Here is a 57,671-nt window from a genome sequence, read left to right on the forward strand (position 1 = left end):
CCGGGTGTGTCCCGGGGCGGCCCGGGGGCCACAGGCTTCGCCTGCGGGCTTGCGGGGCGCTACCGGGGCCGGGCTTTTCTCGGGGCTCGGGCATGACCCGGGGCTTCCCGGGGCGGCGTGGGGAAGGCCGGGGCCCGTCTCAGGCCTCGCCTCCAGGCTTGCGGGTCGCTCCCGGGCCAGGCTTGTCCGGGGCTTCCGGGGGTGCCACGGGAGAGCCCAGGGCCCGCACCGGAAGGTGTTACGGGGTGGCCGTGGGCGCCGGGCGACCGGGGTCAGGCTCGGCTTCTGGCCGCGCGGGCCACCGCGACCACCGCCTTCTCCAGGGCGTACTCCGGGTCGTCCCCGCCGCCCTTGACGCCGGCGTCGGCCTCCGCGATCGCGGTGAGCGCCGCCGCGACGCCGTCGGCGGACCATCCCCGCATCTGCTGCCGGACCCGGTCGATCTTCCACGGCGGCATGCCGAGGTCCCGCGCGAGGTCGCCGGGGCGGGCGCCGCGCGGGGCGGAGGCCAGCTTGCCGATGGCGCGGACGCCCTGCGCCAGGGCGCTGGTGATCAGGACGGGCGCGACGCCCGTGGACATGGCCCACCGCAGCGCCTCCAGGGCCTCCGCGGCCCGGCCCTCCACCGCACGGTCGGCGACGGTGAAGCTGGAGGCCTCGGCGCGGCCCGTGTAGTACCGCCCCACGACGGCGGCGTCGATCGTGCCGTCGACGTCGGCGACGAGCTGCGCGCAGGCGCTGGCCAGCTCCCGCAGATCGCTGCCGATCGCGTCCACGAGGGCCTGGCAGGCCTCGGGGGACGCGGAGCGGCCGGCCGTGCGGAACTCGGCCCGCACGAAGGCCAGCCGGTCGGCCGGCTTGGTCATCTTGGGGCAGGCGACCTCCCGCGCCCCGGCCTTGCGCGCCGCGTCCAGCAGGCCCTTGCCCTTGGCGCCGCCCGCGTGCAGGAGCACCAGCGTGATCTCCTCGGCGGGCGCCGAGAGATAGCCCTTGACGTCCTTGATCGTGTCCGCCGAGAGATCCTGGGCATTGCGCACGATCACGACCTTGCGCTCGGCGAAGAGCGACGGGCTGGTCAGCTCGGCGAGCGTGCCCGGCTGGAGGGCGTCGGGGGTGAGATCCCGGACGTCGGTGTCCGCGTCGGCGGCGCGGGCGGCCGCGACCACCTCCCGGACCGCGCGGTCCAGGAGGAGATCCTCCTGTCCCACGGCGAGCGTGACGGGGGCGAGAACGTCGTCGGTTGCAGTCTTCCTGGCCATCGCGAACAGCATCCCACGCGCTACTGACACCTCCCCCCGCGCGCCGGTCCGCCATATCGCACAATGTGCGGTGTGAGCAGCCCTTATCTCTCCTCAGACACCGATTCCGTACGACACCTCCTGGTGCTTCCCGACCGTGATGCCGCGGAGGAGGCGGCCGAGGAGGCCGCGCAGCGCTTCGCGCTGGACGACGACCCTCAGATAGTCCGCGAGGCCCTGGCCGGCGAGGACGACGCCGAGGACGCCCAGTGGCTGGTGGTCCTGGAGGCCCCCGAGGGCGACCTCGACGTCGCCGCCCTGCGCGAGCTGGCCGAGGAGTACGACGGCTGGCTCGAACGGGAGTGACCCGCCGCCCGCCCCGCGCCTACGGCGTGCCCTGCTCCTCCGCCGTGCGCCGCGCCTGCGGCACCCGGTCGAGCACGATGCCGAAGTGGTCGCGGAAGGCGGGCAGGATCTCCTCCTCTCCGAGCGGCAGTTCCTGACGGCCCGTCGCGCCGGTGGTCACGAGGGTGCGGTCGCTGAGGGTGACGCGGCCGGAGGGGGTGAGCCGGGAGCAGATCACCGCCTTGGTGAAGAGGGACTTCGGCGAGGTGCGGTGCCACCAGCAGCCGCCCTCGAAGTCCGCCAGCTCCCGGGGCCGCCGTTCGAGGCGGTACTGCACCTCGCCCTCCCGGAGCAGGTCGAGGTCGCCGTCGGCCGTCCCGGCGAGCCGGAAGGGGCCGGCGGGGTCGGCCTGCTCGCCCCGCTCGCCGAACCGCAGCGGGTAGTGGCTGTTGCGGCCGAACCCGACGTCCACCAGCCACGGCTCGTCGCTGTCCGCCGTGCGGACCTCCAGCGCGAGGTGGTCGAAGGGCGGGCCGAACAGCCCCTGGGGCCCCATCACCCGCGCGGCCAGCAGCGTGACCTCGTAGCCCAGGGCGTCCAGCAGCGCGGCGAACGCGCCGTTGAGCTCGTAGCAGAAGCCGCCCCGCCCGCCCGTCACCTTGGCGACGAGGGCGGCGGGCTCCAGCACGATCTCCTCGCCGAGGTGGACCGAGACGTTCTCGAACGGCACCGCGTGCAGGTGGCGGATGTGGAGCTCGCGCAGCGCGGCCAGGTCGGGCACGGCCGGACGGGTGACGCCGATACGGGCCAGGTAGGCGTCGGCCTCCGCGCTACTGATGATCTTGTTCATGGGTCAGTTATCCCTCAAGTCATGGGTGATGTCATCAGACTGCGGTCCCGGGCCCTGAGCCGCGGGGGCCTAGGGCGCTGGCTTGGTGACCGCCGTGACCGCCGTCCCACTGCCGGTCACCGCGACCGGGCCGTCGGTGTCGGTCCGCAGGACGGCCGCGCCCTGCTGCCGCAGCACACCGAGCGTGCGGGGCGAGGGGTGACCGTAGGGGTTGCCGGCGCCGGCCGAGATGACAGCGAGGCGGGGCCTGAGCGTGCGTATCAGGTGCGGGTCCTGGTGGGCGGAGCCGTGGTGGGCGACCTTGAGCACGTCCACGGCCCGCAGCTCGGGGCGGGCCTCCCTAAGGGCCTCCTGGGCGGGTGGTTCCAGGTCTCCGAGCAGCAGCGCCGTGAGGCCGGCGCTGCGGACCAGCAGGGTGACGCTGGCATCGTTGGGGCCCTCCTCGGCCACCGCCGACGTCCCGGCCGGAGGCGGCCAGAGCACCTCCCATTCCAGCTCGCCCAGGCGGCGCCGCTCCCCCGCCGCGGCCTCCGTCACGGGGACGTGCGCACGGCCGGCCTCGCGGCGGACGAACGCGGCCTGGCCCGCGGGCTCGGCGAACGGCGTCGTCTGGATGCCCCCGACCGCCCGGCCGCGCAGCACTCCGGGCAGCCCGTCGACGTGGTCGGCGTGGAAGTGGCTCAGCAGGACGAGCGGGATCCGCTCGACGCCGAGCGCGCTCAGGCACCGGTCCACCGCACGGGGCTCCGGCCCCGCGTCCACGACGACCGCGCTCCCCTCGCCCGCCGCGAGGACCAGCGCGTCCCCCTGCCCCACGTCGCAGACCGCGAGCCGCCAGCCGGGCGGCGGCCAGCCCGTCACCGCGCGGTTCAGGGGCGCCGGGCGGACGACCGCGACGAGCAGCAGCAGCGCGCAGGCCGCGCAGCCCCAGGGGCTGCCGAGCAGCCGGCGGCCCGCGAGCACGGCGGCGGCCACGGCCGCGGCGAGCAGCAGACCGCCCGTCCAGCCGCCCGGCCAGGCCAGCTCCGCTCCCGGCAGGTCCGCGCCCGTACGGGCCACCCCGGCGGCCCAGGAGGCGGGCCAGGACGCGAGCCGGGCGAGCCACTCGGCGGCGGGCGGGGCCACGGGCGACACCGCGAGCGCGGCGAAGCCGAGCACCGTGGCGGGTGCGACGGCCGCCTCCGCCAGGAGGTTGCAGGGCACCGCCACCAGGCTCACCCGCTCGGCCAGCACGGCGATCACCGGCGCGCAGGCCGCCTCCGCGGCGGCGGCCGCCGCCAGGGCCTCGGCCACGCGCGGCGGCACCCCGCGCCGCTGCAGGGCCGCGCTCCAGCGCGGCGCCAGGGTCAGCAGGGCGCCGGTCGCCAGCACCGAGAGGAGGAAGCCGGGGCTGCGGGCGAGCCAGGGGTCGTAGAGGACGAGCAGCAGGACCGCCGCCGCGAGGGCGGGCAGCAGGCCGCGGCGGCGGCCCGTGCCGAGCGCGAGCATCAGCACCAGTCCGCAGGCGGCCGCGCGCAGCACGCTCGGGTCGGGCCGGCACACCACGACGAAGCCCAGCACGAGCCCCGCGCCGAGCACCGCCGTCGCCCGCAGCGGCACCCCCAGCCGCGCCGCGAGGCCGCGGCGCTCGGCCCGGGCGGCCAAGTGCGGCGGCCCGACGAGCACGGCGAGCAGGATCGCGAGGTTGCTGCCCGAGACGGCCAGCAGATGCGTCATCCCCGTCGCCCGGAACGCTTCGTCGAGGTCGGCCGGCACCCGCGAGGTGTCCCCGACCACGAGTCCGGGCAGCAGCGCCCGGGGATCCGGGGGCAGCCCGTCCGTGGCCGCCCGCAGGCCCGCGCGGAACCGGCCGGCGACGCGCTGCACCGCGCTCGGGCCGCCGGTGACCCGGGGCGGCTCCCGGCCGCCGACCCGCAGCACCGCGGCGGGCAACGGGCCGGGGCCTCCCGCCCCGGACGGCACCGCGAGACGGCCCTCCGCCCGCACCCGGGTGGACGGCAGCAACCCGAGCCACGAAGGCGGCACGATCAGCAGCACGGGCGTACGGACAGCGGTCGTCACGCCGCCCGCCGTCACCCTGACCGCCTCCGCCTCCACCACGGCGGCGGGGGCCGCCCGGGCTGCGCCCCGCACGTGCGGACGCGCGGCTCTCGGGTCGGCCGTGACCGTCGCCTCGACCACGGCTTCGGCATGCCGGCGGGCCAGGGCGGGCAGCGGCCCGCGGCGGGAGTCCGCGCCCCGCAGGGCGGCCACCGCCGCGCCGGCCACGGCGCACAGCAGGACGGCGGCGAGGGCGACGGCGATTCCGCGGCCCGCGGCGGGGTGGCGCTTCCCGAAGAAGGCCAGCAGCGCCCCGGCCGCCACGGCTCCGGTGCCCGCTCCCAGGGCCACCGCCCAGCCGGTTGCCGTGAGGGCGACGGCCGCCGCGGCCCACGCCGCGAGCGCGGGCGCGAGCAGCCGCAGGTCGGGCGGGCCCTCTTCCCGGACCGGGCCCGGGGGAGCCGTGGCGGGCTCCCCTCTGCCGACATCGGGCGTCGCTGCTGGAATCTGCGCCTGGGGGCGGGCGGCCGCGGAACGGCGAGCTTCGGCCTGGCCTGCCTGACCTGCCTGGCCTGCCGGCCGTACGGTCACCGGACCGTTGCCCGGGTGCCCGGGCGCCGGCGGCCTCACGGCTGTACCAAGGGACGGAGGTCGGCGAAGCGGCGGCTGCCGATGCCGTTGACCTTGCGGAGCTCTTCGACGGAGCGGAAACCGCCGTGCTGCGTGCGGTAGTCCACGATGTGCCGGGCCAGGACGGGGCCGACGCCCGGGAGCGCGTCCAGTTGTTCGGCCGTCGCGGAGTTCAGGCTCACCGGGCCGCCCGGCGCGGGGCCTCCACCGGCTGCGGCGGCCGCGCCCGGTGCCGGCGGCGGTGCCGGTGCCGGTGCCGGTGCCGGTGAACCGCCCGGACCGCCCGGGCGGCCCGCCGGGGCGCCCACCACGATCTGCTCCCCGTCCACGAGCACGCGCGCCCTGTTGAGCCCCGTCGTGTCCGCGCCGGGGCGGGCGCCCCCGGCCGCGGCCAGCGCGTCGGCCACCCGCGAACCCGGCGGCAGGCGCAGCACCCCGGGCCTGCGGACCTTGCCCGCCACGTCCACGACCACGGCGCCGCCGCCCGTACGGGACGGGGCCGGGGACGGCGCGACCGGCAGCGGGGGCGTCACCACCGCCGACGCCTCCGCCGACGCGTCCCGCGCGGGAACCCGGACGGTCTGGGGGCGCCCCGCCAGGAAGTGGTACGCCGCGAAGGCGCACGCCGCCATCAGGACGACCGCCAGTGCGGCGAGCGTCTTCGGCTCGATGCCGCACCGCAGTTGCAGCCACAGAGGCAGGCGCTCCCGCATGGCGAGCCGCCAAGTGCCGCCCTGGGGGCGGCTGTTGGGCCCCGGGGGCGAAAGGCGCCCCGACACGCGATCCATCACGCGATCCGACATGCGATCCGACATGCGCAAGACGGTAGGGCGATTACCGTGATCCCGCTCGGAGGGGCCGACTCCCGTGGATAACCGCGCAGTTGTGGATAACTTCGTCACCCGCCGGGGGGAAGCACCGGCGCGGCGACAGTCGGCCGGGTCTCGCATCCCGCGCCCATCAATCCCGCCGGACCCTCGCCATCGTGGCCGATCACCGCCGCGGCGGAAGGAGTACCCCCTACTTCGGCGCCACCACCACGCCCAGCAGCCCCGGGCCCGTGTGGGCGCCGATTACTGCGCCTACCTCGCTGACGTGCAGTTCCTCCAGTGCCGGGAGGCGGTCACGGAGGCGGTCGGCCAGGTCCGTCGCGCGGTCCGGCGCGGCCAAGTGGTGGACGGCGATGTCGACCCGCGCCGCGCCCGCGCGCTCCACCGCGATCTCCTCCAGCCGCGCGATGGCCTTGGACGCCGTCCGCACCTTCTCCCGCAGCTCGATCCGGCCGCCCTCCAGCTGCAGCAGGGGCTTCACGGCCAGCGCCGAGCCCAGCAGCGCCTGGGCCGCGCCGATCCGGCCGCCCCGCCGGAGGTAGTCCAGGGTGTCGACGTAGAAGAACGCCGCCGTGCCCTGCGCGCGCTTCTCCGCGGCGGCCACCGCCTCGTCGAGGGTGCCGCCCGCGTCCACCGCCTCGGCGGCCGCCAGCGCACAGAAACCAAGAGCCATGGCCACCATGCCCGTGTCCACGACCCGTACCGGCACCTCCGCCTCGCGCGCCGCGAGGACCGCCGCGTCGTACGTGCCGGAGAACTCCGACGACAGGTGCAGCGAAACGATCCCCCGCGCCCCGGCCTCGGCGGCCGAGCGATAAGCCGCCGCGAAGACCTCGGGGCCGGGCCGCGACGTCGTCACCGGCCTGCGCTTCTGCAGCGCCTGGGCCACGCAGCGGGCCGAGACCTCGGTGCCCTCTTCGAGCGCCTCGTCCCCCAGCACGACGGTGAGCGGTACGGCGGTGATGCTGTGCCGCTCCATCGCCCGCTGCGGCAGATAGGCCGTTGAATCGGTAATGACAGCGACATGGCGGGACATGTTCCGGAGGTTACCCGCAGGGGCGCTCCGACGGCAGTACGGGCCCCGTACAGGTGATCATCCTGCGGGACGGCCGGACAGCCGGGGCCCGCATGAGGTAGACCTCGTGCGGCCCGTTCCCTGACGCTTGCCGGTCAGCCCGCGCGCTCCGGCCGGCTCGTCTTCTGCCACGAATAGCCCGGCGCGCGCCACGCGTCCCGGTCCCGCCCGGTGATCGCCTGCGGCTCCGGCCGCTCCGGCCGCTCCCCGGCCGCAGCACCCGCACCGGCGGCACCCGCACCGGAAGCACCCGCACCGGAAGCACCCGCGGCCTCGCCGCTCATCCCCTCGCCGTCCATCCCCTCGTCGCTCCAGTGCCGCAGCGCCCCCGCCTCCATGCGGATCTGGCCGCTCAGCGTCTCCAGGTCGTCCTCGGCGAAGCGGCGGGCGCGGTCCTGGGCGGCGAAGCGCAGCGAATCCGCCGAGTCCTTGACGCGGGCCGTGCGCTCGCGGAGCTCCGGCAGGCGGGCCGCGATCCGGGCCTTGTCCGGCTCGGTCTCCAGCCGCTTGAGCTCGTCGTCCAGCTCGTGGCCGTGGGCGCTCAGGCGCTGGAAGAGGGCGAGCGCCTCGGAGAGCGAGGGGTCCTCGGGGGCGGCGGCCTGCAGGGCGTCCTGCGTGGCGCGCATCGACGTGCGCAGCGACAGGCGCAGCTGGGCGACCTCCCCGGCCGCGCCGGGCTGGGCGAACTGCCGGGCCCTCAGGCGGGTGTCCTCGACGGTGCGCCGCGCCTGGTGGACCGTGCGGTCCACGCCGCGCTTGACCGCGCGGACCGTCCTGACCGTGGCGACCACCGCCAGCGCGACGAGGACCGCGAAGATCAGTGCGACGATCACGGCCACGGCTTCCATGACGCTCCTCGGGACGGTGTGGGGAACGGCGGTCGCGCTCCCCCTCCACCGTAAACGGCACGGGCAGGCCGCGGGTTCCGAACGAACCCCCAACCTGCCCGTAGGGAAGAACCCTCAGTGGCCGGACCCTACGCCGGGACGATGTTCACCAGCTTCGGCGCCCGCACGATGACCTTGCGGATGCCGGCGCCGCCGAGCGCCGCGACGACCGCCGGGTCGGCCAGCGCCGTCTTCTCCAGCTCCTCGTCGGAGATGGACGGCGGGACCTCCAGCCGCGCCTTGACCTTGCCCTTGATCTGGACGACGCAGGTCACGGCCTCGTCGACCAGGTAGGCGGGGTCGGCGACGGGGAAGTCCGCGTGGACCACGGAGCCGGAGCGGCCCAGCTTGTGCCACAGCTCCTCGGCGATGTGCGGGGCCAGCGGCGCGATCAGCAGCACCATGGCCTCGGCCACGGAGCGCGGGACCTCGCGCAGCTTGGTCACGTGGTTGTTCAGCTCGGTGATCTTGGCGATGGCGGTGTTGAAGCGCAGGTTCGCCAGGTCCTGGCCGACGCCGTCGACCGCCTTGTGCAGGGCGCGCAGCGTCGCCTCGTCGGCCTCGGCGTCCACGACGGTGACCTCGCCGGTGGCCTCGTCGACGACGTTGCGCCACAGGCGCTGCAGCAGGCGGTACTGGCCGACGACGGCGCGGGTGTCCCACGGGCGGGAGACGTCCAGGGGGCCCATCGCCATCTCGTACAGGCGCAGCGTGTCCGCGCCGTACGTGGCGCACATCTCGTCAGGAGTGACGGCGTTCTTCAGGGACTTGCCCATCTTGCCGTACTCGCGCTTGACCGGCTCCCCGTTGTGGAAGAACTTGCCGTCGCGCTCCTCGACCTCGGCGGCCGGGACGTAGACGCCGCGCGCGTCGGTGTACGCGTACGCCTGGATCATGCCCTGGTTGTAGAGCTTGTGGAACGGCTCGGCCGAGGAGACGTGGCCCAGGTCGAAGAGGATCTTGGACCAGAAGCGGGCGTACAGCAGGTGGAGCACGGCGTGCTCGGCACCGCCGACGTACAGGTCGACGCCGCCGTGCGGCTTGCCCTCGCGCGGGCCCATCCAGTACTGCTCGGCCTCGGGGGAGACCAGCTGCTCGCCGTTGTGCGGGTCGAGGTAGCGCAGCTCGTACCAGCAGGAGCCCGCCCAGTTGGGCATGGTGTTGGTCTCGCGGCGGTAGCGCTTGGGGCCGTCGCCCAGGTCGAGCGTGACGTTGACCCACTCCTCGTTGCGGGAGAGCGGGGTCTCGGGCTCGGTGTCGGCGTCGTCGGGCTCGAAGGTGCGCGGCGAGTAGTCCTCGACCTCGGGCAGCTCCAGCGGCAGCATCGACTCGGGCAGCGCGTGGGCGACGCCCTGCTCGTCGTAGACGATCGGGAAGGGCTCGCCCCAGTAGCGCTGGCGGCTGAAGAGCCAGTCGCGCAGGCGGTAGTTGACGGTGGCCTCGCCGATGCCCTGCTCGGTCAGCCACTCGGCCATGCGGGTCTTCGCCTCGCTGACGACCAGGCCGTCCAGGGAGATGCCCTCCCCGGCCGAGTTGATGATCTCGGCGTCGTAGGAGTCGAAGGACTCGGCCCAGGCGGCCGGGTCGGTGCCGCGGTCGTCGGAGGGCTGCACGACGCAGCGCATCGGCAGGTCGAAGGCGCGCGCGAAGGCGAAGTCGCGGCTGTCGTGCGCGGGGACGGCCATGATCGCGCCGGTGCCGTAGCCCATCAGGACGTAGTCGGCGGTGAAGACGGGCAGCTTCTCGCCGCTGACCGGGTTGATCGCGTGGACGCCGGTGAAGACGCCGGTCTTCTCCTTGGCGTCGGCCTGCCGCTCGACGTCGGACTTGGCGGCGGCCTCCTTGCGGTAGGCGGCGACGGCCTCGGCCGGGGTGGCGTGCCCGCCGGTCCAGTCCCCGTGCGTGCCCTCGGGCCAGGCGGCCGGGATGACCGAGTGGTGGGTGCCGTTCTCGGTGACCAGCGGGTGCTCGGGCGCGACGACCAGGTAGGTGGCGCCGAAGAGGGTGTCCTGGCGGGTGGTGAAGACGGTGACCTTGGCGTCCTCGTGCCCGTCGACGGCGAAGTCGACGCGGGCGCCGACGCTGCGGCCGATCCAGTTGCGCTGCTGGAGCTTGATGGCCTCGGGCCAGTCCAGGGCGTCCAGGTCCTCCAGCAGGCGGTCCGCGTACGCGGTGATCCGCATGTTCCACTGGCGCAGCTTGGACTTGAAGACGGGGAAGTTGCCGCGCTCGGAGCGGCCGTCGGCAGTGACCTCCTCGTTGGCCAGCACGGTGCCCAGGCCGGGGCACCAGTTGACGGGCGCGTCGGAGGCGTAGGCCAGGCGGTACTCACCCAGGACGTCCGAGCGCTCGGCGGCGGTCAGCTCGCTCCACGCGCGCGTGCCCGGCACCTCGCGCTGCCCGCTCTCGAACTGCTCGATCAGCTCGGCGATCGGGCGGGCCTTCTTCGCCTCCTCGTCGTACCAGGAGTTGAAGATCTGCAGGAAGATCCACTGGGTCCACTTGTAGTAGGCCGGGTCGATCGTGGCGAAGGAGCGGCGCTTGTCGTGGCCCAGGCCCAGGCGGCGCAGCTGCGCCTTCATGTTGACGATGTTGGCCTCGGTGGAGACCCGCGGGTGGGTGCCGGTCTGCACGGCGTACTGCTCGGCGGGCAGGCCGAAGGCGTCGAAGCCCAGGGTGTGCAGGACGTTGTGGCCGGTCATGCGGTGATAGCGCGCGTAGACGTCGGTGGCGATGTAGCCGAGGGGGTGGCCGACGTGCAGGCCCGCACCCGAGGGGTACGGGAACATGTCCATGATGAACTTCTCGGGGCGCGCCACGACCGCGGGGTCGCCCGCCAGGTCACCGGAGGGGTTGGGCGCGTCGTACGTGCCCTCGGCGTCCCAGACGTCCTGCCAGCGTGCCTCGATGTCGGCGGCCAGCGCGGCCGTGTAGCGGTGCGGGGCAGCCACCTCGGCGGCGGTGTTGGTCTCGCTCATCGTCCTCAAAGCTCCATCGATCGTCGTCGTCTCTACCTGCGGCACCTGCGGAAATGAAAAATCCCCTCGCACAGGAGGGGACGCCGCGCCGATGCCGACCGTGGTGACCGGTCGGTACTGATCAGCGCGGCCCGCTAAGCAGAAGGCGTACGGCACGCATGTGGCCAGGTTACCGCAGGGGCCGAAGGCCCCGCATCGAGGTGCGGGGCCTTCCCCCCGGCCCGAACGCCGTGCCGGGTGCGCTCCGTCCGGTGCGTGCGGGCCGTCCGTGGTTGCTCGCGCAGTTCCCCGCGCCCCTACGGGGCGCGGTGTCCCGGCACGTACGACGTCACATACGTCTCCCCCGGCGTGCCCACCCCCGTGACGTCGTCGTAGCCCGGGACGGCCGTGAGGGAGCTGTCGCCGCCGAGGCTGCGCAGGCTGGTGACCAGGCCGTCCTTGGCGTCCACGCCGTTCTTGTAGTCGACGCGGACGACGCCGATGCCCTGCCCCTTGCCGAGCGGGTGGTCGGTGACGTCGTGGTAGGCGGCGGTGCCGTAGCGGTCGTAGATGGCGGGGTTGGCGAAGCCGATGGGCACGCCGTGGCGGGCCTGCTGGGCGAGCGCCTGGACGCCGGCGATCACGGGGGCGGCGAGCGAGGTGCCGCCGATGCGGTACTCGTCGTACTTCACCGAGCCGTCGGGGAAGGTCTGGGTCTGGCCGACGAGGAAGCCCGTGCCGGAGTCGGCGACGGCCGCGATGTCGGGTCCGACGCGCATGGGCGTGCTGCCGTTCGCCTTGGCGAGGGCGTCGGGGACGACGCCGCGCTGGTAGAACGGCTGCTGGTGGATCTTGCTGGTGCCGCCTCCGGCGCCGCCCGTGAAGACCGGGTTCTCCCAGCTCAGGCCGTCCTTGGAGAGCTCCGCCTTGTGGGTTCCCCAGCCGGTCTCCCACAAGTACTTGTCGCCCTTGCCGACGGCGAGCGAGGTGCCGCCGACGGAGGTGACCCACGGGGAGTTGGCGGGCGTGTCGACCTGCTTCGTGCCGTGCTTGGCGACGTTGTCGCCGTCGTCGCCGGAGGAGAAGTAGAAGCCGATGCCCTCGACCGCGCCGGTCTGGAAGACCTGGTCGTAGGCGGCGGCCACGTCCGGGGTCTCGTTGGCCTCGACGTCGCCCCAGGAGTTGGAGACGATGTCCGCGAGCCGCCCGTCGACGATCTTGTGCAGGGCGTCGATCAGGTCGTCGTCCTGGCAGGACGCGCCGGCGACGTAGACGATGCCGGCGTCCGGGGCGACGGCGTGGGCGGCCTCGATGTCGAGGGTCTGCTCGCCGTACCAGCCCGCCGCGTCGCACTCCTTCTCGCCGGTGTGCGTCCAGCCGGCGGGCAGCACCTGGGAGTACTGGCCCTTGCGCCAGCTCTTGTCGCCGTTGCGCTTCGCGTACTGCTGGATGTCCTGGGCGATGGTCGGGGAGGCGTACGCGTCGGTGATGGCGATCGTGACGCCCTTGCCGGTGAAGTTCTTCGCCCCGTACGCGGCGCGCAGCTGCTTGCCCGTGTAGCCCTTGATCGCGTACGGCGCGTGGGAGCCGTACGCGGACGGCAGGCTCTCGTTCACGTTCGAGCCGTAGTAGGTGGAGAACGGGCCGGCGTTGCGGAAGGCGGCCGACGGGCCGGGGAGGGTGTCGCGGTGCCTGGCCAGGCGCGGGGCGTCGTCAAGGCCCACGACGGTCAGGACGGCGCCGCCGAGGGAGGCGGGCACGGAGGCCGTGGCGGAGGGCGCGTGGTAGGTGCGGCCGTCCTTGACGTAGCGGTGCAGCTCGGTGCCGAAGGCCTTGCGGGCCGCGGCGGCGTCACCGGTGACGCTGACGTAGTGGTCGTTGGTGCCGGTCACCTTCAGGCCGGAGGACGTCAGCCAGCCGGTGACCCCGGCTATCTGCTCCTTCGTCGCCCCGAAACGTTCCTTCGCCTGGCGCGCCGTCAGGTACTTGCCGTACGAGGCGGACGACGGGTCGGAGACGGCCCGGGCGAGGGCGGCGAGGCCCTTGGCGTCCCGGCCGGCGAGGTAGACGCGGGCGGTGACCTTCTCCGACGCGTCGGCCGTGCCGCGGTCGGCCGAGGGCGTCGCCCACAGCGGCTTGGTGCCCGCCAGCGCCTGCCGGTCGTGCGGCCCGGGCTGGGCCGCCAGGGCGGTGGGCGTGCCGAGCGCGAGCGCCCCGGCGGCCAGCGGCAGCGCTGCCGCCAGGGCCAGTCCTGCGCGCACGCGGGTGCGGCTTGATCTCATGGAACCCCCTGCGAAACGAGTGGTCGCAATACCGCGGGCGCACTGACATGACCACTGACACGAGCACTGACACGAGCACCGACCTGAGCACTGGCATGAGCACTGGCATGAGCACGCCCACACGGCGTCACTCTTTCGGCGAACTGCTCAACCGTGGGGCATGAGTTCGTCAAGAAGAGATCAAGGAGGCGCCGCAGGGACCGGCACGCGCAAAAGACCCGACGTTAGCAGTGGTGAGGCCCCTCGTACCGGGGTTGCGTGAAGCGGACCGCACGCCGCCGGTGGGCTCCCTACCGTGCCGTGCCATGGGCCTCCTACACCTGCTCCCTCCGCTCCCCTCCCCCGACCGCACCGGTGACGCCGTCGCTCCGGGCCGGGCCCGGTGAGCCCCGCGCTCCCCGAGCAGCCGGCGGTGCTCGCGCTCGGCCGCCCGCGCCTGCTGGCCGGGCTGGACCGGGCGGCCCGGCTCGACCGCAGCGCCCACCTGTCGGTGCACGGCTCGCTGCCCCAGCACACCGAGGCGCAGCTGACGGCCCTGGCGGAGGCGGTCGCGCTGCGCGGCCGGGGCGGCGCGGGCTTCCCCTTCGCGCGCAAGCTGCGGGCGGTGGCCGGGGTGGCGCAGCGGCGCGGCGCGCGCCCCGCCGTGGTGGTCAACGGCTGCGAGGGCGACCCGGCCAGCCGGAAGGACGCGGTCCTGCTCGCGCGGGCCCCGCACCTGGTGCTGGACGGGGCCCTGATGACCGCGGCGGCCCTCGGCGCGGGCTCGGTGGTCGTCGGGGTGACCCGGGCGGCGGCCGAGGCCTCGGTGCGGGAGGCGCTGGCCGAGCGCGGGCTGGCCGGCCGGCGCCGCTCGGCCGTGCACGCCCGGGTGGTGCGGCTGCCCGAGCGGCTGGTGTCGGGCGAGTCCTCGGCGCTGCTGCGGGCCGCCGACGGCGGGCTCCCGCTGCCGCCGGGGCGGCACGACCGGGCCTCGCGCGAGGGCCTGGGCGGGGCGCCGACGCTGCTGTCCAACGCCGAGACGTTCGCTCAACTCGCCCTCGCCGCCCGCCTGGGGGCCGAGGGCTACGCGGCCACGGGCGCCCCGGGCGAGCCGGGCACCCTGCTGCTGACCGTCTCGGGCGCGGTGCCCGAGCCGCAGGTCGTGGAGGTGCCGGGCGGGGTGCCGCTCGCGTACGTGCTGAAGGTGTGCGGCGCCACTGCCGCCCTGCAGGGGGTGCTGACGGGCGGCTGCCACGGTGCGTGGCTGGACGCGCCGGCGGCGGCCCGGGCCCGGGTCTCGCACGAGAGCCTCGCGGACTGCGGCGGGGTCCTCGGGGTGGGCGCCGTGCTGGCGCTGCCCGCGGACACCTGCCCGCTGGGCGAGACCGTACGGGCCGCGCACTGGCTGGCCGCCGAGTCCGCCGGGCAGTGCGGGCCGTGCCGGTCGGGGCTGCCGGCGCTGGCCGCGGCGCTCGCGGACGTGACGGCGGGGGCCGGCCGGAGCGCCCTGGAGCGCGTGCGGGAGGCGGCTGCGGCGGTGCGCGGGCGCGGGTCATGCGGGCATCCGGACGGGGCGGCGCGGTTCGTCCTGAGCGCGCTGTCGGTGTTCACCGACGACCTTGCGGCGCACGTCCTGAACGGCGGCTGCGGGCGGCCCACGGCCGGGCTGCTCCCGCTGCCCGCGACGGCCGGGGCGGACGCCGGTGCGGGCGGCGGCGGCCTGCCCGGCCCGCGGCGTGTGGAGCGGCTGGCGGTGGACTGGACGCTGTGCGAGGGGCACGGGCTGTGCGCGGACCTGCTGCCGCAGCTCGTACGGACGGGGCCGGACGGCTACCCCTCGCTCGCGGACGCCGGTGTGCCCGACCACCTGCGGGGACGGGCGCAGCGGGCCGTGCGGCGCTGCCCGGCGCTGGCCCTGAGACTCGACAAGGTGCACCTCGGCAAGGAGCACCTCGACAGGGAGCGCCCAGAGCGCACGGAGCGCTGAGCATACGAAGAAGCGGGCCGTCCGTTTCCGGACGACCCGCTCATCTCCTGTGGAGCTAAGGAGAATTGAACTCCTGACCTCCTGCATGCCATGCAGGCGCTCTACCAACTGAGCTATAGCCCCTTGCTGAGTGCCACCCGGGTTTCCGCTTCGGGCTTCTGCCCTTTCCGGTTCCCCCCGGCGACATCGACAACATTACACGGACACCCCCGCCACCTGCCAAATCGGCTGTCCGGCAGCCCCGGGAAACCGGGCGAATGGGATAACATCGCCCCCTATTGGCCCGATTTGTCGCACACCTGTCCTTCTGGCTCGTCTGTTTTGTCACCCGCGGAACCGGAGCGCTCCACGTGACAGCCTGGCCCGGCCGCCCCGGCCGCCGCAGCACCCTGGCCGCCGCCGCGGGCTGTCTGGTCTCCTTCTGCCTCTTCCTCCTCGCGCAGCGGGCCTCCCACGTCGCCTCCACCGACGTCCTCGTCTACCGCGCCGAAGGCTGGACCGTCCGCACCGGCGGCGACCTCTACGCGATGCGCGCCACCCACCGCGGCCTGCCCGCCACCTACCCGCCCTTCGCGGCGCTCCTGTTCACCGCCCTCACCCTGCCCGGCACGACCGTCCTGCGCGTCCTCACCGAGCTCGCCAACCTCGGCCTGCTGCTCGCCCTCGCCCACCTCTCCGTCCGGCTCGTCGACGGCCGCCCGCGGGCCGCCGTGGCCCTCACCGCCGCCGCCCTGTGCGTCTGGTGCGAGCCCGTCTGGCAGACCCTGCGCAACGGCCAGGTCAACCTCCTCGTCGCCGTCCTGGTGCTGTGGGACCTGACGCGGCCGGCCGGGCACCGCTGGGCGGGCCTCGGCACCGGCCTGGCCACGGGCATCAAGCTCACCCCCGCCCTGTTCGTCGTCCACCTCGCCGCCACGGGCCTGGCCCGCCGGGCGGACGGCGGGCCGTGGCTGCGCCGGGCGGCCGTCGCCACCGCCGCCTTCGGCGGCACGGCGGCCCTCGCCGCACTGGCCCTGCCGCACGACTCGTACCGCTTCTGGACCGCCGCCGTCTTCGCCGCCGACCGGGTGGGCCACGCCGAGGACACCGCCAACCAGTCGCTGCGCGGCGTCCTCGCGCGGCTGCTGCACACCGGCGACCCCGGCCCGTGGTGGGCGGTCGCGGCGGCCGCCGTCACCGTCCTCGGCGTGGCCGTGGCCGTACGCACCCAGCGGGCCGGGCCGCGGGGCGCAGCCTGGGGCGCGCTCTCCTGCGCGGCCACCGCGCTGCTCGTCAGCCCCGTCTCGTGGTCGCACCACTGGGTGTGGTGCGTGCCGGCCGGGCTGCTGCTCGTCCGCGAGGCGGCCGAGCGCCGCGCTCCCGCCTGGTGGGCCGGGACCGCGGCGGCCGCCGTGCTCTTCTGCTCGTACGTGCTGTGGCGCGTCCCGCACAGCCCCGAGGAGCGGCCCGAACTCCGCCAGAGCGGCGGCCAGATGCTCGCCGACGCGGGCTACCCGGCGGCCGGGGCGGCCTTCCTTACCCTGGCCGCCCGGCGGGCCGCGGGCACCGGCGGAAGCGTCAGCCCGAGTGCCCGGAGTGACCGCCGTGGCCGTGGCCGCCGTGCTCGCCGTGGTGGAACTTCAGTACCTCACCCGGCATCACCACGAACGGACGCATCATCCCCATGTCCTCGTGCTCCAGCAGGTGGCAGTGGTACATGAACCGGCCGCGCGCACCGCGGAAGCGGCCGATCACGTTCACCATCTGCCCCGCGGGCACCTGGATCACGTCCTTCCAGCCCGCGTCACCGTCGGACACCGGCGCCGGCCCCGCGTACTCCAGCGGCGAGCGCGTGCCGCCCAGGGCCGGGTCGAAGGGGCTCCCCGCGCCCGCCGGGTAGCGGTCCCGGCTCAGCACCTGAAAGTCGATCAGGTGGATGTGCATGGGGTGCGTGGGGCCGCCCAGGTTGAGGAAGCTCCACTGCTCCCAGGCGTCGTAGGTGACCATGAAGCCCAGCGCGTCGTCGAAGGTCTGCGCGCCCCTGACGTAGGTCCGCACCTTGCCGTCCGCGCCCTTGACCTGGATCACGCCCTCGCCCGGAGCGGGCACCTCCCCCGGCTCGGCCTTGCGCATCTCCCACATGCCCGGGTGGGCGTTCCCGGCCGTGCCCGGCGGGACGAGCGCGATCAGCCGGTGCTCGTGCGCGGGCGCCGTGTCGTGCGTGATCCGCTCGAAGGAGCTGGAGATCACCGGCGGCAGCACGAACGGGTCGGCCACCTCCTCGTCCGCCACCCGGAACTCCATGACCTGCGGATACGCGACCCCGGGCGCCTCGTTGACCAGGCGGGCGCGGCGGCCCCGCAGCAGGCCGAAGTCGATGAGCAGGTCCATCCGCTCGGCGGGCGCCACGGACAGCGGCCCGTCCAGGGGCAGCGGGCGCGGCAGCAGCCCGCCGTCCGTGCCGATCTGCCAGGCCGCGCCCCGCACCGGCGCGCCGGTCTCCGCGTCCACCAGGCGCAGGGCGAAGGTGCGGGCGTTGGAGGCGTTGAGCAGCCGGAAGCGGTACCACCGCGCCGTGACGTCCAGGTGCGGCCAGATGACGCCGTTGACAAGGGTGTACGGGCCGTTGAAGGACCGGGTGACGTTCTTTCCCTGCGCGTCCTTGCCGACGATCACCGTCTTGTGGAGGAGCCGGCCGGTCAGCTTGCCGTCCGGGTCGGTGTCGAGGTTGCGGTCCTGGATGATCAGCGGGATCTCGTGCCGGCCCGAGGGCAGGTGCAGGGCGGCCTCCTCGGCGTCCCGGACGAGGTACATCCCCGCCAGGCCCGCGAAGACGTTCCAGCGGGTGATGTCCATGGCGTGGTCGTGGTACCACCAGGCGACCGCGCGGTGGTCGTTGGGGTATTCGGAGAGCTGGCTGTCGCCGGGCGCGACGGCGTTCTCCGACCAGCCGTCGTTGCCGCCGCCGGTGGGCGCGCCGTGCAGGTGGGTGACGGTCCACGGGGGCAGCGCGGCGACGTCCGCCAGGGGCGCGGCGCCGCCGCGGCCGGGCAGGGTGTCGGGCACGGGTGCGCCGGGCGCCTGCGCGGCCTCCACGGCGGTCACCGGGTGGGGGCCGGTGAGGCGGTTGCTCCAGGTGATGCGCAGCCGGCGGCCGCGCGGCACCTCGATGGTCGGCCCCGGGACGTGGCCCTCGTAGGCCCATACGCGGGTGGGCGGCAGTTGCGAGTGCAGCCGGACCCAGGTGGTGGTCTGCTCGATCTCGATGCCGTGGAGCGCTTCGGTCCGGCCGGGCCGGAGCACCGGCGGGACGCGCAGGGCGTCGAGGAAGGGTGTGAGTTCGGCAACGGGCGCTTCGGAGCCCTCTCCGGCGCCGGACGGGCTGACGACTGTTTCGGTCACGCGGTGTCCTCCGCATGCTTCCCCCGTGCCGCCGGCCGTTCCCGGCGGCAGCTTCACCCCTCAGGACGCGCCCGTGCCGCGGCAGGTTGCCGCAGCGTACGGCGGAAGATACGGAGGGGGCCGGTCCGCCCCGTCAGGCCGTCGCGAAGGAGTAGAAGCGCTTCAGGGCGCAGTGCTCGTCGAGCAGCCGGCCGTAGATCGGCTCGCCCTCCAGCTCGCGGTAGGTCTCGATGGGGTCGCCTTTTATGATCAGCGCCCGTGCGCACTCCACGCACCAGTACTGGTAGGCCGAGTTGAGCGGTTCCATGTCGCGGACGATGGGCGTGCCGCTGCCGCACCAGTCGCACTTCCGGCTGTGAGCACCCATGGGTCAGCCGTTCCCTCCCCTTCGGCCCGTCCTCCGCTCCCGACAGCCGGATTCTGCCACGGGAATGTGCCGGTAAAGCAAATGATCCCGCCTCCGGCACCGGAGACGGGATCATTCGAACTGTGGAGCTAAGGAGAATTGAACTCCTGACCTCCTGCATGCCATGCAGGCGCTCTACCAACTGAGCTATAGCCCCGCTGTCCTCAGGTCTTCCGGCGTTTCCCCCGGCGTTCCCCGCGAACAAGAAGAACTTTAGCCTGCCACCTGCCCGGATGTGAAATCCGGGCCCCGGACGCCCCCGGCAGGAGCTCAGTCGTCGTCGCCGAGGACCGGCTCGGGGAGCGTCCCGGCGTTGTGCTCCAGCAGGCGCCAGCCGCGCGCGCCCTCGCCCAGCACGGACCAGCAGCAGTTGGTGAGGCCGCCCAGCGCCTCCCACGAGCGGGACTCCAGCTGGAGCAGCCGGCCGATGGTGGTGCGGATGGTGCCGCCGTGGCTGACGACGACGAGCGTGCCGTCCTCGGGCAGCTTCGCGGCCTGCTCCAGGACGACCGGGGCGGCCCGGTCGGCGACCTCGGTCTCCAGCTCGCCGCCGCCGCGCCGCACCGGCTCGCCGCGCTTCCACGCCGCGTACTCCTCGCCGTACCGCGCGATGATCTCGTCGTGCGTGAGGCCCTGCCACACGCCCGCGTACGTCTCGCGCAGCTCGGCGTGGTGGCTGACCGGCAGGCCGGTGACCGCGGCGAGCTCCGCGGCGGTGGCCGCGGCCCGCTTGAGGTCCGAGGCGATGATCGCGTCCGGCCGGAGCCCGGCGAGCAGCCGGGCGGCCCGGCGCGCCTGGGCGACGCCGGTGCCGGTCAGCTCGATGTCCGTGGAGCCCTGGAAGCGGCGCTCCAGGTTCCAGGGGGTCTGGCCGTGCCGCCACAGGACGATGCGGCGGCCGCGGCCGCCGCTCTTGGCGCTGGTCAGCTCAGCTCACCGCCCCGCGTCGCCCGTGACCTCGCCGCCCTCCGCGGCCTGGGCGCGCGCGTGCTCCTCGCCCTTGCCGCGGGTGGCGGCGGCGTCGGCGGGCAGCTCGATCTCCGGGCAGTCCTTCCACAGCCGCTCCAGGGCGTAGTAGACGCGCTCCTCGCTGTGCTGCACGTGGACGACGATGTCGACGTAGTCCAGCAGCACCCAGCGGGCGTCGCGGTCGCCCTCGCGGCGCACGGGCTTGGCGCCGAGGTCCTTGAGGAGCCGCTCCTCGATCTCGTCGACGATCGACTTGACCTGGCGGTCGTTGGGGGCCGAGGCCAGCAGGAAGGCGTCGGTGATCGACAGCACGTCGCTGACGTCGTACGCGATGATGTCGTGCGCGAGCTTGTCGGCGGCCGCCTGGGAGGCGGCCTTGATGAGCTCGATGGAGCGATCCGTGGCGGTCACAAGCCATGCTTTCGGTCGAAGGGGGTCAGGTACCCATCAAGGGTCTCACGACCCACCGGTGACCCTCCTGGGCATTTACGGCGGCCGCCCCCGCCCCTGCCGGCGGGCGCGGGGGCGAGCCGGCCGGGTCAGCCCTTGTAGTCCTTGCCCAGGACCACGGTGACGTCGGCCGTGCCGGCCTCCTTGGCCTGCTTCACGGCGCCCGCGGGCAGCCCCAGGGTCTTGGCGACCTCCCTGGCCTGCGCGGCCCGCTTCTCGTCCGCGTAGAGCACCGCGGAGGCGCCCTCCGCGGCGCTCGCCGTGCCGCCGTCGATCACGCTGTAGCCGCTGTTGACCAGGGTGATCTGCGCGGAGGTCGCCGCGCCCTTGCCGCCTGTGGCGTTCTTCACGCTCACGCGGGGCGCCGCGTTCGGGTCGGTGTTGCGCACCGTGCCGCCCAGGACCTCCTTGACGAGCCCGCCGGTGGCCTTCTCGCCGAGGGTGCCGTCCTGCTGCACGGGCAGCACGGCGGTGGCGTACGAGCCCTTCTTGGCCAGCGCCGCGAGGTGCGCCAGGGAGGCGCCGAGCTGCTCGGTGGACAGCGACGGGTCGGGGATCTGGGCCAGCGTCTCCACGGTGCGGGTCGCCGCGGCGCTGTCGGCCGGGAGCTTCTTCAGCACCGCCTGCATCACCCCGCCGAAGCGGGCGAGCTGCTTGCCCTCGTCCTCACCGGGCCCCCGGTAGGTGGCGTAGGCCACCGCCATGCGGCCGCTCAGGCTCTGCGCGGTGCCGCGGCGGACGACCGGGCCGTCGCCCTGCTTCTCGCCGGGGACGTCCGTGTCCGTGTCGGCCTCGATGCCGCCGACGAGCTCGACCAGGTTCTCCAGGTAGGGGGTGTCCAGCCGCCAGCTGCCCTTGATGTCGGAGCCCAGCAGCGTGTTCAGGGCGTCACGGGTCGCGCCGGTGCCGTCGTCCTGGACGGACTTGCCGAGCGTGGTGGAGCCCGCGCCGCCCTCCTTGGCGACGGCCAGGGTGTTCGGCAGGAGGAGCGTGGTGCCCTTCCCGGCGGTCTCGTTGTCCACCAGCAGGGCCGTGGAGGAGCCGCCGCCGCGGGTCTGCCGCAGGTGCAGGACGATCACGTCGCGCTTCTGGCCGCCGCCGGACGCGGCCGCGCCCTTCTTGTCGTCGGCGCCGCTCAGGAACAGGTAGGCCGCGACGCCGCCCAGGGCGAGGACGAGGGCCACGGAGAGCGCCACGATCCTGTTGCGGCCCTTGCGCTTGCGCTCGTCGCGCCGCTCGGTGCGGCTCTCGCTGAACTTCAGCCAGTCGATGACGTCCTCGGAGTCCTCGTCGGGCTCCTCGATGAACGAGAACTGCTCCGTGCGGTAGTCCGCCGCCGCGGGGCCCGGCCGGCCGGCCGACGGCTCCTGGGGCCCGGCCCCGCGGGGCGCGCCTTGCGCAGCCTGCGCTTCCGGCTCGCGGGCGCCGTGCGCCTCCTCGGCGTACGGCGGACCCGCCTGCCGCGGGATCCACTGCGGCTGGACCTGCTCCTGGACCTGCTGCTCAGGAGGCTGAACGGGCTGCGGTACGTACTGCTGCTGAGGGGAACCCTGCTGGGGCATGCCGTACGGGTCGTAGCCGGCCGCCGCGTCGTACCCGCCGTAGCCGCCGTACCCGCCGCCCTGGGCCCCGTGCGCGGGCTCCTGCGGCGAGGAGGACCCCTGCTGCAGCGGCTGACCGTACGGGTCGTAGACCCGCTCCGGCGCGTCCGGGCTGTACACCGGCTGCCCGTAGGCGTCGTAGCCGTACACCTGCGGCTGCTGTGCGTACGGGTCCTGTCGGTCGTTCACCGGTTCCCCTCGGTACCCCTCGGTCCGTGCCTCAGTGCCGGTAGAGCTTGCGCTTGTTGATGTAGCGCACGACACCGTCGGGGACCAGATACCAGACCGGGTCGCCCTGCGCCACGCGCGCCCGGCAGTCGGACGAGGAGATCGCGAGGGCGGGCACCTCGACGAGGGAGACCCCGCCCTCCGGCAGCCCGGGGTTGGCCAGTATGTGGCCGGGCCGGGTCACGCCGATGAAGTGGGCCAGGGAGAACAGCTCCTCCGTGTCCCGCCAGGTGAGGATCTGCGCCAGCGCGTCGGCGCCCGTGATGAAGAACAGGTCCGAGTCGTCGTTGAGCGCGGCCAGCTCACGGAGCGTGTCCGTGGTGTAGGTCGGGCCGCCGCGGTCGATGTCGATCCGGCTGACCGAGAACTGCGGGTTCGACGCCGTGGCGATCACCGTCATCAGATAGCGGTCCTCCGCCGGCGACACCTCGCGGTGGCTCTTCTGCCACGGCTGCCCCGTCGGTACGAAGACCACCTCGTCCAGGTGGAAACGCGCGGCCACCTCGCTCGCGGCGACCAGGTGGCCGTGGTGGATCGGGTCGAAGGTCCCGCCCATCACGCCGAGCCGCCGCTTCACGGGCCCTGTCTGCTCTCCCATGCGTGCAGACCCTACTGGGCGCGGCCGGACGCCGGATCCCCAGGGACCGGGTCGCTCAGCGGTCGCGGTTGAAGCGGGTGGTGACCCACAGCAGGAGCAGCAGGATGACCAGGGCGGCGCCGCCGGTCATGAACGGGCTGATGCTCGGGTGCGTGTCGACGTGCTCGCCCTCGGAGGCGAGGGTGGCGAGGGCGGTGTGCGCTGAGGCGAAACCAGAGGAGGCAGTCATCGTCGGCAGGACCTATCCGGGACGGTAGCGGGCAGAGACTTCTGCCACATCGTATGCGGGGGCCCCGGCCGGGCTCACGCCGACTCCACGCCTCGTGGCGCGGCGTCAGTCCTTCTTGTAGCCGCGCAGCAGGAACCAGGCCAGGAAGACGATCCCGACCACGCCGACGATGAGCACCGTGCGGAGGACCGGGCCGGGGCCCGTGTCGCCCTTGGAGACGGCGAGGAGCTCGGTGACGCCGGGCCGGGCCGCGAATGCATGCAGAGGGGACATGCCTCCAACGGTAGCCCTGCCGGTGGCAGCGCCTAGGGTGGGGTCCGGAAGGTGCGTACGCCGCCGAGGGGGTCTCGATGAGTGACAGCAGCAACGGCAGCAACGGCGCCGCTCCCGGGGAGCGGCTGCCCGGCCGGCAGCGCAAGCGCTTCCCGGACATCTCGTCCCGCGCCTACGAGCACCCGGCGGACCGCTCCGCCCTCGTGGCGCTGCGCAAGCTGAGCGGCTTCGACACGGTCTTCAAGACGCTGAGCGGGCTGCTGCCCGAGCGCGGCCTGCGCCTGATGTTCCTGTCGGACTCGGTGCGCGTGAGCGAGCAGCAGTTCCAGCACCTGCACACGATGCTCCTGGACGCCTGCTACATCCTGGACCTGCCGAAGGTCCCGCCGATGTACGTCACGCAGGATCCGCAGCCGAACGCCATGTGCATCGGCCTGGACGAGCCGGTCATCGTCGTCACCACGGGCCTGGTCGAGCTGCTCGACGAGGAGGAGATGCGGGCCGTCGTCGGCCACGAGGTGGGGCACGCCCTCTCCGGGCACGCCGTCTACCGCACCATCCTGCTGTTCCTGACGAACTTCGCCGTCAAGGTCGCCTGGATCCCGCTGGGCAATGTCGCGATCATGGCGCTCGTGACGGCGCTGCGGGAGTGGTTCCGCAAGTCGGAGCTGTCCGCCGACCGGGCGGGGCTGCTGGCCGGCCAGGACGTACAGGCCTCGATGCGCGGCCTGATGAAGATCGCGGGCGGCAACCACCTGCACGAGATGAACGTGGACGCGTTCCTCGCGCAGGCCGAGGAGTACGAGGCGGGCGGGGACCTGCGCGACTCCGTCCTCAAGATCATGAACATGCTGCCGCGCAGCCACCCGTTCACGACCGTGCGGGCGGCGGAGCTGAAGAAGTGGGCCGGGAGCCGGGACTTCCAGCGGATCATGGACGGGCACTACCCGCGGCGCGGCGAGGACAAGGACGCGTCGGTGACCGACTCCTTCCGGGAGTCGGCGAACCACTACGCGGAGTCGGTGAAGGCCAGCAAGGATCCCCTGATGGGCCTGGTCCGGGACATCGCCGGCGGCGCGGGCGATCTCGGCGGCCGCCTGCGGGACGCGTTCACGGGCCGCCCCGGGAACGCGGGGAACGGTTCCCCGAAGGACGGCCCTTCGGAGGGCCCCAAGGAGCCGTAGGCCGCACCAGAGGCCGCACGGCACCGCCGGAATCCCCGGTGGGGGTTGCACGCCGTCGCGGCGGAAGGAAGTTGCTGGGCCCAGCAGGTTTTTTGCCGCCGCAACGGTGCTCAGCCGTCGACGACCCTTCCGGCGGTGCCGAACCATGGGTGAGCCCAACGGCTCAATGCGCCAGGGCACCGCAAACCGCGCCCACCGCCGGATCCGTGCTGTACGGGTCCGTGCCCGGCACGGACCCGTCCGGTTTCTGGCCGGCCAGGAGCGGCCGCAGGTACGCCTCGTCGTCGGCCGAGCAGGACTGCGGCCCGGCCTGCAGATAGCTCTGCACCACGATCAGGTGGTGCTCCTGCAGCCCGTCCCGGTCGAACCGGAACCGCACCTCGCGCCGCACGGTGAACAGCGACGCGTCCTGGGGCCCGGCCGCCGGGCGGAGGGCGTAGACGAAGGTGTGGTCGGCGGAGACCTCCAGCGTCGCCGGACCGGTCTCGGAGACGCGGAAGACGCCCCGCGTCCGTACGGGCGTGTCCACGAGGGCGACCTGCGCCGGGTCGAAGCGCACCAGCCAGGCCGTGGCCGCGTGCCGCCCGTCGTTCGCGGGCCGGTCGAAGCTCCGGTCGAACTGGTCGAGTTGGGCGGGGTCCAGCAGGAGCCTAACGGTGCGCTGGGAGCCTCCGGTGAGCACGGCCGGGTCGAGGGCCGACTTGACCGTGTACTCCTTGGCGGCGGCGAGGGCCGCCATCACCTGGCTCTCGGAGAAGTGCTGGGTGCTGCGCGCGGGGGGCAGGTTCACGCCCTCGGTGCCGAGCCGGAACCGCGCGGCGGGACTGCGGTCGAAGAGCTCCTGGGCGCTGCCGCCGGGCACCGGGTCCTTGGGGGCGAGCGGCACGAGCATGGCGCGCATCGGCTCGGCGGCGGGCACGACCGGGTCCTTGTACGGGTGGCGCAGTCCCATGTAGACGGCCGTGCCGAAGGCCAGGGCTATGAGGATCACCAGGACGAGGACCTGCCGGGAGGTGCTGACGCGGGACCACACGTGCCGGGTGCGCACGGCGAGCGCGTGGTCGCCCATGCGCTCGCTGGCGGAGAGCTCCTGGAGGCGGGCAGCCCGGACGAACGATTCGTCGAAGACGACGGATCGGTACTCGTCGTCCCCACCTGCCGGGACACCCTCGGGCGTGCCCTCAGGTGGGTCTCCAGGCCCGTCCATACATCAAGAGTAGGTCTGCCGGGGCTTCGGTAAACGCCCTGGTACACGACAAGTTCCGAAGAAATTCCGGAGGGCGTGCGGATGCCGGGTACACCCGCATCCGTGCAGGTCACGGCGGTCGCGGCGGGTGAGCCCCTGGCCTCCGGCGCCGCCTGTCAGCGGCGGGGCACCGCCGAGGCGACCGGAGGCTCGGAATCCGCCGATACGGAGGGCAGCGGGCCCGGCCGGGAGCCCGCCGGGGCGTCCACGCCGGTGCTGGCGGGCGGCGGATCGGAGCTGGGCCGATTGCCCGAGGAGGCGCTGCGGTAGACGGCGGCGAAGGCGAGGGCCACCACGCCTATGCCCATCACCACCGCGAGCACCCAGGCCACCGGACGGTGCCAGCGGGGATGGCCCCGGTAAGGGCGCCTGGGGCCGCCGTGACGGCCGTACGGGCCGTAGGCGTCGTCCGGGTCCAGGTCGTGGGTGAGAGTGGGCCAGGCGCCCGCGCGGCCCGGGTGGTACCCGGGGAGGCCGTCGTGGCCGTCCTCGTAGGGGTCGGGGTACGGATCGGCATCGTCGTCGGCGGGGCCGCCGCCGGACCGGGAGCGCGGCGACGCGGACTGTGACGTCTCGCTTTCGGCGCGTGCCCGGTCGGCGGCGAGCATCCGCTCGACCGCCGAGGGCTCGTGGATCCTCGCGGACCGCACGAACTCCTCGTCGAAGACCACGGAGGCGAAGGGGTCGTCCCGATCGTCTCCGCTGCGGTAGCTGTCGGGCTCCTCGCCGTCCGGGAACGGCTGGCCCCCCACGTCGTCCGGCACCCGTCCAGCGTAGCCCCGGAAGCGGCCAATCCGCTCAGCCCGCAGGGGAATTCGGCTCGCCGCCCGCCGTGGCTCAGCTCGCCGGGAGGCCGTTGCCGCGCACGTGCCCGTCGCCCGTGACGATGTACTTCGTCGAGGTGAGCTCGGGCAGGCCCATCGGGCCGCGCGCGTGCAGCTTCTGCGTGGAGATGCCGATCTCCGCGCCGAAGCCGAACTGGCTGCCGTCCGTGAACCGCGTCGAGGCGTTGACCGCGACGGTCGTTGCATCCACCAGCTGCGTGAAGCGCCGGGCGGCGGCCTGCGAGGTGGTCACGATGGCCTCGGTGTGGCCGGAGGACCACAGCCGGATGTGCCGCACGGCGGCGTCCAGGTCGTCCACGACGGCCGCGGCGATGTCGTACGAGAGGTACTCGGTCTCCCAGTCCTCGACGGTCGCCGGCACCACCGTGGCCGGGCTGCCCTCGGCCAGCGCGAGGACCCGCTCGCAGCCGTGCACCGTCACCCCGGCCTTCGCCAGGGCGGCGAGCGCCTTCGGCAGGAACTCCCCGGCGATGTCCTGGTGCACCAGGAGCGTCTCGGCGGCGTTGCACACGCTCACGCGCTGCGCCTTGGAGTTGACGAGGATGTCCACCGCCATGTCGAGGTCGGCCCGGGCGTCCACGTACACGTGGCAGTTGCCGGTGCCGGTCTCGATGACCGGGACGGTGGACTCCTCCACGACCGTACGGATCAGGGAGGCGCCGCCGCGCGGGATCAGCACGTCGACCATGCCGCGGGCGCGCATCAGCTCGCGCACCGAGTCGCGGCTCTCGCCCGGCACGAGCTGCACGGCGTCGGCGGGCAGGCCGGCCCCGCCCACGGCGTCGCGGATGACGCGCACGAGGGCGGTGTTGGAGGCGTACGCGGAGGAGGAGCCCCGCAGCAGGACGGCGTTGCCGGACTTCAGGCACAGCGCGGCCGCATCGACGGTCACGTTCGGCCGGGCCTCGTAGATGATCCCGACGACACCGAGCGGCACGCGGACCTGCCGCAGGTCGATGCCGTTGGGGAGCGTGGAGCCGCGGACGACCTCGCCGACCGGGTCGGGCAGGGCCACCACGTCGCGGACGTCCTTGGCGATGGCCCGCACCCGCTCGGGCGTGAGGGTCAGGCGGTCGACGACGCTCTCGCTCGTCCCGGCGGCGCGGGCCTTGGCGACGTCCTCGGCGTTGGCCTCGACGATCTCCTTGGTGCGCACTTCGAGGGCGTCGGCGATGGCCAGCAGCGCCTCGTCCTTCACCGAGCGCGGCAGTGGCGCGAGCTCCGCGGCGGCGGCGCGGGCGCGGTAGGCGGCGCGCAGCACCGGGGACTGCGGCATCGGGTCGGCGAGGGGGGAGGGGAAAACGCTGCTCATGACTCGCAGGGTAGCCGCGCGCGGCCCGGGACCACGACGGATTCCGGACTGTGGACGCGGTGGTCCGCTGCGCGGAGGCCTCGCCGCGCCCGCGGCCGGGTGCGGCGGGGCGGTAGCGGCAGTGGCGGCAGTGGCGGCAGCGGCGGGCCCGCGGCGCCGGGGGCCGCTCAGAACGGGTGCACGCCCACCGGCGTCGCCGGGAGCGGGCCGTAGCCCTCGGCGATCCGCTGGTGGTACGTCTCCCGGTCGATGACTTCCAGGCCCACGATCTCCCACGGGGGCAGCCGGGCCGTCGAGCGGTGCTCGCCCCACAGCCGCAGCGCGACCGCCGCGGCGTCGTGCAGGTCGCGCGCCTCCTCCCAGTACCGGATCTCGGCGTGGTCGTGGGCGTAGCGGCTGGTCAGCAGGAAGGGGTGGTCGTGGGCGAGCTGTTCGAGCGCGCGGCGGACCTCGGCGAGCGGCGCCTCGGCGCCCGAGACGCTGAGCGTGATGTGCCACAGCCGGGACGCCTCCACCCTCTCGCCCCCGCCCCCGCCCGCGACGCTGGTCAGTGTGCGCGTCTCCCCCACGGCCCCGCGGGCCTGGGCGGAGGAGCCCGCGGCCGTGGCCGGGGGCGTGCCTCCAGCGCGGGGCAGCGCCCCTGGGCGCCCTCGTCTCACCGGCGGCCTCCTTGCTCGCTGCTCCGCCCGCGTACGGCGGAGCGGTGGTGCTGGTCGTCGCTCTCGCATCAAAGTTGACCAGTCTGCGGGCGGCCGCGTGGGGTTTTTACGGAAAGGCCCCATGGAAAGGCTGGACTTACCGCACCATCCGGCCGGGGCGCGGCCCCGGATCCGTCACCGCTGTGTCGCCGAGAGCGACGGTCGTCAGCGGCGCAGCACGACCAGGTCGTCGCGGTGGACGACCTCGCGCTCGTACTCCGGCCCGAGCTCGCGGGCCAGGTCGCGGGTGGAGCGGCCGAGCAGCTGCGGGATCTCGCCCGCGTCGAAGGCGACGAGCCCGCGCGCCACGGCCCGGCCCTCGGTGTCGCGCAGCTCGACGGGGTCGCCCGCGCTGAATTCGCCCTCGACCCCGGCGATGCCCGCCGGCAGCAGCGAGCCCGTGCCGTCGACCACGGCGCGCACGGCCCCGTCGTCGAGGGTCAGGGCGCCGCGGGGCGTGGAGGCGTGCGCGAGCCACAGCAGGCGGTCGGCGGAGCGGCGCCCCGTGCGGTGGAAGAAGGTGCCGGTGGGGCGGCCGGCGAGGGCGTCCGCCGCCTGGCTGGCCGAGGTCAGGACGACCGGGATGCCCGCGGCGGCCGCGATCCGGGCGGCGTCGACCTTGGTGACCATGCCGCCCGTGCCCACGCCGGCCTTGCCCGCGCTGCCGATCGAGATGCCCTCCAGGTCCTGCGGCCCGGTGACCTCGTCGATCCGCGAGGTGCCCGGCGTGGACGGGTCGCCGTCGTAGAGGCCGTCCACGTCGGAGAGGAGCACCAGCAGGTCCGCCCGGACGAGGTGGGCCACGAGGGCGGCCAGCCGGTCGTTGTCGCCGAAGCGGATCTCGTCCGTGGCCACCGTGTCGTTCTCGTTGACGACCGGCACCGCGCCCATGGCCAGCAGCTGGTCCAGCGTCCGGCGGGCGTTGCGGTAGTGCGCGCGGCGGCTGGTGTCGTCCGTGGTCAGCAGCACCTGGCCCACGCGCCGTCCGTAACGGGCGAACGACGCGGTGTAACGGGCGACGAGGAGGCCCTGGCCGACGCTGGCCGCGGCCTGCTGGCGGGCCAGGTCGCGCGGGCGCCGGTCCAGGCCCAGCGGGGCCAGCCCGGCCGCGATGGCGCCGGAGGAGACCAGCACGATCTCCTTCTCGCCACCGGCCTTCGCGAGCGTGTCGACGAGCGCGTCAACGCGGTCGGCGTCCAGCCCCCCGCCCGCGGTGGTGAGCGAGGAGGACCCCACCTTGACCACGATCCTGCGCGCGGCCGCCACCGCCGCCGCACGGACCCCTTGCTGCTCCCCTGCCCCAGTCACTGCACACACCTCGGGTGATTCGCCGGTCGCCCGCCTCTTCCGGGCTGCCTCAGGCCCGCAAATCTACCGCCTGGGATTGTGGTCGTTCGGCCCTGTTTTGCGATGATTGCCGTCACGGAAGATTGCTCCTGGACCAGCCCGCGTCATACGGTCGGTAGCTGACCGTTGTCCAGGCACGGTTTCCCCCACACTCGAACAGTCCCCCCTTCTAGTCCGCCTGCCAGGAGCCCTCCCAGTGCCTTCTGCCGGAACAGCCTCCCGACGCGCCGTCCAGGCCGCGGCGCTGCTCGCGATGCTGGTGTTCTTCGCCACGCAGCTCGTCGGCGCGCTGCTGCCCAACGTGCCGCTGCTGATCGCCGCCTCCGCGGCGGGGCTCGCCCTCGACCTCTACCTGCAGCACCGTGACCCCGGTCTCGTCGCTGTCCTCGGCAAGGTCCGCTTCGACGTCATGGTCCGGCAGCTGCTGCGGGACATGCTGATCCTCCTCGGGCTGCTCCGGCTCCAGGGCGACGGCTCGCTGCGCGGATACGCCCCCCTCTTCGTCGGGCTCGTCCTCTTCTACGCCGCCCACCTCGCCTGCCAGGCCACCGCGATCCTGGTCCGGCGCAGCCGCACCCTGCCCTTCGTGACCCGCAACATCGACACGACCGGCCTGCGCCTGACCGCCGCCCCGCCGCGCCTGCTGGCCCGCCAGCACGGCCGCCGCCTGCTGCGCTTCGCGATCCCGGCCACCGCGGGCCTCCTGGCCACCGTCGGCACGGAGAAGCCCCTGTGGGGCCTGCTCGGCACCGGCACGGCCCTCCTGCTGGCCGCGGGCGGCACCGTCCACCTGGCGAGCTGGCTGCGGCCGAAGAAGCGCATCGCCGACGAGCAGCGCGCCCTGGAGTGGCTCGACCGCTGGCTGGCCGACTACCAGCCGACCGTCGGCATGTACTTCTCGGGCGGCACCACCTCGGCCTACCAGGCCAACATGTGGCTCTCCACCCTCGCCGCGCTCGACGGCAACCCCGTGATCGTGCTCCGCGAGCGCTTCATGGTGCAGAAGATCGAGGCCACCGACGTGCCGATCGTCTGCATCCCCAAGGTCGTCCACCTGATGGCCCTGGAGAAGTCCTCGCTGAAGATGATGATCCACCCGGCGAACTCCGGTAAGACCTCGCAGGTCCTGCGGATGCCGTCGATCAAGCACGCGTTCATCAACCACGGCGAGAGCGACAAGCTCTCCAGCTGCAACCCGTACTCCAAGGCCTACGACGAGATCTGGGTCGCCGGCCCCGCCGCCCGCGAGCGCTACCAGCTCGCCGACATCGGCGTCGACGACCGCGACGTGGTCGAGGTCGGCCGCCCGCAGCTGGCTCCCATCCGCCCGTACGCGGGCGCGCCCACCCGTGAGTTCACGACGGTCCTGTACGCGCCCACGTGGGAGGGCTGGGACGGCAACCCCGGCAACACCTCGGTGATGCTCGCCGGCGAGAACATCGTCCGGGAGCTCCTCGCCGACCCCAAGGTGCGCCTGCTCTACAAGCCGCACCCGATGACCGGCTCCGTCGACCCGCGCGCGGGCCGCGCCAACGAGCGCATCCAAGCCATGATCCGCGAGGCCAACGCCGCCCGCGGCGGCGCCCGCCCGGGCCCGGAGGCCGCCGCCGAGCTGGACCGCCGCACGGCCGAGCTGGACCGCCTGACGACGAGCACGTTCCGCGACAGCGCGGACGAGATCGAGCGGATGCTCCTGCAGGGCACGCCCGAGCCGGGGCGCGCCGCGACCGTCGAGGCCGCCACCGCCGCCTGGGAAGCCGCCTACTGGGCCTCCCTGCCGGAGTGGGAGCACCAGATCATCACCACCGCCCGGCCGGCGCTCTTCAGCTGCTTCAACGAGGCGGACGTCCTGATCAGCGACGTGTCGAGCGTCGTCTCGGACTACCTGATCAGCGAGAAGCCGTACGCCGTCGCCAACACCAGCGGCATGACCGAGGAGGAGTTCCGCACGAACTTCCCGACGGTCAGCGCGGCGACGATCCTCACGCCGGAGGCCGGCGAGGTCGCCGGGCTCCTCGCGGCCGTCCGCGACCCCCGCCTCGACGGCCTCGCCAAGGCCCGCGCGGAGCTCAAGGTCCAGCTGCTCGGCCCGTCCGACCCGCCGTCGCTGGTCCGCTTCAACGCGGCGGCGCAGGCGCTCGCCGCGGAGGCGGACGCCCGGCGCGCCCGCATGGAGGCGCGGGCCTCCGAAATCCCGACCCAGCGGGAGGCGGACGCGGCGGCGGCGGTCTAACACTGCGTCAGCGCGACGAAGGGCCCCGGGAGGTTCCCCCTTCCGGGGTCCTTCGTCATGCCCTTCGCACGCGGGGCCGTATCGATCTGCGGCTCCGCCGCGTGGGCGCGCCCCGTCAGGGGCGCCCCGCAGCGCGTAAGAACCGTTAGAACGGGTTGAACTCGTCGTACTCCCGCTCCGCCTCATCCCGCTCCGCATCCCGGTCACGACGCCGCTGCGCCGCCGGCCGCGGCGCCTCGAAGCGGTGGTCCTCGCCACGCCGGCCCAGCATCTCCGCACCGGCGGCCATCGACGGCTCCCAGTCGAAGACGACCGCGTCGTCCTCGGAGCCGATGGCGACGCCGTCGCCCGCGCGGGCACCGGCCTTCATCAGCTCCTCCTCGACGCCGAGGCGGTTGAGGCGGTCGGCCAGGTAGCCCACGGCCTCGTCGTTGTTGAAGTCCGTCTGCCGCACCCAGCGCTCCGGCTTCTCGCCGCGCACGCGGTAGAGGCCGTCCTCCTCCAGGGTGACGGTGAAGCCCGCGTCGTCGACGGCCTTCGGGCGGATGACGATGCGGGTCGCCTCCTCCTTCGGCTTCGCGGCGCGCGCCTCGGCGACGATGCCGGCCAGCGCGAAGGACAGCTCCTTCAGGCCCTGCCGGGAGACCGCCGAGACCTCGAAGACGCGGTAGCCGCGGGCCTCCAGCTCGGGGCGGATCATGTCCGCGAGGTCCTGGCCGTCGGGGATGTCGACCTTGTTGAGGACGACGAGGCGGGGCCGGTCCTCCAGGCCTCCGTACTCCTTCAGCTCGGCCTCGATGACGTCCAGGTCGCTGACCGGGTCGCGGTCGGACTCCAGCGTCGCCGTGTCGAGGACGTGCACGAGCACCGAGCAGCGCTCGACGTGGCGCAGGAACTCAAGGCCCAGGCCCTTGCCCTGGCTGGCGCCCGGGATCAGGCCGGGGACGTCGGCGATCGTGTAGACCGTCGCGCCGGCGGTGACCACGCCCAGGTTCGGGACGAGGGTCGTGAAGGGGTAGTCGGCGATCTTCGGCTTGGCGGCGGAGAGCACCGAGATCAGCGAGGACTTGCCGGCGCTCGGGTAGCCGACGAGGGCCACGTCGGCGACGGTCTTGAGCTCCAGGACGATGTCGCCGGTCTGGCCGGGCTCGCCGAGCAGCGCGAAGCCGGGCGCCTTGCGGCGGGCCGAGGCCAGCGCGGCGTTGCCGAGGCCGCCGCGGCCGCCCTGGGCCGCGATGTAGGTGGTGCCCTGGCCCACGAGGTCGGCCAGGACGTTGCCCTTGGCGTCGAGGACGACGGTGCCGTCCGGGACGGGCAGGACGAGGTCGGAGCCGTCCTTGCCGGAGCGGTTGCCGCCCTCGCCGGGCTTGCCGTTGGTGGCCTTGCGGTGCGGGCTGTGGTGGTACTCGAGCAGCGTGGTGACGGACTGGTCGACGACCAGGATCACGTCACCGCCACGGCCGCCGTTGCCGCCGTCCGGGCCGCCGAGCGGCTTGAACTTCTCCCGGTGCACGGAGGCGCAGCCATGGCCTCCGTTACCCGCGGCGACGTGCAGCTCGACGCGGTCCACGAAGGTGGTCATCGCGGTGTGCCTCCAGTTGTTGACGGGGATGTCTTACGTGTAACGCAGCGAGGGCGGACCCGCTTCCCGCACAGGGAAGGGAGGTCCGCCCTCGTGATCGCTCTACGAGCGCCGGTCCAGGAAGACTGGATCAGGCAGCCGGAACGATGTTGACGACCTTGCGGCCACGGTGGGTGCCGAACTGCACCGCACCGGCCTGCAGCGCGAACAGGGTGTCGTCGCCGCCGCGACCGACACCGGCGCCCGGGTGGAAGTGGGTGCCGCGCTGGCGGACCAGGATCTCACCGGCGTTGACGAGCTGACCGCCGAAGCGCTTCACGCCGAGCCGCTGAGCGTTGGAGTCGCGACCGTTCCGGGTGGACGATGCGCCCTTCTTGTGTGCCATGTCTCCTCAGTCCCTTACTTCGCAGCCGTGGGGATGCCGGTGATCTTCACCGCGGTGTACTGCTGGCGGTGACCGATGCGCTTGCGGTAACCGGTCTTGTTCTTGTACTTCAGGATGTCGATCTTGGCACCCTTGTGGTGGTCCACGATCTCGGCCTGGACCTTGATGCCGGCCAGGACCCACGGGTCGCTGGTGACGTTCTCGCCGTCGACGACGAGCAGCGTCGAGAGCTCGACCGCGTCGCCCACCTTGCCGGTGGAAATCTTGTCAACCTCGACGATGTCGCCGACAGCAACCTTGTGCTGACGACCACCGCTACGCACGATTGCGTACACGCGGATCTCACTCTCTCGCTAGTAAATGGGACCTCTGATGCCAGCCGCTCACACGGGCCCGGGGCCCGTGACGATCCGAATGGACGAGCGGCCTCTCCCGGCGGGGCCGGAAGGTGTTTGCTCAGTGGCGTGGCGCCTCAACAGACACCGACCGTCAAGATTACGGCCCCTTGACGAACGGGTCAAACCGGCCCCCTCGCCGGGGTGCCGTACCCGCAGGACAGGTTACCCGCCGTTGCGGCGGAGAGGAGTTCTCCGCCGCAACGACGAGCAACCACTACGGTGCGGCCTGGCGGTGCCCCGCCGGGCTCAGCCCGTAAGGCTCACTCCGCAGAGGCCTCCGCAGAGGCAGTCGCCTCCACGGCCGCCTTCTTCGTCGTCCGCTTGGCCGGAGCCTTCTTGGCCGTCTTGGTGGCGGCGGTCTTCTTGGCCGCCGACGCCGTGGCCTTCTTCGCGGTCGTCGTCTTCTTCGCCGCCGTCTTCTTGGCCGCGGCCTTCTTCGCCGGGGCCTTCTTGGCGGTCGCGGTCTTCTTCGCGGCCGTCTTGCGGGCGGTCTTCTTGGCCGGGGCCGCGGCCTCGGCCTCCTCGACGCCCTCGGACACGGGCTCGGCGACCTGGGAAGCCTCGGCCACCGGCTCGGCGGCCTCGGCAGCCACCGGCGCCGGCTCGGCCGGAGCCGCGGCCGGGACGACCACGACCGCCGCCTCCGCGTCCGCCGGCGACCCGGCCGGAGCCGAGACCCTGCGGGACACCCGGCGGCGCGTCCGCGCCGGAGCGGCCGGAGCCGCCTCCTCCGCGCGCTCGGTCACCGGCTCGGCGACGACCACGGCGACCGGCTCCTCGGCCGGCTCGGCGACGGCCACGGGCTCGGGCACCGGCACGGGCGCCTCCACCACGACCTCGGCCTGCGCCTCGGCGCCCCGCGGCGAGCCCGCCGGAGCGGACGCCTTGCGGGTGGCCCGGCGGCGCGTACGGCCGCCGCGCTTGGCCGCGGCCTCCGCCTCGGCGGCGCTGCCGAACCACTCCTCGTCACCGCCGACGGCCGGCTGGAGCTCGGCCTCGGTCACGGTGACGGGCTCCAGCTCCGGCGCCTCGGGCGCTTCCTCGGCGGCGGCCGCAGGGGCCTCCTCCAGCGAGGGGGCCTCCTCGGCGGCCGGGCCCGCGGCCGGAGCCGCCGCCGCGGCCACCGCGGCCTCGTGCACGTGCTCGTGCGCGGCCTTGCCCTTCTTCTTGCCGCGCTTGCCGCCGCCACCGCCGCCGACCGCGGCCGGCTGGTCCATGTGGACGATGACGCCGCGGCCGTTGCAGTGCACGCAGCTCTCGGAGAAGGACTCCAGCAGGCCCTGGCCCACCCGCTTGCGGGTCATCTGGACCAGACCCAGCGAGGTCACCTCGGCGACCTGGTGCTTCGTCCGGTCGCGGCCCAGGCACTCCAGCAGGCGCCGCAGCACCAGGTCCCGGTTGGACTCCAGCACCATGTCGATGAAGTCGATCACGATGATGCCGCCGAGGTCGCGCAGCCGCAGCTGGCGCACGATCTCCTCGGCCGCCTCCAGGTTGTTCCTGGTGACCGTCTCCTCCAGGTTGCCGCCCTGGCCCGTGAACTTGCCGGTGTTGACGTCGACGACGACCATCGCCTCGGTCCGGTCGATCACGAGCGAGCCGCCGCTGGGCAGCCAGACCTTCCGGTCCAGCGCCTTCATCAGCTGCTCGTCGATCCGGTACGTGGCGAAGACGTCGACGTCCGACGTCCACTTCTGCAGCCGGTCGGCCAGGTCGGGCGCGACGTGCGAGACGTAGCCGTGGATGGTCTCCCAGGCCTGGTCACCGCTGACGATGACCTTGGAGAAGTCCTCGTTGAAGATGTCGCGGACGACGCGGACGGTCATGTCCGGCTCGCCGTACAGCAGGCTCGGCGAGCTCGTCGAGATCTGCTTCGACTTCTTCTTGATCTCTTCCCACTGCGCCTGCAGGCGCTCGACGTCGCGGCGCAGCTCGTCCTCGCTCGCGCCCTCGGCCGCGGTGCGCACGATGACGCCCGCGTCCTCGGGGACGATCTTCTTGAGGATGGTCTTCAGGCGCGCGCGCTCGGTGTCGGGGAGCTTGCGGCTGATGCCGGTCATCGAGCCCTCGGGCACGTACACGAGGTAGCGGCCGGGGAGGGAGACCTGGCTGGTCAGGCGCGCGCCCTTGTGCCCGATCGGGTCCTTGGTGACCTGGACGAGCACGGACTGGCCGGACTTCAGTGCGGTCTCGATGCGGCGCGGGCCGTTGCCCATGCCGAGCGCCTCGAAGTTGACCTCGCCGGCGTACAGCACGGCGTTGCGGCCCTTGCCGATGTCGACGAAGGCGGCCTCCATCGACGGCAGCACGTTCTGGACCTTGCCCAGGTAGACGTTGCCGACGTAGCTGGTGGCCTGCTCCTTGTTGACGAAGTGCTCGACGAGGACGTTGTCCTCCAGCACGCCGATCTGGGTGCGCTCGCCGCTCTGGCGGACGACCATCACGCGCTCGACGGCCTCGCGGCGGGCCAGGAACTCGGCCTCGGTGATGATCGGCACCCGGCGGCGGCCCTGCTCGCGGCCCTCGCGGCGGCGCTGCTTCTTCGCCTCCATGCGGGTCGAGCCCTTGATGGACTGCACCTCGTCGAAGCCGGTGCCCGGCTCGCGCTCCTCGCGCTTGCGCGGCTCGCGGACCTTGACGACCGTGCGCTCCGGCTCGTCGGCGCCCGGCTCGGCCTCGATGGCCTCACCGCTGCGACGGCGGCGGCGACGGCGACGACGGCTGCCGGCCGTGCCGAGGCCGGCGGCCTCCTCGTCCTCCGCGGACTCCTCCTCGCGCGCCTCGGCCTCCTCGGCCTCGGCGGGCTGCTCCTCCTCGGTCTCGCCCTCGGCCTCGGCGGCCTCGCCACGGCGGCGGCGACGGCCGCCACGGCGACGGCGGCGCGACGGGCGCTCGCCCTGCTCCGCGTCCTCGGCGTACTCGGCGGCGGCCTCGGCGCCCTCCTCGGGCTCGCCCTCGGGCTCCTCCTCGGCGGCGACCGGCGCGGCCTCGGCCCGCTCGGTCTCGGCGGGCTCGCCGCGGCGGCGGCGACGGCGACGGCCGGCGGACGGCGCCTCGGCGGCGACGCGCTCCTCCTCGGCCTCGGCCGGCTCCTCCACGGCGGCCGCGGCGGCGGCAGCGGCAGCGGTCTCCGGCGTCTGGAACATCGGCTCGGTGAAGACGGGCGCCTGGAAGACGGCCGTCGGGGGGCGCACGGCGCGGCGGCGGCCCCGCGCGGGAGCGGCGGCCTCCTCCGGCGCGGCCTCGGCGGCCTCGCGGGCGCGGCTCGCCTCCTTCGCGGCCTCCAGCGCGGCGGCGGCCTGCTCGGCGTCACCGGCGGCGACACGGCGGCGGGTACGGGCCGGGGCCTCCTCGGCGGTGGCCCGGCGGCGGGTGCGGCGGCCGCGCGGCTCGGCGGCGGCCTCCTCCTCCACGGCGGCCTCGGCGACCGGCTCGGACGGCTCCACGACGGCCTCGGCGGCCTGCGGGGCACCCGCGGGGGCGGTGGCCTTACGGGTGGCGCGGCGGCGGGTACGGGCCGGGGCGGCGGTCTCGGCGACCGGACCCTCCGGCGCCTCCTCGGCCTCCTCGACGGCGGCCGGCTCGGCAACCGCCTCGGCGGCCTGCGGCGCACCCGCCGGAGCGGAAGCACGACGCACAGCGCGGCGACGCGGACGAGCGGGGGTCTCGGCAACCTCAGGGGCAACCTCGGCGGCCAGAGCCTCCACGGGCTCAGCGGCGGCGACGGGCTCAGCAGCGGCCTCAGCCGCACGCGGCGCACCCGCCGGAGAAGAAGCACGACGGACGGCACGGCGACGCGGACGCGCCGGGGCAGCGGCCTCAGCGGCCGGAGCCTCCTGCACCTCCTCGGCCTCCTCAACGACGACCGGCTCCACGACCGCCTCGGCGGCCTGCGGCGCACCCGCCGGAGCGGAAGCACGACGCACGGCACGACGACGCGGACGAGCGGGGGTCTCGGCAGCCTCAGGGGCAACCTCGGCGGCCGGAGCCTCCACGGGCTCAGCAGCGGCGGCGACGGGCTCGGCAGCGGCCTCAGACGCACGCGGCGCACCCGCCGGAGAAGAAACACGGCGGACAGCGCGGCGGCGCGGACGCGCCGGGGCAGCGGTCTCGGCGGCCGGAGCCTCCTGCGCCTCCTCGGCCTCGTCAGCCTCCTCCGCCACAGCGGCGGCGACAGCAGGCTCCACCGGCTCGACTACGGCCTCGGCGCCCTTCGGGGAGCCGGCCGGAGCGGTGGCCTTGCGGGTGGCACGGCGGCGCGTACGGGGAGCGGGCTCCTCGACGGGCGCGGCGGCCAGGTCGACCGGCTGCGGGGACTCGGCCACCTCGGGGGCGGTCTCCACGGCGGGCTCGGCGACCACGGGGGCGCCGGCGGGGGCCGTGGCCTTGCGGGTCGCACGGCGGCGCGGGCGGGCCGGCGTCGAAGGAGCGGCAGCCGGGGCCCCGGCCTCCGGCGCGGCGGAAGCCTCGGCGGCGGGTGCGGCGGCGGCCTCGGGGGCCTCGGCGGCCGCGGCCGGCGGGCCCGCGGGGCGGGAAGCCGCACGGCGGCGGCGACGTGCCGGCAGCGTGTCGCTGGGGCTGTTGTTGTCGGATTCGGTCCCGGCGGTGCCGGGCTCAGCGGGCTCAATGGATTCGAGCATGCGGGCGGTTCTCCCGTCACGCTCCCGGGCGCCACGCCGGTTCCGGCCCGTCGGTCCGCGTGATGAGCGCGGTACCGCCGTCCGGGGCGCGGTCGCCGCACGGGAGCTGTCGTCTCGCTCGCCGGGCCCGAGCCTTTGTCCTCGGGACCGGCGAAAGTCTCCTGGTCAGTGCGCCTGCCGCACCGGGTGGCTCCCTGGTGTCCGGCGGCGCTTCGACGGCCGTCCTTACGCGGAACCTTCCGGCACCTGCGCGCCGCCGGCGGGGCTCGGCCCGGCGGCCGTGGTGGGGAGGGCCGGGGCGGCATCGCGGTCGGGCGCGAGCGGGTCGGTCACCGTGCCGGACTCCTCATCGAGCAGCCCCTGCGCCAGCCTGGTCACCGCAGCGGGGACCGGCGGCGCCAGGTCGGCCGTAGCGCGGAGACCGGACAGGACGTCGTCGGGTCGAACGGCGGGTGTGGCATGCCGAACAACCAGCCGCAGTATCGCACAGGGACCGTCGCCGGGCCTATCGGCCGCGGCGTCCCGCGCCTCCAGCCGGATCACCGCGGCACGGGCGTCGAAGGTCCGCAACCCGTTTTTCGTGCGGCGCTGGACGTCCACCTGGTCGGCCGCGAGGAACGCCGCCACGGCGCGCTCGGCGTCCGCGGGCTCCACGCCGTCCAGCCGCAGCTCCCAGACGGAGGCCTCCAGCCGCTCGGCGAAGGAGGACGTCCGCGCCTCGACGGCGTCCGTGATGTCCAGCCCGGCGGGCAGGGACTCGTCCAGCAGCTTGCGCAGCTGCTCGACCTCGCGGACCTCGGCGAGCTGGATCTCCAGGTACTCGGCCTCGCTGCCCGTGCCGGTGGGTGCGGCATTGGCGTAGGACACCTTGGGGTGCGGGGTGAAGCCCGCCGAGTAGGCCATGGGGACCTCGGCCCGGCGCAGGGCCCGCTCGAAGGCGCGCTGGAAATCGCGGTGGCTGGTGAACCGGAGGCGGCCGCGCTTGGTGTAGCGCAGGCGGATGCGCTGCACCGCGGGTGCGGGCGGCGGGCCTTCGGGCTGTCGCTTGCCCAGTGGTCTGATTCCTTCGTGAGTGCGGTCGTACTGCTACCTAGAGTACGTGCAGCGGGGGGCCTGCCAACCCGGCAGGCCCCCCGCTCGAACGTAAGAGCTACTTGACGACGGACAGCGGCAGCAGCTTCTTGCCCGTCGGGCCGATTTGGATAGCCGTGTCCATCTGCGGGCACACGCCGCAGTCGAAGCACGGGGTCCAGCGGCAGTCCTCGACCTCGGTCTCGTCGAGCGCGTCCTGCCAGTCCTCCCAGAGCCAGTCCTTGTCGAGACCGGAGTCCAGGTGGTCCCAGGGCAGGACCTCCTCGTACGTGCGCTCGCGCGTCGTGTACCAGGCGACGTCCACGCCCTGCTCGGGCAGCGTGGCCTCGGCGCACTTCATCCAGCGGTCGTACGAGAAGTGCTCGCGCCAGCCGTCGAAGCGGCCGCCGTCCTCGTAGACGGCGCGGATGACGGCGCCGACGCGGCGGTCGCCGCGCGAGAGCAGGCCCTCGACGATGCCGGGCTTGCCGTCGTGGTAGCGGAAGCCGATCGAGCGGCCGTACTTCTTGTCGCCGCGGATCTTGTCGCGCAGCTTCGCCAGGCGGGCGTCCGTCTCCTCGGCGGAGAGCTGCGGGGCCCACTGGAACGGCGTGTGCGGCTTGGGCACGAAGCCGCCGATGGAGACCGTGCAGCGGATGTCGTTGGAGCCCGAGACCTCGCGGCCCTTGGCGATCACGTTGACCGCCATGTCGCCGATCTGGAGGACGTCCTCGTCGGTCTCGGTCGGCAGGCCGCACATGAAGTACAGCTTCACCTGGCGCCAGCCGTTGCCGTACGCCGTGGCGACGGTGCGGATCAGGTCCTCTTCCGAGACCATCTTGTTGATGACCTTGCGCATGCGCTCGGAGCCGCCCTCGGGGGCGAAGGTCAGGCCGGAGCGGCGGCCGTTGCGCGTGAGCTCGTTGGCGAGGTCGACGTTGAAGGCGTCCACGCGGGTGGACGGCAGGGACAGACCGATCTTGTCGTCCTCGTACCGGTCCGCCAGGCCCTTGGCGATGTCACCGATCTCGGTGTGGTCGGCGGAGGACAGCGACAGGAGGCCGACCTCCTCGAAGCCGGTCGCCTTCAGGCCCTTGTCGACCATCTCGCCGATGCCGGTGATGCTCCGCTCCCGCACGGGGCGCGTGATCATGCCGGCCTGGCAGAAGCGGCAGCCGCGGGTGCAGCCGCGGAAGATCTCGACGGACATGCGCTCGTGGACGGTCTCCGCGAGCGGCACGAGCGGCTGCTTCGGGTACGGCCACTCGTCCAGGTCCATGACGGTGTGCTTGGACACGCGCCACGGCACGCCGGACTTGTTGGGCACGACGCGGCCGATGCGGCCGTCCGGCAGGTACTCGACGTCGTAGAACGCCGGGACGTACACCCCGCCCGTCTTCGCCAGGCGGAACAGCAGCTCCTCGCGGCCGCCCGGGCGGCCCTCGGCCTTCCACGCGCGGATGATCTCGGTGATCTCCAGGACGGCCTGCTCGCCGTCGCCGATGACCGCGCAGTCGATGAAGTCCGCGATCGGCTCGGGGTTGAAGGCGGCGTGGCCGCCGGCCAGCACGATCGGGTCGTCGATCGTGCGGTCCTTGGACTCCAGCGGGATGCCCGCGAGGTCCAGGGCCGTGAGCATGTTGGTGTAGCCCAGCTCGGTGGAGAAGCTCAGGCCGAAGACGTCGAACGCCTTGACCGGCCGGTGGCTGTCCACGGTGAACTGCGGCACCCCGTGCTCGCGCATGAGCTCTTCGAGGTCCGGCCACACGCTGTACGTGCGCTCGGCGAGGACGCCCTCGCGCTCGTTGAGGACCTCGTAGAGGATCATGACGCCCTGGTTGGGCAGGCCGACCTCGTACGCGTCCGGATACATCAGGGCCCAGCGGACGTCGCACTCGTCCCAGGGCTTGACGGTGGAGTTCAGCTCACCACCGACGTACTGAATGGGCTTCTGCACGTGCGGGAGGAGAGCTTCGAGGCGCGGGAAGACCGACTCGACAGGCATCGCAATGTCTCTCATGAGCGGAAGGGGGTGACCCTCAAGGGTAACGTGCCCGCGGAGCGAACCCTCACGGCCGCAGGGCGGCCCGGTGCCGCTTCCGGGAGGCCGCGTGCCACGCCGCCAGCAGATCCATCTCGTCCCACGCGGCCCGCTGCTCCTCCCGGCCGTACAGCAGGCCCAGCGTGAACGTGCTCTCCCCCGCCGCGTGGGCCCGGGCCGCGAGCGTGCGCAGGACGGTACGGGTCATGACGCTGTCCTGGTGATCGCCCAGCGGCGTCTGGACGTCCTTCATGCGGGACGCGAAGCGCTCGGCCGGCTTGCCGAGCGCGGGCACGGCGGCCTCGGCGGCGTAGCGGGCCCGCTTGGCCGCCTTGCGGGCCTCGTGGAGGGCGGCGTCGCGCTGCGGGCCGGGGCGCGCGGCGCGGGCCTGCTCGATGCGGCCGGCCAGCCGCTCGTACTCCCGCAGGACGGCCCCGGCCAGGACCTCCGGCGCGGGTCGGGCGGCGGCCCGCCGCAGCGGCGGGTCGGCGAGGAAGGCGTCGAGCGCGTCGAGGAGGGCGAGGTAGCGCTCGCCGTCGAGGAGGGCGAGAACGCGCTTGCGGGAGCCTCTGGCGCGGCCGGCCGCGTAGATGCGCAGCCGGGCGCGGACCGGGCCGAGGACGAGCGTGTCCGGCAGGGCGGCGAGGCCTTCCTGCAGGCGGGCGGTGACGACCTCGCGGTCCCGGTCCGCGCCGAGCCCCTCGGCGAGCCACTGCAGCTCCGCGCCGAGCGGTTCGGTGACCTTGCGGTCCAGGACGTCGCCGTACGTGCGGAAGGCGCTGCGCAGGCGGCGCGTGGCGACGCGCATCTGGTGGACGGCGTCCTCGGCGTCGCGGCGGACGGCGGTGTCGTACGCGAGCAGGGCGCCGGTCTGCTCGCGCACGTACGCGAGGACGTGGTCGCCCGCGGTGGCGGGCTCGCGCTCCGGGCCGCCCTTCTTCTGCCGCTTCGCCTGCTCCTTGTCCCTCTTCGCCTCCTTCACCTCCTCCTTTCCGGCTGTCTCCCGCAGCGCCCGTGCCAGCTTCGAGGGCGCGGCGGAGGGGCGCAGGCCGTCCTTGCGCAGGCGCTTTTCGACGGTGTCGAGGAACGCGGGGTCGGTGCCGCTGCCGAGCTCGACCTCGAACTCGGTCCAGCGGGCGCTGCGGCCGCCGTCACCGAGGCGGTCGGCCCTGACCTCGTCGGCGCCTGCCTCGGCGAGGAGAGCGCCCTGCGCGTCGAGCAGCCGGCTGACCGTGCGGCAGGAGCGGATGCGGACGAGGGGTACGAGCGCGGCGCCACGGACGCGGGCGCGGAGGAGGCCTGCGAGGGCGCGCGGCACGCCGGGCGACAGGGGCGCCCGGATCTCGTCCCGCACGCCGGGGGCGACGGGGAGCTTGAGGTGCCAGCCCTCGTCGGAGCCGCCGGTGCGGCGGCGCAGGGTGATGCCGGCCGCGGCGAGGCGCCGGTCGGCGGTGTCGTAGTAGACGGCGTCGAGCTTGTGCGTGCCTTCGACGGTGACGGTCGCGACGCCGGCGATCCGGCCGAGGCCGGACAACGGGGCGTCTCCGGCGTGGGGCCCGGCTTCGTACTTCCGCTCGATCTCGCGAAGAGTGTCCGCCATGGGGCCGAATCTAGTGCGCTCGCGCCCCATGGGGCAGCCCTGTTCACGCCGGACTGCAGGTGAGTCCGGCACCGCCGGGAAGCCGCGTTGTGGCTTCGCGCCGTTGCGGCGGAGGAGAGTGCTGGGCCCGTGCCGCGTTGCCGCTGAGAATGAGCCCGCCGCAACGGCGGGGAACCCCCGCGGCGAGGGTCCGGCGGAATACGCGGCCACCCGAGCCGTAACGTGCCGTAGCGCCCGAGAGCGCTATGCCGACACCGGCCGCTGCGCCTTGATGGACTGCAGCAGGCCCACCGCGATCCACGCCGCGAACATCGACGACCCCCCGTACGAGACGAACGGCAGCGGCAGACCCGTGACCGGCATGATCCCCAGCGTCATCCCGATGTTCTCGAAGGACTGGAAGGCGAACCAGGCGATGATCCCGGCCGCCACGATCGTCCCGTAGAGCTCGGTGGACTCGCGGGCGATGCGGCACGCGCGCCAGATGACGACGCCGACCAGGAAGATGATCGCCCCCGCGCCGACGAAGCCGAGCTCCTCGCCGGCGACGGTGAAGATGAAGTCCGTCTGCTGCTCGGGCACGAACTGGCCGGTGGTCTGCGAGCCGTGGAAGAGGCCGGAGCCGAGGAGGCCGCCCGAGCCGATGGCGATGCGCGCCTGGTTGGTGTTGTAGCCGACGCCGGAGGGGTCGAGGGCGGGGTTGGCGAACGCGGCGAAGCGGTTGATCTGGTACTCGTCGAGGACGCCGAGCTGCCAGATGAGGACGCAGCCGAGGACGCCGGTGCCGATCAGCCCGGCGATCCAGCGGTTGGACGCCCCGGAGGCGAGGAGCACGGCGAGGACGATGACGACGAGGACCATGACGGAGCCGAGGTCGGGCATCAGCAGGATGATGACGATCGGCAGGGCGGCGAGGCCGAGGGCCTCGACGACGGTGCGGTGGTCTGGATGGAGCCGCTCGCCCGCGTCGACCTTGGCGGCGAGCAGCATCGCCATGCCCAGCGCGATGGTGATCTTGGTGAATTCGGAGGGCTGGAGGGAGAAGCCGCCGCCGAGCTGGATCCAGGACCGGGCGCCGTTGATGGTGGCGCCGAGCGGGGTGAGGACGGCGAGGGTGAGCAGGACGGAGACGGCGTAGAGGATGGGAACGGCGCCGCGCAGGGCCCGGTGGCCGACCCAGACGGCGCCGACGGCCAGGCCCAGGCCGATGCCGGTGTTGAGGATGTTGCGGAGGAGGAAGTAGTACGGGTCGCCCTGGTTGAGCTCGGTGCGGTTGCGGGTGGCCGAGTAGACCAGGAGGGTGCCGATGGCGGAGAGGGCGAGCGCGGCCCAGACCATGACCCAGTCCAGGCGCCGCAGGACGGAGTCGCGGGCGGTCAGCCGGCCCCAGGCGGAGCGCTCGGGGCTGTAGCGGCGGGCGCGGTAGCCGTCGGTGGCGGTCACGAGTCCTGCTCCTCCTTGCGGGCGGAGGGGCTGGGCGGGGCCGGCTCGATGGGCTGGGCCTCGATGGTGCCGTCCTTCTCGATCTTCGGCAGGCCGGTCTGCGGGTGGGGCAGGAGCGCCTTCTTGGCGTCGATCTTGCCCTTCTCGTCGACGCCGTAGAGGGCGTTGTAGATGTTGCGCACGGCGGGGCCGGAGGCGCCGGAGCCGGTGCCGCCCTGAGAGATCGTCATGACGACGGCGTAGTCGCCGGTGTAGGTGGCGAACCAGGAGGTGGTCTGCTTGCCGTAGACCTCGGCGGTGCCGGTCTTGGCGTGCATGGGGATCTCCTTCTGGGGCCATCCCTCGAAGCGCCAGGCGGCGGTGCCCTGGGTGGCGACGCCGGCGAGGGCGCCGTCGATCTGGTCGCGCGTCTTCCGGTCGAACGGCAGCTTGCCGTGCGAGCGGGGCTCGATCTCCTGGACGGTGCGGCCGTCGGGGCTGATGACGGCCTTGCCGACAGTGGGGTTCCACAGGGTGCCGCCGTTGCTGATGGCGGCGTAGATGGTGGCCATCTGCAGGGGGGTGACCAGGGTGTCGCCCTGGCCGATGGAGTAGTTGACGGAGTCACCGGCGCGCATGCGCATGCCGGACTCGCAGTTTTCCTTGGCGATCTGGCCGGCGTAGCTGGTGTCGGTCTTGCCCTGCTTGCACCAGGTGTCCTTGTTGGCCTCCCAGTACTTCTTCTTCCACTCGCGGTCGGGGACGCGGCCGGTGACCTCGTTGGGCAGGTCGATGCCGGTCTCCTTGCCGAGGCCGAACTCGTGGGCGGTCTTGTAGAACCAGTCGGCGGGGTGCTTGGGGTTGTTGCCGCCGTCCTTCTGCCACTGGCGGTAGGCCAGGTCGTAGAAGACGGTGTCGCAGGAGACCTCCAGGGCGCGGCCGAGGTTGATGGGGCCGTAGCCCTTGGACTCGAAGTTCTTGAAGACCTGGTTGCCGATGCTGTACGAGGCGGAGCAGTTGTAGTTGTCGTCGAAGGCGTAGCCGGCCTTGACGGCGGCGGTGGCGGAGACGACCTTGAAGATCGAGCCGGGGGCCGCCTGGCCCTGGATGGCGCGGTTGAGCAGCGGGAAGCCGGAGTCCTTGCCGGTGAGGTTCTGGTAGTCCTTCGCGGAGATGCCGCCGACCCAGGCGTTGGGGTCGTAGGTGGGGTTGGAGGCCATGGCGACGACACGGCCGGTCTTGGCCTCCATGACGACGACGGCGCCGGCGTCGGCCTTGTAGTTGGTGCCGGTGTTCTTGTCGACCTCCTTGCGGGCGTCCTTCATCGCCTGGTCGAGCTCGCGTTCCGCTATGGCCTGCACGCGGGCGTCGATGCTGGTGACGAGGTTGGAGCCGGGGACGGCCTTGTCGCTCTTGGCCTTGCCGATGACGCGGCCGAGGTTGTCGACCTCGTAGCGGGTGACGCCCGCCTTGCCGCGCAGCTGGGAGTCGTACTGGCGCTCCAGGCCGGAGCGGCCGACCTGGTCGGAGCGGAGCAGCGGGGAGCGGCCGGCCTTGGCCTTGGTGATCTCCTCGTCGGTGACGGGCGAGAGGTAGCCGAGGACCTGGGCGGTGTTGGAGCCGCCGGGGCCGGCGTAGCGGCGGACGGCGGTGGGCTCGGCGGTGATGCCGGGGAAGTCCTCGGCGCGCTCGCGGATCTGCAGGGCCTGCTGGGTGGTGGCCTCGTCGGTGATGGGGATGGGCTGGTAGGGCGAGCCGGCCCAGCAGGGCTTGGGGGTCTTGGCGTCGCAGAGGCGGACCTTGGCGGCGACGTCCTCGGGCTTCATGTTCAGCACGCCGGCGAGGCGGGCGAGGACGGTGCGGCCGCGGTCCTTCATCTTCATCAGGTCGGTGCGGCTGGCGGAGACGACGAGGCGGGTCTCGTTGTCGGCGAGGGGGACGCCGCGGGCGTCCAGTATCGAGCCGCGGGTGGCGGGGGCGACGACCTGCTGGATGTGGTTGTCGGCGGCTTCGGCGGTGTATTCGTCGCCGTTGCGGATCTGGAGGTACCACAGGCGGCCGGCGAGGGTGAGGAGGAGGGAGAAGACGAGGATCTGGATGACGACGAGCCGGATGGTCACCCGCGAGGTCCGCCCGGTGTCGGACAGGTTGGTCACAGCGCTGCCCCCCTGTCGTCCCCCAGGGCGTGAACGGCCCGGAATGCGTCCGTGTCTCCGCCGGCGCGGCGCAGCGGTGCGGGCGTCGTCACCAGATGCGACCCGGCGGCCGGGCAGGCGAGGCTCACAGCCGCTTCACCCCCTTCAGGCGGCCCGGCCGCCGCAGGCCCGTACGCATGCCCGTGCGCTGGCCGCCCACGCGGCCGGCGCGCGATCCCCCCATCGTGCTGGGGCCGTCCGAGGCCAGCGGGTCGTTCTGGACGCGCCGGGCCATGGCCATGACGAGCGGGACGACGAACGGCGCGAGCAGCAGGTCGTAGAGGGCCGCGGTGAAGACGAGGCTGGTGAGGCCGACGTTGCGGGCGGCGGTGTCACCGACGAGGGAGCCGACGCCCGCGTAGAGCAGGGTGGAGCCGACGGCCGCGGCCACGACGACGAGCATGGGCACGGTGGCCGAGCGCAGCTTGCCCGTCTCGGGCCGGACGAGGCCGACGAGGTAGCCGATGACGGACAGCACGAGGGCGTACCGGCCGGTGGCGTGGTCGGCGGGCGGGGCCAGGTCGGCCAGCAGGCCGGCGGCGAAGCCGGTGACGGCGCCGCTGGTGTGGCCGTGGACGAGGGCGAGGCCGACCACGACGAGGAGGAGCGGATCGGGGACGGCGCCCGGCAGGTGGAGTCTGGCCAGGACGGTGACCTGCACGACGAGGGCGACCACCACGAGCGCGGTCGAGAGCAGGATCCGGTTGAGGCGCATCGGTCAGTCCTCGGGTTTGGCGCTCGCGGACGGCGTGACCGTGACGGTCACGGTGGGCGTGGGCTTGGGCGCTTCCGGCTTGGGCGGCAGCACGGTGTCGCGGGGGTCGGTGCGCGGGGGTTCGACGACGACGCCGACGATGTCGAGCCGGCTGTAGCCGACGAAGGGGCGGACCTGGAGGGTGCGGGTGAGGCTGCCGCCGGCGGGCTCGACGCGGGTGACCTCCCCGACGGGGACGCCGGGCACGAAGGGTTTGTCCCGGCTGGAGCCGAAGGTGACGAGGCGGTCGCCGGGCCGGACGGCCGCCTTGCCGTTGAGCAGCTCGACGCGCAGGACGCCGGCGCCCTGGCCGTTGGCGAAGCCGAGCTCGCCGCTCTTCTCCATGCGCGTGCCGACGGTGAACTTGGGGTCGTTGGCGAGCAGGACGGTGGCGGTGTCGCGGGCGACGGTGGTGACGCGGCCGACGAGGCCGTCGCCGTTGAGGACGGTCATGTCGCGCTTGATGCCGTCGCGGCTGCCGGCGTCGATGGTGACGGTCCAGGAGAAGCCCTGGGCCGCCCCTATGGCGATGACCTGGGCGCCCTTGATGCCGTACTGGCCGCGGCCGGCGGTCTTGAGCATGGCGTCGAGCTCGGCGGCCCGGCCGCGGTTGCGGTCGTCGCTGCCGAGCCGCTGCTTGAGGCTGGTGTTCTCCCGCTCCAGGGCGCTGATGCGGTTGTGCCGCTCGTCGGAGTCGCGCACGGCCGCCACGGCGTTGCCGACGGGGTCGACCGCGGAGGCGACGCCCTTCTCGACGGGCCCGAAGACGGAGGCCGCCGCGTGCCGGACGCCGTCGAGCGGGGACCGCTCACCGCCACGGATGTCCACCGTGATCAGTGCGAAGGCGATGGCGACCAGCAGCACCAGCAGCAGCCGGCTCTCTCGTGTGTCCCTCACGTGCGGCGGCGTGCCCTTCTCGTAGGACCGGCGGGCTGCGGGGCGGGCCGGTCATCCGGAGCGTTGTGCCTGTATATCAGGTTGTTTCCCGGCAGCGGTGGTACGCGGGATGCCTTTGGCGCCACCCCCGGCCAAGGGGGTGGCACCTCTCCCCCGGCAGGTGGAACGCGCCGGGCGCGGCGCCCCGGGAGGCCTCCCCCGCCGGCGCTCGGGAACGACGCTCCGGGCCGGCGTCACGGCGCCGGAGCACCGCCTGCCGCCGCGGTCCGGCGCACCCGCCCGGAGGGCGAGCGCGTCAGCGCCGCGGCTGGGCGTCGAGGACCTGCTGGAGGGCCTCGAACTCCTCGACACACTTGCCCGAGCCAAGCGCGACGGAATCCAGCGGGTCCTCGGCGATGTGGATCGGCATGCCGGTCTCCCGGCGCAGCCGCTCGTCGAGGCCGCGCAGGAGGGCGCCGCCGCCTGTGAGAACGATGCCGCGGTCCATGACGTCACCCGAGAGCTCGGGCGGGCACTTGTCGAGCGTGGTCTTGACGGCGTCGACGATGGAGTTGACCGGCTCCTCGATGGCCTTGCGCACCTCGGCGGCCGAGATGACGACCGTCTTGGGCAGGCCGCTGACCAGGTCGCGGCCGCGGATCTCGGTGTGCTCGTCCTGCTCCAGGTCGTAGGCCGAACCGATGGTGATCTTGATCTGTTCGGCGGTGCGCTCACCGAGGAGGAGGCTGTACTCCTTCTTGATGTGCTGGATGATCGCGTTGTCCAGCTCGTCGCCCGCGACGCGGATGGACTGGGCGGTGACGATGCCGCCGAGGGAGATGACCGCGACCTCGGTGGTGCCGCCGCCGATGTCGACGACCATGTTGCCGGTGGCCTCGTGGACGGGGAGGCCGGAGCCGATCGCGGCGGCCATCGGCTCCTCGATGATGTGCACCTGGCGGGCGCCGGCCTGGGTGGAGGCCTCGATGACGGCGCGCCGCTCGACGCCGGTGATGCCGGAGGGCACGCAGACCACGACGCGGGGCCGGGCCATCCAGCGCCGCTTGTGGATCTTGAGGATGAAGTAGCGGAGCATGCGCTCGGTGATCTCGAAGTCGGCGATCACGCCGTCCTTCAGCGGCCGGACCGCGACGATGTTGCCCGGGGTGCGGCCGATCATCTTCTTCGCCTCGGCACCCACCGCGAGGATGCCGCCGGTGTTGGTGTTGATGGCGACGACGGAGGGCTCGTTGAGGACGATGCCGCGGCCTCTGACGTACACCAGCGTGTTGGCGGTCCCGAGGTCGACAGCCATGTCACGGCCGATGAACGACATGTTGTTCCCCATGAGGATACGTCTGGCCTTCCCAGCTGGAGCGAGCGATTGCTTACTTGAGGTCGGCAGGGTGTGCGGGCGGTGCGCCGCGGGCGCGAAGCTCTCATCGTAGTCTCGACCGGTCGAACGCGGTGCGAGGGTTCCTCCGCCATTGTGGGCGGAAGTAGAGCTCCCCCCAGTAATGGTGACGTCGTGTCGGAGTGAGAGGTTCCCTCGTTCGCCGCGCATATGCCAGGGGCGACCGAAATAAAATCGGTCGCCCCTGATCGGAAAGGCTCCGGGCCTGATGCGCTATCAGGCGAGGCCGGGAAAGAAAATCTTGATTTCCCGCTCGGCCGACTCCTCGGAGTCCGAGGCGTGGATGAGGTTCTCGCGCGTGATGGTGCCGAAGTCACCACGGATGGATCCCGGGGCGGCCGAAATCGGGTCCGTCGGGCCGGCCAGGGCGCGCACGCCCTGGATCACGCGCTCGCCCTCGACGACCATGGCGACGGCGGGGCCGGAGGACATGAAGGCCATCAGCGGCTCGTAGAAGTCCCGGCCCTCGTGCTCGGCGTAGTGCTGGGCGAGGGTCTCGCGGTCGAGGGTGCGCAGCTCCAGCGCGCTGATCGTCCAGTTCGCCTTGCGCTCGATGCGGCCGACGATCTCGCCGATCAGGCCACGGCGAACGGCATCGGGCTTGAGAAGGACGAGGGTGCGCTGGCTCATACTGCGGCTCCTTGCGGGCGATCGTTCTGGTGGGCCAGAGGGTACAGGGCCGCGGCGCAGGGACCGCACGCGGATCAGGCTGCCGGCCAGGTGCACCCGCGATCGGGCTTACGCGGCGTCGGCCGCCCCGGCCGCCTCCGCCGCGAAGCGGGCCTTCGCCTCGTCGATCTTCCGGCCGAAGTGCACCGACGCCCACCACAGGCCGCCGAAGACCACCCCGAGGATGAACATCATCGGGACGATGAAGCCGCTCAGGACCAGCCCGATCTGCAGCAGCCAGCCCAGCTGGACGCCGCCGGGGCGGGTGAGCACGCCGCACAGCAGCACGCTCAGGGCCATCGCGGTGCCGCTGACGGCCCAGACCGTGCCCGTGGACAGGCCGGACGTCTGCATCGCGACCAGACCGGCGAATCCGATGACGAAGAATTCACCGATGAGAGTGCTGGCGCACAGCGTTCTCATGATCAGCCCTTTCCGAGGAGCAGCCGGGCCTCGCCGACCGTGATCACCGAGCCGGTCACGAGGACGCCCGCGCCGGAGAACTCCGCCTCCTCCTCCGCGAGGGTGATCGCGGCCTCCAGGGCGTCGTCCAGGCGGGGCTCGACCTGCACGCGCTCGGCGCCGAAGACCTCGACGGCGATCGCCGCGAGCTCGTCGGGGTCCATGGAGCGCGGGGTGGAGTTACGGGTGACGACGACCTCGGCGAAGACCGGCTCGAAGGCCTCCAGCAGGCCGCGGACGTCCTTGTCGGCGCTGGCGCCGACGACGCCGATGAGCCGGCTGAAGCCGAACGCCTCGGTGATCGCCTCGGCCGTGACCTGCGCGCCGGCCGGGTTGTGCGCGGCGTCCAGGACGACGGTGGGGCTGCGGCGCACGACCTCCAGCCGGCCCGGCGAGGAGACCTGGGCGAAGGCTCGGCGGACGGTGTCGATGTCGAGCGTGCGGGCGTGCTGCGCGCCGATGCCGAAGAACGCCTCGACGGCGGCCAGGGCGACCGCGGCGTTGTGGGCCTGGTGGGCGCCGTAGAGCGGCAGGAAGATCTCGGGGTACTCACCGCCGAGGCCGCGCAGCGTCAGCAGCTGGCCGCCGACGGCGACCTCGCGGGAGACGACGCCGAACTCCATGCCCTCGCGGGCGACCGTGGCGTCGACGTCGACGGCGCGCTTGAGGAGCACCTGCGCCGCGTCGACCGGCTGCTGGGCGAGGACGACGGTGGCGTCCTGCTTGACGATGCCGCCCTTCTCGCCGGCGATGTCACCGGTGGTCGGGCCGAGGCGGTCGGTGTGGTCGAGCGAGATGGGGGTGACGACGGCGACGGAGGCGTCCACCACGTTGGTCGCGTCCCAGGTGCCGCCCATGCCGACCTCGACGACGGCCACGTCGACCGGGGCGTCGGCGAAGGCGGCGTAGGCCATGGCGGTCATGACCTCGAAGAAGGACAGGCGGTAGTCCTCGCGGTCGTCGACCATCTCGACGTACGGCCGGATGTCGCGGTACGTCTCGATGAAGCGCTCGGCGGAGATCGGGGCGCCGTCGAGGCTGATGCGCTCGGTGATCGACTGGACGTGCGGGCTGGTGTACCGGCCGGTGCGCAGGTCGAAGGCGCCCAGCAGCGACTCGATCATGCGAGCGGTGCTGGTCTTGCCGTTGGTGCCGGTGATGTGGATCGCGGGGTAGGCGCGCTGCGGCTGCCCCAGGATGTCCATCAGGGCCTCTATGCGCACCAGCGACGGATCGAGCTTGGTCTCGCCCCAGCGGCCCGCGAGCTCGGCCTCGACCTCGCGCAGCGCACGGTCGACCTCGGGGTCCTCGGGCCGGGCGGGGATGTCGCCCTGCGGCGGCCCGGCCTGGGCGCGCAGGGTCCGGCTGCCCGCCTCGATGACGGCGAGGTCGGGGTCCCGCTCGGTCTCGGCATCGACAATTTCCTCGAAACGGTCATTGTCGTCGGGGCCGGTGCTGCCGTTGTCGTCGTTCAGGGGGCGCTCGCTCACGCGGACCAGTCTACGGAGGGGGTACGACAGCGCGGGCGGCAGGCCCGGCGGCCTTGCCCTACGGTTTTTCCCGAAGAACCCTTTTTCCTGGAAGACCCCTTATGCGCGTGATGCGCGGGAGCCGGGTGGTGCCGGTGGTGAGCGAGGACGACGGCCGGTGGCGGACGCTGCTGGAGGCGCTGCTGGAGGCGCTGCCCGCGGGCGCCGTCGTGCAGGGCCCTGACGACCGGGTGCTCGCGGCCAACCGGCGGTTCACCGGCATGTTCGGCGCCGGGGTCCCGGCCGGCGGCGCCCCGGCCGGCCACCACCACGTCCACCGGACGGCCGAGCTCCCCCTCGCCGACGGCCGCACCCTCCGCCGCGTGATCGAGCCGCTCCGGCACGAGGGCGCCTACCTGGGCGCCCTGTGGACGTACGAGGACGTCACCGAGCGCAAGCGGCGCGAGCGGGACCTGGAGCGCGACAACATGGCGCTCACCGAGCTGGCCCGGCAGCGCAACGCCTTCACCGCCGCCGCCTCCCACGAGCTGCGCACGCCCCTCACCTCCGTGATCAGCTTCTGCGAGCTGCTCTCGGACCCCTCCTTCGGCACCCTCACCGACGAGCAGGCCTCCTTCGTGGACGCCATCCGGCGCAACGCCGACCGCATGCAGCGGGTGATCTCCGACCTGCTGCTGACCACCCGGATGCGGGCCACCGCCGGCCTGGAGCTGGAATTCGGCGACGTGGAGGTGGACCGGATGCTGCTGGACGCCGTCCTCGACCGGATGGCGGCGGCGCAGGAGGCCGGATTGTTCACCGTCCTGGAGTGCGCCCCGGGGCCCCTCCTGCGCGGGGACCGGCACCGGCTGCAGAACGTCCTGGCGAACCTTCTGGAGAATGCCGCGAAATACACCCCCGCGGGTGGCCGGATCTCGGTCACGGCGGCGCCGCGCGGCGAGTTCTGGGAGATCGAAGTCGCGGATACCGGAATCGGCGTCCCGGAGGAATTCCGGGAGGAGATCTTCAATGGTTTCGTACGGGCCCCGAACGCGCGTACGGGCGGATATCCGGGAACCGGTCTCGGCCTCGCCATCAGCCGCACCATCGTCCGGCTGCACGGCGGCACGATCACCGTCGGCGGGGCGCCGGGCGGGGGCGCGGCCTTCCTGATCCGGCTGCCGGTCGCGGGCCCGGGCGGGGCCCGGCGCTACGAGGCGGGGCCGGGCGGGGCCCCGCGCCCCGAGGAGGCCGTATGACCCGCGTGCTCGTCGTCGAGGACGACCCCGACCTCGCCCTCGCCCTGCGCACCCTCCTCAGCCGCGCCGGGTACGAGGTCGTCCACGCGGACAACGGCCGCGACGGGCTGCGGCTGCTGTTCGCCGAGCGCCCCGCCCTCATGCTCCTCGACATCGGGCTGCCGCATCTCAACGGCTGGGAGGTGCTGGAGCGCACCCGCGACCTCAGCGACCTGCCCGTCCTGCTGCTCACCGCCCGCGGCGCCGAGACCGACCGGGTCCGCGGCCTGCGCGCGGGCGCCGACGACTACCTGCCCAAGCCCTTCGGCAACGACGAGCTGCTCGCCCGCGTCGAGGCGCTGCTGCGCCGCACCGCCCCCACCCGCTGGGCCGGCGACTCCTTCGACGACGGGCTGCGGCTCGTGCCCGAGCGGCGCTCGGCGGTCTGGCAGGGGCAGGAGGCCCGGCTCAGCGACATCGAGTACCGGCTGCTGCAGGTGCTCGTCCGCAACCGGGGCCGGGTGATCACCACCGACCAGCTGCTCGACCGGGTCTGGGACGACCCCGAGGGGACCGGCCGCGAGCGGGTGAAGTTCGCCGTCCTGCGGCTGCGGCGCAAGCTGCGGCAGGCCGCCGGCGACGAGGCCGCGGACCCGCTGGAGGCCGTACGGGGCCTGGGCTACCGCTACCGGACCGACGGCGGGGAGGAAGGCCCGGACGAAGGTCCCGGCGAGGGGGAGGACGAAAGTCCTTTCCGTCCCTGAACGGCGAATCGCAACCGTCGGGCAACCGAAGGCACCCCGGAGGGGCAACCGAGGCCCCGCAAGGTCGTGAGCTGTCCGCAGCCCACCGGCCCCAGGAGTCACCTCGTGCAGTCCCTGCCCGCCCGTAGCGTCGCCGTCGTCCTCGGCACCCGCCCCGAGCTGGTCAAGCTCACCGACCTCGTACGCCTCCTGGGCCCCGCCGCCCACCTGGTGCACACCGGTCAGCACTACGACGAGGAACTGTCCGGCCGCTTCCTGACCGAGCTGGGCCTGCCCGAGCCGACGTTCCTCACCGGGGTCGGCGGGCAGCCGCGCGCCGTCCAGATCTCCGCCGCCCTCGCCCAGCTGGACGACCTCTTCACCGCCGAGCCGCCGCTCGCCGTCGTCGTCCAGGGCGACACCAACGCCGCCCTCGCCGGCGCGCTCGCCGCCAACGCCCGCGGCATCCCGCTGCTGCACGTCGAGGCCGGCCTGCGCAGCCACGACCGCAACATGCCCGAGGAGCACAACCGCGTCCTCATCGACCGCATCGCCGACGTGCTGTGCGCCGCCACCGAGGACAACCGCGCCAACCTCCTCGCGGAGGGCGTCGACGACGCCCGCATCGCCGTCACCGGCAACACCGTCGTCGAGGCCGTGCACGGCCAGCTGCCGTCCGCCGCCGAGCGCGCGGACCTGCTGGAGCGGCACGGGCTGACCGCCGACGCGTACGTCCTGGCCACGATCCACCGCCCGGAGAACACCGACTCCCCCGAAGCCCTGCGGGCCATCTTCACCGAGCTCGCCGCGCTCGTGGCCGACGGCCGCCCCGTCGTCGTGCCGCTGCACCCGCGGACCCGGGCCCGCATCGAGGCCGCCGGCCTGGAGGGCCTGCTCGCGGGCCTGACCGTCACCCGCCCGCTCGGCTACGGCGAGTTCCTCGCCCTGGCCCGGCACGCGGCCCTGCTCGTCTCCGACTCCGGCGGCATCCAGGAGGAGTGCACGGTGCTGGGGCGCCCGCTGGTCGTCGTGCGGCGCTCCACGGAGCGGCCGGAGGCGATGGCCGACTTCGCGGACCTGGTGGAGCCGGGCGCGGAGATCGGGCGGGCGGCCCGGCGCCGGCTCGCGGAGGGCCGGGAGGGGCTGGCCCGGCTGGCCGCGCTCCCGAGTCCCTTCGGGGACGGGCTGGCGTCGGACCGCATCGTGACGCTGCTCGCGGCGGTGGCGGCGCCGGCGGAACTCGCGGCGGCCGCGTAGGGATCTTTCCCCAGCCCCGCCCCTTCCCGTAACCGGGGGCAAGCCCCCGGACCCCCTATCGCGCTGAACGCGCTCGTCCTCAAACGCCGGACGGGCTGGAGTGGGACTGAAGTGGGACTGGCCAGGGGAAAAATCAACCGCACGTGCGCGCCCCAACATGCACCGCCAGCGCCGTGTTCGGTGCCACCGTCGCCGTGAAGCGGCCGTCCGGGCCCACCGTCACCCGCCGCCCGCTCTGCACGTCGCAGTAGTCGCCGCCCGGCAGCGACGTCTGGAACGTGCGGCCGAGCGCGAACGACTCGTGGTTCACCACCACATAGCCCTTGTCGCCCCGCCCGAAGGCAATCGCCTGGTAGCCGTTGTCCCACCAGTCGCCGACCGCCGTGCCCCGCACCGCGTTGCGGAAGGCGACCATGCTGCGGATCTCGGGCCACTTGTGCTGGCACTTCCAGCCGTCCTGCCAGCAGGCGTTCACCGCACCACCGTTGGGCGGTCCGGCGTCTGGGTCGGTGAACTCGTAGCCGGAGTGGACGTCGGGCGAACCGTAGGGCCAGGCGAGCATGAAGACGCCCGCCAGGGTGTAGGCGGCGCCGTCCTTGTAGGTGAGGGTGTCGCCGCCGCGCTCGGTGTCGTGGTTGTCGACGAAGACTGAGGCCCGGCCGCCCGGCAGGTAGCCCCAGCCCTCGCCGTAGTTCTTCAGGTAGGCGAGCCGTTCGCGCTGGAACACCCGCTTGAGGTCGCGTGCGTAGCGGAACTCCTGGGCGTCGCCGGTGCCGAGGTACTCCTCGGGCTGGACGGCCTCTCCCGCGCCGTAGATGGTCTCCTGCTTCCAGTACACCCCGCTGCGGCTCAGCCGCCCCTTTATTGCCGCGAGGTCGGCCGCGGGAACGTGCTTGGCGGCGTCGATGCGGAAGCCGTCGGCGCCGAGCGACAGCAGGTCGTTCAGGTAGCCGGCGATGCGGGCGCGTACGGGTTCCTCGGCCGTGTCCAGGTCGGCGAGGCCGACGAGTTCGCAGTCCTGGACGTTGCGGCGGTCGCGGTAGTCGCTGACGACGGTCGTGCAGTCGTCCATGTCCTGGCGCCCGTACGTGCCGGGGTAGTCGTACTTCGTATACGCGGAGCCGCCGGTTCCGGTGCCGGATCCGGCGGCCATGTGGTTGATGACGGCGTCGACGACGACTTTGACGCCCGCACTATGGCAGGTTTTGACCATGTTCGCGAAGGCATTCCGGTCGCCCAGCCGGCCCGCTAGCGCGTAACTCACCGGCTGGTACGAGGTCCACCACTGCGGGCCCTGCACGTGCTCCTGCGGCGGGGAGACCTGGACGTGGCCGTAACCCGACGGCCCGAGCACG

At 73.5% G+C, this 57,671-nt stretch carries 43 protein-coding genes, 2 tRNA genes and 2 pseudogenes (1 of these 47 running past the window's edge); 8 read left to right on the top strand and 39 right to left on the bottom strand.

Annotated features, from left to right (window positions below):
* Positions 1-272: 272 nt before the first annotated feature.
* A complete protein-coding gene (gene holA, locus ACSNOH_RS05090) occupies positions 273-1,259 on the bottom strand; it encodes a DNA polymerase III subunit delta (protein ID WP_436719969.1) in 987 nt (328 codons plus the stop codon).
* A 72-nt stretch (positions 1,260-1,331) separates the two neighbouring features.
* Between holA and ACSNOH_RS05095 the strand changes: the two genes are divergently transcribed.
* The gene (locus tag ACSNOH_RS05095) at positions 1,332-1,604 is read left to right on the top strand and encodes a hypothetical protein (protein WP_436719970.1); all 273 of its coding nucleotides are present in this window, start codon (positions 1,332-1,334) and stop codon (positions 1,602-1,604) included.
* A gap of 19 nt (positions 1,605-1,623) precedes the next feature.
* On the opposite strand, the gene ACSNOH_RS05100 is transcribed toward ACSNOH_RS05095, so the two are convergent.
* The 7 genes from ACSNOH_RS05100 to ACSNOH_RS05130 all read right to left on the bottom strand — a co-directional run bounded on the left by ACSNOH_RS05100 (position 1,624) and on the right by ACSNOH_RS05130 (position 13,134).
* Positions 1,624-2,433: an arylamine N-acetyltransferase family protein gene (locus tag ACSNOH_RS05100; RefSeq protein WP_436719971.1), complete on the bottom strand. Its 810-nt coding sequence runs from the start codon at positions 2,431-2,433 to the stop codon at positions 1,624-1,626.
* A 69-nt stretch (positions 2,434-2,502) separates the two neighbouring features.
* Positions 2,503-5,064, bottom strand: coding sequence for a ComEC/Rec2 family competence protein (locus ACSNOH_RS05105; protein WP_436719972.1), 2,562 nt, complete (start codon positions 5,062-5,064; stop codon positions 2,503-2,505).
* 35 nt (positions 5,065-5,099) lie between these two features.
* Positions 5,100-5,891, bottom strand: a complete 792-nt coding sequence (locus tag ACSNOH_RS05110; protein ID WP_436719973.1) for a ComEA family DNA-binding protein — start codon at positions 5,889-5,891, stop codon at positions 5,100-5,102.
* A gap of 232 nt (positions 5,892-6,123) precedes the next feature.
* Entirely contained in the window at positions 6,124-6,969 is an 846-nt protein-coding gene (locus tag ACSNOH_RS05115; RefSeq protein ID WP_436719974.1) for a DegV family protein, read from the bottom strand.
* A 134-nt stretch (positions 6,970-7,103) separates the two neighbouring features.
* The gene (locus tag ACSNOH_RS05120; protein WP_436719975.1) at positions 7,104-7,856 is read right to left on the bottom strand and encodes a hypothetical protein; all 753 of its coding nucleotides are present in this window, start codon (positions 7,854-7,856) and stop codon (positions 7,104-7,106) included.
* 128 nt (positions 7,857-7,984) lie between these two features.
* Positions 7,985-10,873 (bottom strand): leucine--tRNA ligase, encoded by a 2,889-nt coding sequence (locus ACSNOH_RS05125; protein WP_436719976.1) that lies wholly within the window; start codon positions 10,871-10,873, stop codon positions 7,985-7,987.
* Between the two features lie 296 nt (positions 10,874-11,169).
* Complete coding sequence (locus ACSNOH_RS05130) at positions 11,170-13,134, bottom strand: S53 family peptidase (RefSeq protein ID WP_436719977.1); 1,965 nt, start codon at positions 13,132-13,134, stop codon at positions 11,170-11,172.
* Between the two features lie 382 nt (positions 13,135-13,516).
* Between ACSNOH_RS05130 and ACSNOH_RS05135 the strand changes: the two genes are divergently transcribed.
* Positions 13,517-15,100, top strand: a complete 1,584-nt coding sequence (locus ACSNOH_RS05135; protein ID WP_436719978.1) for an NADH-ubiquinone oxidoreductase-F iron-sulfur binding region domain-containing protein — start codon at positions 13,517-13,519, stop codon at positions 15,098-15,100.
* Between the two features lie 50 nt (positions 15,101-15,150).
* Here the strand turns inward: ACSNOH_RS05135 and ACSNOH_RS05140 are convergent.
* Positions 15,151-15,223 (bottom strand) — tRNA-Ala (locus tag ACSNOH_RS05140).
* A gap of 227 nt (positions 15,224-15,450) precedes the next feature.
* Here ACSNOH_RS05140 and ACSNOH_RS05145 point away from each other — a divergent pair.
* On the top strand, positions 15,451-16,800 hold the full coding sequence (locus ACSNOH_RS05145) for a glycosyltransferase 87 family protein (RefSeq protein WP_436719979.1): 1,350 nt from the start codon (positions 15,451-15,453) through the stop codon (positions 16,798-16,800).
* Here the strand turns inward: ACSNOH_RS05145 and phsA are convergent.
* From phsA to ACSNOH_RS05190, 9 genes and pseudogenes are all read right to left on the bottom strand, one after another.
* Positions 16,766-18,538: pseudogene (phsA, locus tag ACSNOH_RS05150) on the bottom strand (O-aminophenol oxidase PhsA); the annotation flags it as partial. The gene ACSNOH_RS05145 and the pseudogene phsA sit on opposite strands and share 35 nt — an antisense overlap.
* A gap of 76 nt (positions 18,539-18,614) precedes the next feature.
* Complete coding sequence (locus tag ACSNOH_RS05155) at positions 18,615-18,848, bottom strand: hypothetical protein (RefSeq protein ID WP_030366518.1); 234 nt, start codon at positions 18,846-18,848, stop codon at positions 18,615-18,617.
* 123 nt (positions 18,849-18,971) lie between these two features.
* Positions 18,972-19,044 (bottom strand) — tRNA-Ala (locus tag ACSNOH_RS05160).
* A 113-nt stretch (positions 19,045-19,157) separates the two neighbouring features.
* Entirely contained in the window at positions 19,158-19,814 is a 657-nt protein-coding gene (locus ACSNOH_RS05165; RefSeq protein ID WP_436720016.1) for a histidine phosphatase family protein, read from the bottom strand.
* 6 nt (positions 19,815-19,820) lie between these two features.
* The gene (rsfS, locus tag ACSNOH_RS05170) at positions 19,821-20,267 is read right to left on the bottom strand and encodes a ribosome silencing factor (RefSeq protein WP_436719980.1); all 447 of its coding nucleotides are present in this window, start codon (positions 20,265-20,267) and stop codon (positions 19,821-19,823) included.
* 128 nt (positions 20,268-20,395) lie between these two features.
* Positions 20,396-22,096, bottom strand: coding sequence for an LCP family protein (locus ACSNOH_RS05175; RefSeq protein WP_436719981.1), 1,701 nt, complete (start codon positions 22,094-22,096; stop codon positions 20,396-20,398).
* A gap of 31 nt (positions 22,097-22,127) precedes the next feature.
* Positions 22,128-22,733, bottom strand: coding sequence for a nicotinate-nucleotide adenylyltransferase (nadD, locus tag ACSNOH_RS05180; RefSeq protein ID WP_436719982.1), 606 nt, complete (start codon positions 22,731-22,733; stop codon positions 22,128-22,130).
* Positions 22,734-22,788: 55 nt separating this feature from the next.
* The gene (locus ACSNOH_RS05185; RefSeq protein ID WP_436719983.1) at positions 22,789-22,962 is read right to left on the bottom strand and encodes a hypothetical protein; all 174 of its coding nucleotides are present in this window, start codon (positions 22,960-22,962) and stop codon (positions 22,789-22,791) included.
* 105 nt (positions 22,963-23,067) lie between these two features.
* Positions 23,068-23,235 (bottom strand): hypothetical protein, encoded by a 168-nt coding sequence (locus ACSNOH_RS05190; RefSeq protein WP_436719984.1) that lies wholly within the window; start codon positions 23,233-23,235, stop codon positions 23,068-23,070.
* A gap of 77 nt (positions 23,236-23,312) precedes the next feature.
* On the opposite strand from ACSNOH_RS05190, the gene ACSNOH_RS05195 reads away from it, so the two are divergent.
* Positions 23,313-24,419, top strand: a complete 1,107-nt coding sequence (locus tag ACSNOH_RS05195; RefSeq protein ID WP_436719985.1) for a M48 family metallopeptidase — start codon at positions 23,313-23,315, stop codon at positions 24,417-24,419.
* A gap of 163 nt (positions 24,420-24,582) precedes the next feature.
* Here ACSNOH_RS05195 and ACSNOH_RS05200 read toward each other — a convergent pair whose 3' ends face one another.
* The 5 genes from ACSNOH_RS05200 to proB all read right to left on the bottom strand — a co-directional run bounded on the left by ACSNOH_RS05200 (position 24,583) and on the right by proB (position 29,786).
* Positions 24,583-25,626 carry a hypothetical protein gene (locus ACSNOH_RS05200; RefSeq protein WP_436719986.1) on the bottom strand — a complete coding sequence of 348 codons (1,044 nt, stop codon included), beginning with the start codon at positions 25,624-25,626 and terminating at the stop codon, positions 24,583-24,585.
* Between the two features lie 155 nt (positions 25,627-25,781).
* Positions 25,782-26,429 (bottom strand): hypothetical protein, encoded by a 648-nt coding sequence (locus ACSNOH_RS05205; protein WP_436719987.1) that lies wholly within the window; start codon positions 26,427-26,429, stop codon positions 25,782-25,784.
* A gap of 73 nt (positions 26,430-26,502) precedes the next feature.
* Positions 26,503-27,822: a glutamate-5-semialdehyde dehydrogenase gene (locus tag ACSNOH_RS05210; RefSeq protein ID WP_436719988.1), complete on the bottom strand. Its 1,320-nt coding sequence runs from the start codon at positions 27,820-27,822 to the stop codon at positions 26,503-26,505.
* 167 nt (positions 27,823-27,989) lie between these two features.
* Positions 27,990-28,391 (bottom strand): hypothetical protein, encoded by a 402-nt coding sequence (locus ACSNOH_RS05215; protein ID WP_436720018.1) that lies wholly within the window; start codon positions 28,389-28,391, stop codon positions 27,990-27,992.
* A 294-nt stretch (positions 28,392-28,685) separates the two neighbouring features.
* Positions 28,686-29,786 (bottom strand): glutamate 5-kinase, encoded by a 1,101-nt coding sequence (gene proB, locus ACSNOH_RS05220; protein WP_436720019.1) that lies wholly within the window; start codon positions 29,784-29,786, stop codon positions 28,686-28,688.
* 277 nt (positions 29,787-30,063) lie between these two features.
* Between proB and ACSNOH_RS05225 the strand changes: the two genes are divergently transcribed.
* On the top strand, positions 30,064-32,100 hold the full coding sequence (locus ACSNOH_RS05225; protein ID WP_436719989.1) for a hypothetical protein: 2,037 nt from the start codon (positions 30,064-30,066) through the stop codon (positions 32,098-32,100).
* 145 nt (positions 32,101-32,245) lie between these two features.
* Here ACSNOH_RS05225 and obgE read toward each other — a convergent pair whose 3' ends face one another.
* The 15 genes from obgE to folC all read right to left on the bottom strand — a co-directional run bounded on the left by obgE (position 32,246) and on the right by folC (position 53,099).
* Positions 32,246-33,682, bottom strand: a complete 1,437-nt coding sequence (gene obgE / locus ACSNOH_RS05230; protein ID WP_436719990.1) for a GTPase ObgE — start codon at positions 33,680-33,682, stop codon at positions 32,246-32,248.
* A gap of 130 nt (positions 33,683-33,812) precedes the next feature.
* A complete protein-coding gene (gene rpmA, locus ACSNOH_RS05235) occupies positions 33,813-34,067 on the bottom strand; it encodes a 50S ribosomal protein L27 (protein WP_030201505.1) in 255 nt (84 codons plus the stop codon).
* A gap of 14 nt (positions 34,068-34,081) precedes the next feature.
* Entirely contained in the window at positions 34,082-34,402 is a 321-nt protein-coding gene (gene rplU / locus ACSNOH_RS05240; RefSeq protein WP_106681059.1) for a 50S ribosomal protein L21, read from the bottom strand.
* Between the two features lie 323 nt (positions 34,403-34,725).
* Positions 34,726-39,105 (bottom strand): Rne/Rng family ribonuclease, encoded by a 4,380-nt coding sequence (locus ACSNOH_RS05245; RefSeq protein WP_436719991.1) that lies wholly within the window; start codon positions 39,103-39,105, stop codon positions 34,726-34,728.
* Positions 39,106-39,330: 225 nt separating this feature from the next.
* Positions 39,331-40,116 (bottom strand): TIGR03936 family radical SAM-associated protein, encoded by a 786-nt coding sequence (locus ACSNOH_RS05250; RefSeq protein ID WP_436719992.1) that lies wholly within the window; start codon positions 40,114-40,116, stop codon positions 39,331-39,333.
* 139 nt (positions 40,117-40,255) lie between these two features.
* Entirely contained in the window at positions 40,256-42,181 is a 1,926-nt protein-coding gene (locus ACSNOH_RS05255; RefSeq protein ID WP_436719993.1) for a TIGR03960 family B12-binding radical SAM protein, read from the bottom strand.
* 64 nt (positions 42,182-42,245) lie between these two features.
* Positions 42,246-43,817: a CHAD domain-containing protein gene (locus tag ACSNOH_RS05260; protein WP_436719994.1), complete on the bottom strand. Its 1,572-nt coding sequence runs from the start codon at positions 43,815-43,817 to the stop codon at positions 42,246-42,248.
* Between the two features lie 243 nt (positions 43,818-44,060).
* A complete protein-coding gene (gene rodA / locus ACSNOH_RS05265; RefSeq protein ID WP_436719995.1) occupies positions 44,061-45,260 on the bottom strand; it encodes a rod shape-determining protein RodA in 1,200 nt (399 codons plus the stop codon).
* A complete protein-coding gene (mrdA, locus tag ACSNOH_RS05270) occupies positions 45,257-47,395 on the bottom strand; it encodes a penicillin-binding protein 2 (RefSeq protein WP_436719996.1) in 2,139 nt (712 codons plus the stop codon). The genes rodA and mrdA overlap by 4 nt, the downstream gene beginning before the upstream one ends.
* A 124-nt stretch (positions 47,396-47,519) precedes the next feature.
* Entirely contained in the window at positions 47,520-48,149 is a 630-nt protein-coding gene (mreD, locus tag ACSNOH_RS05275) for a rod shape-determining protein MreD (RefSeq protein WP_436719997.1), read from the bottom strand.
* Positions 48,150-48,152: 3 nt separating this feature from the next.
* Positions 48,153-49,085, bottom strand: a complete 933-nt coding sequence (gene mreC, locus ACSNOH_RS05280; RefSeq protein ID WP_436719998.1) for a rod shape-determining protein MreC — start codon at positions 49,083-49,085, stop codon at positions 48,153-48,155.
* Positions 49,086-49,380: 295 nt separating this feature from the next.
* Entirely contained in the window at positions 49,381-50,400 is a 1,020-nt protein-coding gene (locus ACSNOH_RS05285; protein ID WP_004950903.1) for a rod shape-determining protein, read from the bottom strand.
* 294 nt (positions 50,401-50,694) lie between these two features.
* Positions 50,695-51,108, bottom strand: a complete 414-nt coding sequence (ndk, locus tag ACSNOH_RS05290) for a nucleoside-diphosphate kinase (protein WP_436719999.1) — start codon at positions 51,106-51,108, stop codon at positions 50,695-50,697.
* 108 nt (positions 51,109-51,216) lie between these two features.
* Positions 51,217-51,570: a DUF4233 domain-containing protein gene (locus ACSNOH_RS05295; RefSeq protein WP_436720001.1), complete on the bottom strand. Its 354-nt coding sequence runs from the start codon at positions 51,568-51,570 to the stop codon at positions 51,217-51,219.
* Positions 51,571-51,572: 2 nt separating this feature from the next.
* On the bottom strand, positions 51,573-53,099 hold the full coding sequence (gene folC, locus ACSNOH_RS05300; RefSeq protein ID WP_436720002.1) for a bifunctional tetrahydrofolate synthase/dihydrofolate synthase: 1,527 nt from the start codon (positions 53,097-53,099) through the stop codon (positions 51,573-51,575).
* 137 nt (positions 53,100-53,236) lie between these two features.
* Between folC and ACSNOH_RS05305 the strand changes: the two genes are divergently transcribed.
* The 3 genes from ACSNOH_RS05305 to wecB all read left to right on the top strand — a co-directional run bounded on the left by ACSNOH_RS05305 (position 53,237) and on the right by wecB (position 56,316).
* Positions 53,237-54,337 carry a sensor histidine kinase gene (locus ACSNOH_RS05305; protein WP_436720003.1) on the top strand — a complete coding sequence of 367 codons (1,101 nt, stop codon included), beginning with the start codon at positions 53,237-53,239 and terminating at the stop codon, positions 54,335-54,337.
* Positions 54,334-55,080, top strand: a complete 747-nt coding sequence (locus ACSNOH_RS05310; RefSeq protein ID WP_436720004.1) for a response regulator transcription factor — start codon at positions 54,334-54,336, stop codon at positions 55,078-55,080. The genes ACSNOH_RS05305 and ACSNOH_RS05310 overlap by 4 nt, the downstream gene beginning before the upstream one ends.
* A gap of 105 nt (positions 55,081-55,185) precedes the next feature.
* Positions 55,186-56,316 carry a non-hydrolyzing UDP-N-acetylglucosamine 2-epimerase gene (gene wecB / locus ACSNOH_RS05315; RefSeq protein ID WP_436720005.1) on the top strand — a complete coding sequence of 377 codons (1,131 nt, stop codon included), beginning with the start codon at positions 55,186-55,188 and terminating at the stop codon, positions 56,314-56,316.
* Positions 56,317-56,455: 139 nt separating this feature from the next.
* Here wecB and ACSNOH_RS05320 read toward each other — a convergent pair.
* A pseudogene (locus ACSNOH_RS05320) lies at positions 56,456-57,671 on the bottom strand (alpha-amylase) (its annotated part continues 161 nt past the right edge of the window); the annotation flags it as partial.

The organism is Streptomyces sp. URMC 127 (assembly GCF_051386535.1).
Lineage (GTDB): Bacteria > Actinomycetota > Actinomycetes > Streptomycetales > Streptomycetaceae > Streptomyces.

What these genes read in the sequence shown, in the direction of transcription:
- holA (WP_436719969.1), bottom strand. Translation starts at nt 1,259, where the DNA reads ATGGCCAGGAAGACTGCAACCGACGACGTTCTCGCCCCCGTCACGCTC.
- ACSNOH_RS05100 (WP_436719971.1), bottom strand. Translation starts at nt 2,433, where the DNA reads ATGAACAAGATCATCAGTAGCGCGGAGGCCGACGCCTACCTGGCCCGT.
- ACSNOH_RS05110 (WP_436719973.1), bottom strand. Translation starts at nt 5,891, where the DNA reads ATGGATCGCGTGTCGGGGCGCCTTTCGCCCCCGGGGCCCAACAGCCGC.
- ACSNOH_RS05115 (WP_436719974.1), bottom strand. Translation starts at nt 6,969, where the DNA reads ATGTCCCGCCATGTCGCTGTCATTACCGATTCAACGGCCTATCTGCCG.
- ACSNOH_RS05120 (WP_436719975.1), bottom strand. Translation starts at nt 7,856, where the DNA reads ATGGAAGCCGTGGCCGTGATCGTCGCACTGATCTTCGCGGTCCTCGTC.
- ACSNOH_RS05125 (WP_436719976.1), bottom strand. Translation starts at nt 10,873, where the DNA reads ATGAGCGAGACCAACACCGCCGCCGAGGTGGCTGCCCCGCACCGCTAC.
- ACSNOH_RS05130 (WP_436719977.1), bottom strand. Translation starts at nt 13,134, where the DNA reads ATGAGATCAAGCCGCACCCGCGTGCGCGCAGGACTGGCCCTGGCGGCA.
- ACSNOH_RS05155 (WP_030366518.1), bottom strand. Translation starts at nt 18,848, where the DNA reads ATGGGTGCTCACAGCCGGAAGTGCGACTGGTGCGGCAGCGGCACGCCC.
- nadD (WP_436719982.1), bottom strand. Translation starts at nt 22,733, where the DNA reads ATGGGAGAGCAGACAGGGCCCGTGAAGCGGCGGCTCGGCGTGATGGGC.
- ACSNOH_RS05185 (WP_436719983.1), bottom strand. Translation starts at nt 22,962, where the DNA reads ATGACTGCCTCCTCTGGTTTCGCCTCAGCGCACACCGCCCTCGCCACC.
- ACSNOH_RS05190 (WP_436719984.1), bottom strand. Translation starts at nt 23,235, where the DNA reads ATGTCCCCTCTGCATGCATTCGCGGCCCGGCCCGGCGTCACCGAGCTC.
- ACSNOH_RS05195 (WP_436719985.1), top strand. Translation starts at nt 23,313, where the DNA reads ATGAGTGACAGCAGCAACGGCAGCAACGGCGCCGCTCCCGGGGAGCGG.
- ACSNOH_RS05200 (WP_436719986.1), bottom strand. Translation starts at nt 25,626, where the DNA reads ATGGACGGGCCTGGAGACCCACCTGAGGGCACGCCCGAGGGTGTCCCG.
- ACSNOH_RS05210 (WP_436719988.1), bottom strand. Translation starts at nt 27,822, where the DNA reads ATGAGCAGCGTTTTCCCCTCCCCCCTCGCCGACCCGATGCCGCAGTCC.
- obgE (WP_436719990.1), bottom strand. Translation starts at nt 33,682, where the DNA reads ATGACCACCTTCGTGGACCGCGTCGAGCTGCACGTCGCCGCGGGTAAC.
- rpmA (WP_030201505.1), bottom strand. Translation starts at nt 34,067, where the DNA reads ATGGCACACAAGAAGGGCGCATCGTCCACCCGGAACGGTCGCGACTCC.
- ACSNOH_RS05245 (WP_436719991.1), bottom strand. Translation starts at nt 39,105, where the DNA reads ATGCTCGAATCCATTGAGCCCGCTGAGCCCGGCACCGCCGGGACCGAA.
- ACSNOH_RS05255 (WP_436719993.1), bottom strand. Translation starts at nt 42,181, where the DNA reads ATGCCTGTCGAGTCGGTCTTCCCGCGCCTCGAAGCTCTCCTCCCGCAC.
- ACSNOH_RS05260 (WP_436719994.1), bottom strand. Translation starts at nt 43,817, where the DNA reads ATGGCGGACACTCTTCGCGAGATCGAGCGGAAGTACGAAGCCGGGCCC.
- mreD (WP_436719997.1), bottom strand. Translation starts at nt 48,149, where the DNA reads ATGCGCCTCAACCGGATCCTGCTCTCGACCGCGCTCGTGGTGGTCGCC.
- ACSNOH_RS05285 (WP_004950903.1), bottom strand. Translation starts at nt 50,400, where the DNA reads ATGTCGTTCATCGGCCGTGACATGGCTGTCGACCTCGGGACCGCCAAC.
- ndk (WP_436719999.1), bottom strand. Translation starts at nt 51,108, where the DNA reads ATGAGCCAGCGCACCCTCGTCCTTCTCAAGCCCGATGCCGTTCGCCGT.
- ACSNOH_RS05295 (WP_436720001.1), bottom strand. Translation starts at nt 51,570, where the DNA reads ATGAGAACGCTGTGCGCCAGCACTCTCATCGGTGAATTCTTCGTCATC.
- ACSNOH_RS05310 (WP_436720004.1), top strand. Translation starts at nt 54,334, where the DNA reads ATGACCCGCGTGCTCGTCGTCGAGGACGACCCCGACCTCGCCCTCGCC.